Genomic DNA, 57,671 nt, shown 5'->3' on the forward strand with positions numbered 1-57,671 from the left:
CGCCCGGTTACATTCCGAACCCGGAAGCTAAGCCTCACAGCGCCGATGGTACTGCAGGGGGGACCCTGTGGGAGAGTAGGACGCCGCCGAACAATCTTTCATGGACCCCTGGTCCAGCGTTCACGCTGGACCAGGGGTCTTTTTTGTTTTGTACCCTTGCTTTTGCTCGAAGCGCACCGGAAGCCCGACTGCGCGAGAATGACTGCGGTACCCGAAGACAGGAGCCCCACCAGATGTCCCCCAACTCCTCCGACGACCGTCCTGAGCGCGACCCGCGCCGCAGTGACAGCGGTGACCGGGGCGGCTTCCGCGGAGGCCGTGACGATCGCGATCGCGGACCGCGACGTGACGACAATCGCGGTGGCGGCGGGTTCCGCGGTGGGCGCGACGACCGGTCCGGTGGCCGGCCCGCGGGGCCGCGTCGTGATGACAGCCGCGGTGACAGCCGCGGTGGCCGTCCCAACTCCGGTGCGGGATCGGGCTCCGGTTCCAGTGGTGGCGGGTACGCACGTCGCGATGACCGCCCCCGTACCGACGGCCCCCGTCGTGATGACCGTGGCGGCAGGCCCGTCAGTGGCGGCCCTCGTCGTGATGACCGTCCCAGCGGTGGCGGTTTCCGGCGTGATGACCGTCCGACCGGTGGTGGCTTCCGCCGCGATGACCGGCGGGATGACCGGCGTGACGATCGTCCCAGTGGTCCGCGTCGGGATGACCGTCCCAGCAGCGCTCCGCGTCGTGACGACCGACGTGACGACCGTCCCACCGGTGGTGGCTTCCGCCGCGACGACCGGCGTGACGACCGGCGTGACGACCGGCGTGACGACCGGCGTGACGACCGGCCCAGTGGTCCGCGCCGTGACGATCGGCCGGCCGGCGGTGGGTATGCGCGTCGCGACGACCGCCCCCGTACCGATGGTCCTCGTACCGATGGTCCCCGTCGTGATGACCGTCCGCGTACCGGCGGCCCTCGTCGCGACGACCGTCCGGCCGGTGGCGGCGGTTTCCGTCGTGACGACCGTCCCAGCGGTGGCGGTTTCCGTCGGGATGACCGTCCGACCGGTGGTGGCTTCCGCCGTGACGACCGTCGGGATGACCGACGTGACGACCGTCCCACCGGTGGTGGCTTCCGCCGCGACGACCGGCGTGACGACCGGCGCGACGACCGTCCCCGTACCGGGGGCCCCCGTCGTGACGACCGTGGCGGCCGGCCCACCGGTGGCGGGTACCGCGGGCGGGACGACAACCGCGGTGGTGGCGGCGGCTACGAGCGCCGTGACGACCGGGACCGGGACCGGGAGCCGATCAAGCGGCTGCCGATTCCGGAGGACGTCACCGGCGACGAGATCGACAAGAGCGTGCGCCAGGAGCTGATGAGCCTGCCGAAGACGCTCGCCGAGGACGTCGCCAAGAACCTCGTCATGGTCGCCCAGCTCATCGACGAGGACCCCGAGCAGGCGTACGCGTACTCGCGTATCGCCCTGCGGCTGGCCTCCCGGGTCGCCGCCGTACGCGAGGCGGCCGGCTTCGCCGCGTACGCCACGCAGAAGTACGCGGAGGCGCTGGCCGAGTTCCGGGCGGCGCGGCGGATGACCGGAAGCGTCGACCTGTGGCCCGTCATGGCGGACTGCGAGCGCGGCCTCGGCCGTCCCGAGCGGGCGATGGCGATGGCCGGTGAGCCCGAGGTGCAGAAGCTCGACAAGGCGGGACAGGTCGAGATGCGGCTCGTCGCGGCCGGTGCGCGCCGGGACATGGGCCAGATCGACGCGGCCATCGTGACCCTTCAGGGCCCCGAGCTGGCGGCGCACTCCGTGCAGCCCTGGACCGCCCGGCTCCGTTACGCGTACGCCGACGCCCTTCTGTCGGCCGGGCGTGAGGACGAGGCACGGGAGTGGTTCGGCAAGACCGTCGAGGCGGACAAGGACGGCGCGACGGACGCCTCCGACCGGCTCGCCGAGCTGGACGGCGTCGAATTCGTCGACGCCATGGCCGAGGACGAGACCGGCGGCGAGAGTGATGAGGCCGATGAGGCCGATGAGGTCGACGGCTCGGACAGCGTCAACGGCAAGGACGCCGACGACCGCTGAGTGAGGCGGAGCAGAGAGAAAGGGGCGGTATCCCGACCGACAGGGATACCGCCCCTTTTCTGTTCTCCGACGCCGTGCCGGGCGTCGTGCCGCGTCGCTCTCGCGGTCAGTCCGTCGAGAGGTCGCGCAGTACCAGTCCCGTCGCCGGCTTCGGGCCGAACGACGTCGACTTGCGGGGCATGGTGACGCCCTGGCGGGCCAGGTCCCGTACGACCTCCTCGCGCACCGGGTGCAGCAGGACCGCCGTACCGCCGTGGCGTTCCGCCTGGGCGACCGCGGCCTCGGCGTCATGGATGTAGGCGATGTGCTCCGGGGTGTCCGGGATCCGCCAGATGTGGTCGAGCAGGGTGGCGTGCAGGACCGTGGCGTCCAGCCGACGCCACGCCGGCGGCCGGTCGGCCCGTACCGTACGCGTCAGCAGCTCCTCGTCCGGGCGGTCGACCAGGTGGAAGCGGCCGTCCCCGGCGAGCAGGAACGCGTTTCCCGTGCCGGCCGCCGCGGCCAGGGTCTCCAGGGCCCGGGGCAGCGGGCCCTCGACCGTACGCACCCGGAATGCGCCTGCGAGGGCCTCCAGCGCGCGTCCGACCGGGAGTTGGCGGAGCAGCCGGTGGATGGCGCGGACCTGGAGGGGGTAGCGGGCCGTGTCGATCAGCAGGACCAGCCCGTATCCCCACGGGTCGGCCGCGCTCGTCGGGTCCGCCGGACCGGCCGGGTCCGACAGGCTGTGCCCGCACGCCTCCGCGTGTTCGGCGCCCAGCCGCAGATAGGTCGCCCAGCGGTGGTGGCCGTCGGCGATCAGGGCCTGGTGGTGGGCGAGATCGCCGGAGATCTCGGCGAGTTCGCCGGGGTCGGTGACCGACCACAGCCGGTGGTGGAAACCGTCCTCCGTGGTCGTGGTGAGGAGCGGGGGGCGGCGCAGAGCGCGCTCGATGACGGCTGCGGTGCCGGTCGCTGAGCCGGTCGACGCCGGGGTGGTGGTGGGTGCGGGATCGCTCCGGTACGTCAGCAGCAGCGGTTCCAGATTCGCGGCGGTGGTCCGCATCAACGCGGCACGGTCCGCGACGACATCGGGCATCACGTCCTCGTGGGGCAGCACGATCCCGTCCGCCGGCGCGGAGAGCGCCAGCGCCCCGATGACGCCCCGTTGCAGCATGTCGCCCCGGCGCTGCTCGTACACGTACAGCGCCGGTTCCGGATCGGGGGCGAGCACGCCCTCCGCCCGCCACCGGCGCAGGGTCCGCGCCGCCTGCCCGTGCCGCTCCTCGGCCGTGGCGGCCTGCGGCAGGATCAGCCGGACGATGTTGTACGGGTCCGCCGACTCCAGCTCGTCCAGTCCGTCGGGCCTGACCACCACGTCGTACGGCGGCGAGGTCACCGCCGACAGACTGCCGACCCGCTCGGGGACGTACCGCAGCCCGCTGAACGGAATCAGCCGCAGCCCCTTGTCCGCGGGACCTGTTGTGTTCATTGACGCATCGTATGTGTGCGACAGGTGATGGGGGATGATCGTGGGAGAAGTCCCCAGCGAGGAGCGTACGAAGGATGAGCCAGCAGAGCAGGACCAGGCCGGGCGGGAGTGCCACCGCGCTGAACGAGGCGTACGACACCGCCCTGCTCGATCTCGACGGGGTGGTCTACGCGGGCGGGGAGGCCATCGCGTACGCGGTGGAGTCGCTCCGTACGGCCCGGGGCGGCGGGATGCGTCTCGCGTACGTGACGAACAACGCCCTGCGTCCGCCGGTCGCCGTCGCGGAGCATCTGACCGAACTCGGCGTTCCTGCCGAGCCCGACGAGGTGATCACCTCGGCCCAGGCGGTCGCCCGGCTGATCTCCGAGCAGTTCCCCGCCGGGTCGAAGGTGCTGGTCATCGGCGGTGAGGGGCTGCGGGTCGCGCTGCGCGAGCGCGGGCTCGTACCGGTGGAGTCGGCGGACGAAGGACCGGCCGCCGTGGTGCAGGGGTACGGCGGCCCCGAGCTGGCGTGGGGGCGGTTCGCCGAGGCCTGCTACGCGATCAACCATGGGGTGCCGTGGTTCGCGTCCAACACGGATCTGACGATTCCCAGCGCGCGGGGGATCATGCCCGGCAACGGCGCGGCCGTCGAGGTCGTACGGATCGCTACGGGCGCCGAGCCGCAGGTGGCGGGGAAGCCGCTGCCCCCGATGCACCGGGAGACGATCCTGCGGACGGGGGCACGGCGGGCGCTGGTGGTCGGCGACCGGCTGGACACGGACATCGAGGGCGCGTTCAACGGCGGGGTCGACTCGCTGCTGGTGCTGACCGGGGTGACGGACGGGGCGGGGCTGCTTGCCGCCGAGCCCCGGCACCGGCCGACGTATGTCGACGCGGATCTGCGCGGGCTGCTGACCGGGCAGCCGGAGGTCACCGAGGGGCCGGGCGGCGGGTTCGGCTGCGGCGGCTGGACCGCCTCCGTCGTCGGGGACGCGCTGGTGCTCGACGGAGACGGTGAGCCGCTGGACGGGCTGCGGGCGCTGTGCGCGGCGGCCTGGACGGACGCGGGGGACGGCGCGTGCGCGCGGGACGCGGGGAAGGCACTGGCGCGGCTCGGGCTCTGAGCTGAGCCGGCCTGGCCTGGGTGGGGCGGCGCTTGATTCCGCGCCGCCCCGCGCCGCCCCGCGTCGGTACCCGCGCCGGAGCCTTGTGCTCTACGCCGGCTCTCCGGTGTTCAGCAGGTGGTCCTCGGAGGTGCCGCTCCGCCAGTAGCCGCTGAACTTGACCCGCCTGCGGTCGAGGCCGCGTTCGCCGACGAGATGGCGGCGTACGGTCCTGACGGTCGCGGACTCCCCGGCGATCCAGGCGTACGGGGTGCCGGCCGGCAGTTCGGCGGTGCGGACGGCTTCGGCGGTGGTCACGGTGGTCGCGGGGTTCGGTACGAGCCAGGTGATCTCGGCGTCGGCCTTCGTGGCGAGTTCCTGGCGGTCCGCCCGGTCGTGGACCTCGACCCAGACCCGGGCGGGCATGCCCGGCGGGAGGGTTTCGAGGATGGCGGCGACGGCGGGGAGCGCCGAGTCGTCGGCGGTCAGCAGGACCCAGTCGGTGTCCTCCGGCGGCCGGAAGTCGTACCCGGCGTTCTCCTCGTGGACCGGGGCGAGGACACCGATCCGGTCGCCGGGGGCCGCCGCGCGGACCCAGCGGGTGGCGGGCCCGGCCGGGGTGCCGCCGTCACCGCCGTCGCCGCCGTGCAGCGCGAAGTCGATGACCAGCTCGTCCTCGTCCGGGCCGTGGCGCAGCTCGCGCACCGTGTACGTACGCATGATGGCGCGGACGGCCGGGTCCATCTCGCGGTACGCGTCGTACCAGTCGGCCCGCGTCGTGTCCGGCATGACGGGTTCGCTCTGACCGGCCTGCGGGAAGAGCAGTTTGACGCGCTGGTCGCGGCCGGCCGAGGCCATCCGGGAGACGGTGGGGCCGCCGAGGACGACGCGGATCATGGCGGGGGTGACGCGCTCCGTGCGGAGCACCTCGACGACGAAGAACTGGAACGGTGCGTCGGTCACGGGGAACACCTCTCTCTTGGGGGCACTCTCCGCACGCGGGTGTTCCGCGCGGCGGTCCTCGGGTATGGCCCGAGAGGGGACGGAATGCGAGGGTAGGCTAACCTAACCTGGTGTTGCTAGACAGTCCCACCGAGCCCGGCGCGGAAGCGATCCCCGCCGAACCGCCCCCCGCGCGCCGCGCTGCCGCCCGCGCCGCGGGCCTGCTCCTCGCCGTCGCCGTGCTGCTGCTGGTATGCGTCGCGAGCGTCGCGATCGGCGCCAAACCGGTTCCCCTCGACGCTGTGTGGCACGGCCTGTTCCACTCCACCGGCACCGGGGACGATGTCATCGTGGCCGATGTCCGGCTGCCCAGGACCGTCCTCGGACTACTCGTCGGCTGCGCCCTCGGGCTCGCCGGGGCCGTCATGCAGGCCCTCACCCGTAACCCGCTGGCCGAGCCGGGGCTGCTCGGCGTCAACGCGGGCGCCGCAGCCGCGGTCGTCTCCGCCATCAGCTTTCTCGGCGTCACCTCGCTCACCGGCTATGTGTGGTTCGCCTTCCTGGGCGCGGCGGTCGTCTCGGTCCTCGTCTACGTCCTCGGCGGCAGTCGCGGCGCCACACCTGTACGGCTCGCGCTGGCCGGTACGGCCATGACCGCCGCGCTGTTCGGGTACGTCAACGCCGTACAGCTGCTGGACTCCGCGGCGCTTGACCGGCTGCGCTTCTGGACCGTCGGGTCGCTCGCCTCGGCCGATATGCCGACCGTGGGGAAGGTGTGGCCCTTCATCGCCGTCGGCGTGCTGCTCACCCTGCTGATCGCCCGGCCGCTGAACGCGCTGGAGATGGGTGACGAGACCGCCCGCGCGCTGGGCGCGAGTCCGGCCCGTACGCGCGTGCTCGCGATGGCCGCCATCACCCTGCTGTGCGGCGCCGCGACGGCGGCCTGCGGGCCGATCGTCTTCATCGGGCTGATGGTGCCTCATCTGGTCCGCTCGCTCACCGGACCCGACATGCGCTGGGTCCTGCCGTACGCCGCAGTCCTGTCGCCCGTGCTGCTGCTGGGTTCCGACGTGGTCGGCCGGATCGTCGCCAGGCCCTCCGAACTCCAGGTCGGTATCGTCACCGCGCTGATCGGCGGACCCGTGTTCATCCAGCTCGTACGCCGCAAGAGGATGGCCCAGCTGTGACCCCGAGCACCCGTACCCGGGAGAAGCCCGCGGCCACGTCCCCGGCCGCCGCCTCGGTCGCGCCCGGCATCCGCGCCTTCAGGACCGGCGGCGGGCTCTCGCTGCGTGTCGACCGGCGGGCCGTCCTGGTGACGGCGGCGCTGCTGGTGGCCGTACTCGCCGCCGGGGTCGTGCTGATCGGCAGCGGGGACTACCCGATGTCGCCCGGTGAGGTGCTGGCCACGCTCGCCGGGAACGGCACCCCGGCGCAGGAGTTCATCGTCAACGATCTGCGGCTGCCGCGCGCGCTGGTGGGGCTGCTGGTCGGGGCGGCCCTCGGGATCAGCGGCGCGGTCTTCCAGTCGGTCACCCGCAACGCGCTCGGCAGCCCGGATGTGATCGGTTTCGGACAGGGCGCGTCCGTTGGCGCGCTGTGTGTGATCGTCCTTCTGCACGGTGGACCGGCCGCCGTCGCGGGCGGCGCGATCGTCGGCGGTCTGGCGACCGGCGCCGGGGTCTATCTGCTCGCCTGGCGGCGCGGGGTGCACGGCTACCGGCTGGTGCTCGTCGGGATCGGGGTGGCCGCGGTGCTCACCGCCGTCAACCAGTACCTGGTCACCAAGGCGAATCTGGTCGACGCGACCCGCGCCGTGCTCTGGATGACCGGCTCGCTCGACGGGCGCGACTGGGCGCAGTTCCGGCCGCTGCTCGCGGTCTGCGCCGTACTCGTACCGCTGATCCTGGCGTACGGACGGCCGCTGCGGCTGCTGGAGATGGGCGACGACGCGGCGCACGCGCTGGGGGTACGGGTCGAGCGCACCCGGATCGTCCTGATGGCGTCCGCCGTGCTGCTGGTCGCCGCGGCGACCGCCGCCGCGGGCCCCATCGCCTTCGTCGCGCTGAGCGCCCCTCAGCTGGCCCGCAGGCTCACCCGCTCCCCGGGCCCCAACCTGGGCGCCGCCGCCGTCATGGGCGCGCTGCTGACGCTCGCCGCCGACTGGATCGCCACGTCGGCGTTCGGCGAGCGGCAACTGCCCGTCGGTGTCGTGACGGGGGTGCTCGGCGGCTGTTATCTGCTCTGGCTGCTCGTCACCGAGCGGAAGGCGGGCAGGGTATGACGGTGCCGGGCCCGGCGGAGCCGGGAGAGCGGGACTCGACGCGGACGACCCGACGCGGATGACGGCCAGGCAGGGAGAACCGGAACAGATGGACCCCGTGGACACCAGGAGTACGACCATGCAGCGCCTCACCGCGGAATCGGTGACCCTCGGCTACGACCAGCGGATCATCGCCAGCGATCTGTCCGTCGAGATACCCGACCACTCGTTCACCGTGATCGTCGGCCCGAACGCCTGCGGCAAGTCCACCTTGCTGCGCGCGCTCTCCCGGATGCTCAAGCCGTCCGCCGGGCGGGTCCTGCTCGACGGCTCGGTCATCCACTCGATGCCGGCGAAGAAGGTCGCCAGGACGCTCGGCCTGCTGCCGCAGTCCTCCATCGCGCCCGACGGCATCACCGTCGCCGACCTGGTGGCCCGCGGCCGTTACCCGCACCAGGGACTGCTGCGCCAGTGGTCGCCCGACGACGAACGCATTGTCGGCGAGTCGATGGAGGCGACCGGCGTCGGGGAGCTGGCCGGTCGCTATGTCGACGAACTGTCGGGCGGTCAGCGCCAGCGCGTCTGGATCGCCATGGCCCTCGCCCAGCAGACGCCGCTGCTGCTGCTGGACGAGCCCACCACCTTCCTGGACATCCAGCACCAGATCGATGTGCTCGACCTCTGCGCCGAACTGCACGAGACCCAGGGCCGTACGCTCGTCGCCGTACTCCACGACCTCAACCACGCGGCGCGGTACGCGACCCACCTCATCGCGATGCGCGACGGGCGGATCGTCGCGGAGGGCACTCCGGCCGAGGTCGTGACGGCGGACCGGGTCGAGGAGGTGTTCGGGCTGCGCTGCCAGGTCATCGACGACCCCGAGACGGGCACGCCCCTGGTCGTACCGGCGTCGCGGGCACGGCGGGCGAAGCGCGAGGAGGCGGCGGCGGATTCCGTCGTACCGGATACGGCCGAAGCCGCGCCCGAAGCCGCGCCCGAAGCCGCGCCCGAAGCCGCGCCCGAAGCCACCGCCGAGGCCGTCTCCGACCGGGCCTGAGGCCGCCGTCCAGGCGGCTAGAGCAGCGATCTCAGCCGCAGCAGATCGCGGAACCCCGCCTCCAGCCTGACCCGCCCCGAGCCCCACGCGCGGGCGAAATTCAACCGGCCGTCAACCAGCGCCACCAGATCGTCCCCCGCCATGGCGAGCCGGATCTCCGCCTTTTCCCGCGGCGGTCCGGCCGCCGAGTCGGCCACCTCGATCACGCCGTCCACCAGCCGCCCGGTGAACGTCACGTCCAGATCGGTGATGTGGCAGCTGAGCGAACGGTCGAACCCGGCGGCGGTGCGGACCTTGCCGTCCGCCCGCGCCAGACTTTCGGAGAGCTTGTCGAGTGCGCCGCGGCACTCCTCCTTCGTTGCCATCACGCCCGACGTTACCGCAGGGCTTCGCGGTAGCGTTCCGGCATGAGCGACCCGTACGAACCGGTTCCGCCGCGCCCCCTCGGCGTGGCGCGCACCCCGACCGGCCATCCCGGGGTGGACGAGCGGCTGGCACGGCTGGCCGACGCCGACCACCTCCCCGCCGACGCCCACGCCGAGGTGTACGAGGATGTACACCGGGGGCTGCGCGAGGCGCTGACCGCGCTCGACGCCCGCCCGGCACCCCAGGGACACCCGGCACCTCAGGGACAGCCGGCGCCCCGGTGACTTCCCTCGTACGACCACAGGAGCTGAACCGAACGTGGCTGGACTGGCACGCCGCCGTCTCGATGCCGAGCTGGTACGCCGTAACCTCGCACGCTCGCGTGAGCACGCGAGCCAGCTGATCGCCGCGGGCCGGGTGACGGTCGGCGGCGCCACCGCGACCAAACCCGCCACCCAGGTGGAGACCAGCGCCGCCGTCGTCGTCAAGGCCGACGACGGCGACCCCGACTACGTCTCGCGCGGCGGGCACAAACTCGCCGGCGCGCTCGCCGTCTTCATGCCGCTCGGCCTGGAGGTACGCGGCCGGCGGGCCCTCGACGCCGGTGCCTCCACCGGTGGTTTCACGGATGTCCTGCTCCGCGCCGGGGTGCGTCAGGTCGTCGCCGTGGACGTCGGATACGGACAACTCGCCTGGTCGTTGCAGAGCGATGAACGCGTCACCGTCAAGGACCGTACGAACGTACGTGAGTTGACGTTGGAAGCGATCGAAGGGGAGCCCGTGGATCTTGTCGTAGGGGATCTGTCGTTCATTCCGCTGGGGGTGGTCATGCCCGCGCTGGTGCGTTGCACCGCCCCCGACGCCGATCTCGTGCTGATGGTCAAGCCGCAGTTCGAGGTGGGCAAGGAGCGCCTCGGCAGCGGAGGCGTCGTGCGCAGCCCCGAACTGCGTGCCGAAGCGGTCAGGACAGTGGCGCGCAAGGCGGGTGAACTCGGGCTCGGCGCCCGGGGCGTCACCGCCAGCCCGCTGCCCGGACCCTCCGGGAATGTCGAGTACTTTCTGTGGCTCCGTGCCGGGGCGCCCGAGCTGGACCCGGCCGATGTCGACCGCGCAGTGGCGGAGGGACCCCGTTGACCACTTCAGTGACCGCTCCGAAGCCCGCCCCGTCCGACCGGACCGTCTTCATGGTGGCCCACACCGGCAGGCCCGCGGCGATCCGCAGCGCCGAACTCGTGGTGGAAGGGCTGCTGCGCAACGGCCTCGGCGTGCGGGTGCTCGCCATGGAGGCCGCCGATCTGCCGCTGCCGTCCTCGGTCGAGACCGTGCCCGAGGCCATCCCCGACGCGCTCACCGGCTGTGAACTGCTCATCGTGCTCGGCGGCGACGGCACGCTGCTGCGCGGCGCCGCGTTCGCCCGCGCCTCCGGCGTCCCGATGCTCGGGGTCAACCTGGGCAGGGTCGGCTTCCTCGCCGAGGCCGAACGGGACGATCTGGACAAGGTCGTCGAACGTGTCGTCACTCGTGCGTATGAGGTCGAGGAGCGGATGACCATCGATGTCGTCGTCCGCAGCAACGGCGACATCATTCACCGGGACTGGGCGCTCAACGAGGCCGCCGTGCAGAAGGTGTCGCCCGAGCGGATGCTCGAAGTCGTCCTGGAGATCGACGAGCGGCCCGTCACCGGCTTCGGCTGCGACGGCATCGTCTGCGCCACCCCCACCGGGTCGACCGCGTACGCCTTCTCGGCCGGCGGTCCGGTCGTCTGGCCGGACGTCGAGGCGCTGCTGATGGTGCCGATCAGCGCGCACGCGCTCTTCGCGAAGCCGCTGGTGACCTCGCCGACCACGACGCTCGCCGTGGAGATCCAGCCGGACACGCCCAATGGCGTCCTGTGGTGCGACGGGCGCAGGACCATCGAGCTGCCGCCCGGTTCGCGCGTGGAGGTACGGCGCGGAGCCACGCCCGTACGGCTCGCGCGGCTGCACCACGCGTCGTTCACCGACCGGCTGGTGGCGAAGTTCGCGCTGCCGGTGCAGGGGTGGCGCGGCGCGCCGCACTGAGCGGACATCGCACGCATGTCGCACGAGCGGGTGGTTTCGGTCTGATTCCACCGTGTATGTACCGGAGGGGTGGGCCCCGGGGACCGGGCCGGCCGGGGGAACCGGGCGGGAACCGGGGGTGGGGCGCCGTCGCACGGCGGCTCCCGGACCTCGTATGGTCATCACCGTGTTGGAGGAGATGCGGATACGGTCGCTCGGAGTCATCGACGACGCCGTGGTGGAGCTGTCACCCGGCTTCACGGCGGTGACCGGTGAGACCGGCGCGGGCAAGACCATGGTCGTCACCAGCCTCGGGCTGCTGCTCGGCGGACGGGCCGACCCCGCCCTGGTGCGGATCGGCGCGAAGTCGGCGGTCGTGGAGGGGCGGGTCACGATGGCCCCCGACGCGCCCGCGGCCCGGCGCGCCGAGGAGGCGGGCGCGGAGCTGGACGACGGCGCGCTGCTGATCAGCAGGACCGTCTCGGCCGAGGGGCGCTCGCGCGCGCACCTCGGCGGACGCGCGGTGCCCATGGGGGTGCTGGCCGAGCTGGCGGAGGACCTGGTCGCCGTGCACGGCCAGACCGACCAGCAGGGGCTGCTGCGGCCCGCCAGGCAGCGCAAGGCGCTCGACCGGTACGCGGGCGACGCCGTCGCCGTCCCCCTCACGGCGTACACGACGGCCTACCGGCGGCTGCGGGCCGTCGCCACCGAGCTGGAGACCCTGACCACGCGGGCGCGCGAGCGGGCGCAGGAGGCCGATCTGCTGCGCTTCGGGCTGACCGAGATCGCGGACGTCGAGCCGGTCGCGGGGGAGGACACCGAACTCGCCGCCGAGGCCGAGCGGCTCGGCCACGCCGAGGCCCTCGCCTCCGCCGCGTCCGTCGCGCACGCCGCGCTCGCCGGGCACCCCGAGGACCCCGAGGCCGTCGACGCGACCACGCTCGTCGGCGGCGCCGGCCGCGCGCTGGACGCCGTACGGGCGCACGACCCGGCGCTCGCCGGGCTCGCGGAACGGATGGGGGAGATCGCCATCCTGCTCGCCGACGTGGCGGGCGAACTCTCCGGTTACGCGGACAATCTGGACGCCGATCCGCTGCGGCTCGCCGCGGTGGAGGAGCGCCGGGCCGCGCTCACCGGGCTCACCCGCAAGTACGGCGCGGACATCGCCGCCGTACTGGCCTGGGCGGAGACGAGCGCCGCCCGGCTGACCGAGCTGGAGGGCGACGACGACCGGATCGCCGGGCTGGCGGCCGAACACACGACCCTGCGGACGGAGCTTTCCGGCCTCGCCGAGGCGCTGACCGACGCGCGCACCGAGGCGGCGGCGCGCTTCGCGCGGGACGTCACGGCGGAGCTGGCATCGCTGGCGATGCCGCACGCGCGCGTGTCCTTCGACATCCGGCAGACCGAGGCGGACGAGCGGACCGGCGTCGAGGTGGCGGGCCGCTCGGTGGCGTACGGGCCGCACGGCGTCGACGAGGTCGAGCTGCTCCTCGCCCCGCACCCCGGCGCGCAGCCCCGCCCCATCGCGAAGGGGGCGTCCGGGGGTGAGCTGTCGCGGGTGATGCTCGCCGTCGAGGTCGTCTTCGCCGGCTCCGACCCCGTACCGACGTACCTCTTCGACGAGGTCGACGCGGGCGTCGGCGGCAAGGCGGCGGTCGAGGTCGGCCGGCGGCTCGCGAAGCTCGCCAGGACCGCGCAGGTGGTGGTGGTCACGCACCTGCCGCAGGTCGCGGCCTTCGCCGACCGGCAACTCCTCGTAGAGAAGACCGTGGACGGCGCGGTGACGCGGTCGGGGGTGACGGTCCTGGAGGGCGAGGAGCGCGTACGGGAGCTGTCGCGGATGCTGGCGGGGCAGGAGGACTCGGAGACGGCGCGGGCGCACGCGGAGGAGCTGCTGGCGACGGCGCGGGCGGACGCGTAGGCGCGGACCCGTGGCCGGATGACCGTTCAGGCACTGGGAGTTGTCGCCCGGACAGCGTACGGTGACAGGGTCGGCCTTCGCGTGCGTTCACCCGTGTGAGTGATCCGGGGCGCGGAGCCGGGGTGGCCGGCGCAGGAAGCGACGCCTCCAGTGGTGCCGGAACGCCCTTACGGGCTGGCATCCTTGAGAGGTATCTCCGTTCCGACCTTCCCCCAGGAGCCTGGCCACGTGACTCAGCTGCGTACGGTCCAGGTGCTGGGCGGCGGCAGCGCGGGCAGCGGCGCGCATGTCCGGTCACTGGCGGCCGGACTGGTCGCCAGGGGCGTACGCGTGACCGTGTGCGCCCCCGTCGAACTCGACCGCGCCCATGACTTCGGCGGCGCCGGCGCGCACCATGTGCCCGTACCCCGGCGCGGCGATCCGACAGCTCTCACGGCGCTGCGCGCCGCGTGCGCCGGAGCGGACGTGGTGCACGCGCACGGACTGCACGCCGCCGTACGGACCGCGCTCGCGCTCGCCGGTCTGCGGGTGCCGCTGGTCGTCACCTGGCACACCCGCGCGCACACCGAAGGGCCGCGCGCGCGGCTGACGGGGCTGCTGGAGCGACGGGCCGTCAGGGCGGCGGACGTGGTGCTCGGAACGACCTCCGAGCTGGTCGACCGGGCCCGCGGCAGAGGCGCGCGGGACGCGCGGCTCGCGGCGGTCGCCGTACCGGCGCCGCCGCGGGCCACGGCCGACGCCCACGAGAACAAGGCCCGCGCCGAACTCGGCGCCGTGGAGCGGCCGTTACTCATGGCCGTCGGCAGCCTCGTCCCCGACCAGGGGTACGACACCCTCCTCGACGCGGCCCGCGCCTGGCGCCGTCGCGACCCCGTACCGCTGCTCACCATCGCGGGCGAGGGCCGGGAGCGGGGCCGGCTCCAGCGCCGGATCGAGAACGAGGAGCTGCCCGTTCAGCTCGTGGGCCGGCGCGACGACATCTCCGAACTCCTCGCCGCCGCGGATGTCGCCGTCCTTGCCAGCCGCTGGGAGGCCCGCTCCGTCCTGGCGCAGGAGGCGCTGCGGCTGGGGGTACCGCTGGTCGCCACGGCGGTCGGCGCGATCCCCGAACTCGTCGGCGACGCGGCCGAACTCGTCCCGTACGGCGACGCCACCGCCCTGTCCGACGCGGTGACCCGCCTCCTGGGCGACCCGGACCACCGGCACCGACTGGCGGCCCGTGGCCGCGCGCAGGCCGCGACGTGGCCGACGGAGGACGAGACGATCGCGCAGGTGCTGGCCATCTACGACGAACTGGCGGCGCTTCGCCTCCCGGCGGGGTCGCCTCCCGGCTAGGGACCGTGGGCCGGGTGGGTGCGGGGTCCGGCCGGTTGGGTCCGGTGCCGGGGGCCGGGGCGGGGTCGCCTTCCGGCGAGGGGCCGTGGGCCGGGTGGGTGCTGTACGGCCGGTGCACGCGGTGCCGGGGGCCGGGGCACTCCGGAGGCGCATCCCCGGATGCATGATTTACGCCGCGTGCGGCGGCGTTCTTTGACTGCGGGTGCGTTCAGCGGCACAAATCACGCTCTACATCCGGGGACGTCACCTCCTGCGACCCCGGCCCCCTCCGGTAGGTGGTCGGCTCGCGCGCAAACAACCCGTCCTGGGCCGGGGCGGGTGGGTCTGTGACGGGTGGTGAAGGGGGCACCGCAGGGGGTATGTGTCCGGACGTAAAGCGCGATTTGTGCCGCTGAACGAAACCCGCGCCCTGCGTACCGGCCCGCACGCGGCGTAAATCGTGCAGTCCGGGCATGTGCCCCCGGAGGGGCACCCGGCGACAACCCGCAGGTACGTGCCGGGCCGAGCCCAAGACGGACCACGGCCCCCCGCCGGGAGGCGACCCCGCCCCCGGAGGGGCACCCGGCGACAACCCGCAGGTGTGCACCGGGCCGAGCCCAAGACAAACCACGGCCCCTCGCCGGGAGGCGACCCCGCAGGTACGAACCGGGCCGAGCCCAAGACGGGCCACGGCCCCTCGCCGGGAGGCGACCCGCCCCGGGTCAGCCCCCGTACGCCCCCGACGCCGTCAGTCGCAGCGCCGTGTCGATCAGTGGCACATGGCTGAACGCCTGCGGGAAGTTGCCCACCTGGCGCTGGCGCTTGGAGTCCCACTCCTCGGCCAGCAGCCCCAGGTCGTTACGGAGCGACAGCAGCTTCTCGAAGAGCTTGCGGGCCTCGTCGACGCGGCCGATCATCGCCAGGTCGTCGGCCAGCCAGAACGAGCACGCCAGGAACGCGCCCTCGTCGCCCGCCAGGCCGTCGACGCCCTCGTCCTCGCCCGAGGTCGGGTAGCGCAGCACGAAGCCGTCCTCGGTGGACAGCTCGCGCTGGATCGCCTCGATCGTGCCGATGACCCGCTTGTCGTCCGGCGGCAGGAAGCCCATCTGCGGGATGAGCAGCAGCGACGCGTCCAGCTCCTGCGAGCCGTAGGACTGCGTGAAGGTGTTCCGCTCCTTGTCGTACCCCTTCTCGCAGACATCGCGGTGGATGTCGTCGCGCATCACGCGCCAGCGCTCCAGCGGCCCGTCGGCGTCCCCGGACTCGATCAGCTTGATCGTGCGGTCGACCGCGACCCACGCCATGACCTTCGAGTGCACGAAGTGCCGGCGCGGTCCGCGGACCTCCCAGATGCCCTCGTCCGGCTGGTCCCAGTGCTTCTCCAGGTACTGGATCAGCTTGAGCTGGAGGACCGAGGCGTAGTCGTTGCGGGCCAGGCCGGTCATGTGCGCCAGGTGCAGCGCCTCGGTGACCTCGCCGTACACATCCAGCTGGAGCTGGTGCGCCGCGCCGTTGCCGACCCGGACGGGGCCGGAGTTCTCGTATCCCGGCAGCCAGTCCAGCTCCGCCTCGCCCAGCTCCCGCTCACCGGCGATGCCGTACATGATCTGGAGGTTCTCCGGGTCCCCGGCGACCGAGCGCAGCAGCCACTCGCGCCAGGCGCGGGCCTCCTCGCGGTAGCCGGTGCGCAGCAGCGAGGAGAGCGTGATCGCCGCGTCGCGCAGCCAGGTGTAGCGGTAGTCCCAGTTCCGGCTGCCGCCGATCTCCTCGGGCAGCGAGGTGGTGGGCGCGGCGACGATCCCGCCGGTCGGCGCGTACGTCAGCGCCTTGAGCGTGATCAGCGAGCGGACGACGGCCTCCCGGTAGGGGCCGTGGTACGTGCAGTGCTCGGTCCACTCGCGCCAGAAGTCCGAGGTCGCCTCCAGCGAGCCCTCGGGGTCGGGCAGCGCCGGCGGCCGGTGGTGCGAGGGCTGCCAGCTGATCGTGAAGGCGACCCGGTCGCCCGGCGCGACGGTGAAGTCGGAGTACGTCGTGAGGTCCTTGCCGTGCGTCTCCGCGTCGGTGTCCAGCCAGACCGAGTCGGGGCCGGCCACGGCGACCGTGCGGTTGTCCACCTTGTGGACCCACGGCACGACCCGCCCGTAGCTGAAGCGCATCCGCAGCGCGGACCGCATCGGCACCCGGCCGCTGATGCCCTCCACGATCCGGATCACCTGGGGCGCTCCGTCACGCGGGGGCATGAAATCGGTCACTCTGACCGTGCCGCGCGGGGTGTCCCACTCGGACTCCAGGATCAGGGAGTCACCGCGGTAGCGGCGCCGGGTGGCCGGTGGTGCCGTGCTGCCCGCGGGGTGCGCGGGGCCGAGTCGCCAGAACCCGTGCTCCTCCGTACCGAGCAGGGCCGCGAACACGGCGTGCGAGTCGAAGCGGGGCAGGCACAGCCAGTCGACTGTGCCGTCCCGGCAGACCAGGGCAGCGGTCTGCATGTCTCCGATGAGTGCGTAATCCTCGATGCGCCCGGCCACGTGCATCTCCAGTCGAACGGCCTGTCCGCCCCGTGGGGCGCGTACTTCGGTCAAGGGTCGTTGACGAGCTGGTTTTCCGGGAAATCGGGCGGGGATGGTGCCGTTTGCCGGCCGCACTCGGCAGCGAATGTTTGAGCAGGATACGACGCACACAGGGCTTCCGTGGCACGCTCCCGACAAGATCGGTCGGTGAAACGGTCCGCCGGACGAGTGGGGCCCGGGATGTCGGGGGGAAAAAGCGGGACTCGGGGGAAAGCGGTTGCGGGGCGTGGCCGGATCGAGCCTCCCCGCGGCGCTGATACCCTGGTAGCCCGTGGACCGGTGGACTCCCTGGCGAAGCTGAGAGGCCCCGAAACCGCAGCGACCGGCACCAGCGCCCTTCAACGGGCCGGACAACCGGTAAGCACCTCAGACCGCGACCACGGGAGCCCCCTCTTGGCCATGCCGAACCGATCCTCGACTTCCTCGACGACCAAGCACATCTTCGTCACCGGGGGGGTCGCATCCTCCCTCGGCAAGGGCCTGACGGCCTCCAGCCTGGGCGCGCTGCTCAAGGCGCGCGGTCTGCGGGTCACCATGCAGAAGCTCGACCCGTACCTGAACGTCGATCCCGGCACCATGAACCCGTTCCAGCACGGTGAGGTGTTCGTCACCAACGACGGCGCCGAGACCGACCTGGACATCGGCCACTACGAGCGCTTCCTCGACGTGGACCTCGACGGCTCGGCCAACGTCACCACCGGCCAGGTCTACTCGCAGGTCATCGCCAAGGAGCGGCGCGGCGAGTACCTGGGCGACACGGTCCAGGTCATCCCGCACATCACCAACGAGATCAAGCACCGCATCCGGCGGATGGCGGCCGACGATGTCGACGTGGTCATCACCGAGGTCGGCGGCACGGTCGGCGACATCGAGTCGCTGCCGTTCCTGGAGACCGTCCGCCAGGTACGGCACGAGGTGGGCCGCGACAACGTCTTCGTCGTGCACATCTCGCTCCTGCCGTACATCGGCCCGTCCGGCGAGCTGAAGACCAAGCCGACCCAGCACTCGGTGGCCGCGCTGCGGAACATCGGTATTCAGCCGGACGCGATTGTGCTCCGCGCCGACCGCGATGTGCCGCTCTCCATCAAGCGCAAGATCTCGCTGATGTGCGACGTCGACGAGGACGCCGTGGTGGCCTGTGTGGACGCCAAGTCGATCTACGACATTCCCAAGGTGCTGCACACCGAGGGGCTGGACGCCTATGTCGTCCGCAAGCTGGACCTGCCGTTCCGCGATGTGGACTGGACGGTCTGGGACGACCTGCTGGACCGGGTCCACAACCCCGACCACGAGGTCACCATCGCGCTGGTCGGCAAGTACATCGACCTGCCGGACGCGTATCTCTCGGTGACCGAGGCGATCCGGGCCGGCGGCTTCGCCAACCGGGCCAGGACCACCATCAAGTGGGTCGCGTCGGACGACTGCAAGACGCCGGCGGGCGCCGCGAAGCAGCTGGGCGACGTCGACGGGATCCTGATCCCCGGCGGCTTCGGCGAGCGCGGGGTGTCCGGCAAGGTCGCCGCGATCCGCTACGCCCGTGAGAACAAGGTCCCGCTGCTGGGGATCTGCCTGGGCCTCCAGTGCATCGTCATCGAGGCGGCGCGCAGTCTCGCCGGGATCTCCGAGGCCAACTCCACCGAGTTCGACTCGGGCACCGCGCACCCGGTGATCTCCACGATGGAGGAGCAGCTCGCCTACGTCGAGGGCGCCGGTGACCTCGGCGGCACGATGCGGCTCGGGCTCTACCCGGCGAAGCTCGCCGAGGGGTCGATCGTGCGCGAGGTCTACGACGACCAGCCGTACGTGGAGGAGCGCCACCGCCACCGCTACGAGGTCAACAACTCGTACCGCGCGGAGCTGGAGAAGAAGGCGGGCCTGGTCTTCTCGGGCACGTCCCCGGACAACAAGCTGGTCGAGTACGTCGAGTACGCGCGCGACACGCACCCGTATCTCGTCGCGACCCAGGCCCACCCGGAGCTGCGGTCCCGGCCCACCCGTCCGCATCCGCTCTTCGCGGGGCTGGTGAAGGCCGCCGTCGAGCGCCGGGAGAGCGTGCGGCGGGCGCCGTCCGCGCAGGTGGCCGACCCGGCATAGGGCGAGGCGCAGGCGATACGGTGGGAGCCGGGGTGCGGGTCGGGAGACCAACACCCCGGTTTCCGCTTGTGCGCCACTGTGGGAGGACGCTTTCATGACCATCAAGGACGCCCCCGAGGAGTGGCGCGTGGTCGCGACCACGACGCCCTTCCGCGGGAACAAGACCAGTGTCCGCTCGGATGTCGTGGTCATGCCCGACGGTACGTCCGTCACGCGGGACTACCAGGTCCACCCCGGCTCGGTGGCGATACTCGCCCTCGACGACGCGGGCCGGGTCCTCGTCCTGCGCCAGTACCGTCACCCCGTACGGCAGAAGCTCTGGGAGATCCCGGCCGGGCTGCTCGACGTCCCGGGCGAGAACCCGCTGCACGCCGCGCAGCGCGAGCTGTACGAGGAGGCGCACGTCAAGGCCGAGGACTGGCGGGTGCTCACCGACGTGTACACGACGGCGGGCGGCTGTGACGAGGCGGTACGGATCTTCCTGGCCCGTGAGCTGTCGGAGGCCGACGGCGAGCGCTTCGAGGTCTCCGAGGAGGAGGCGGACATGGAGCTGGCCCGGGTCGAGCTGCCGGAGCTGGTCAGGGGCGTGCTCGCGGGGGAGCTGCACAACAACTGCCTCGCGGTGGGGGTGCTCGCGCTCACCGCGGCGCTGGCGGGCGACGGCGTCGACGCGCTGCGGCCGGCCGACGCGCCCTGGCCGGCGCGTCCGTTCGCCTCCTGAGCCCGGCCCGTCGCTCCGGCACGCCCGGGGTTGGCACTGATCAATCCTTTGATCGGAAGAAATGCTGATCCGATTGGGGGATCTACCGGCCACGCTCTCCCCGTTCCGTCGCAGAGAGTGAACTACGCTCGGAACGCCCGGGTGGAGACCCACCGGGCTCGGCTCGTGCGCAGGCGGACGGAGCGTGGCCCGTGACGGATCAGGCGGTGGATGTGAGCGGCTCCGGCCGCGCGCGGGCGGCGGGGAAGCGCGCCGCTCCTGAATCCGATTCAACCGCCGTGGAAACGGCGGGCATTGACGCGCCGTCCAATAAGCGTCGGCGCCGTCCGGCCGCGGCGGCACGGAAGCCGCCGACGGGGAGTTCCCCGACGAAAGGGACGGCCCGGGTGAACGTCCGGGAAGAGGCCGGGCCCGCCGCGGACGGCGGGCCCGCGAGCGATCCGGTACAGGAGGCGGCGCCCGCCCCCGCGCCCGGCGAGGTGACACAGGGTGGCGGCGCGCCGGTGGCCGAGACCCCCGAACCGGCGCCGGAGGCCACGGCGGTCGTGGAGGCGGCGGCCGTCGCCACCGTGGTTGTTGTCGCTGAGGAGCCCGCCGCCCCCGCCGCTCCTGCGCCAGCCCCCGCCCCTGTCGCCCCCGCCCCTGTCGTCGCCGCCGGATCCGCCGGGCCCGAGGTGCGGTTCTTCGGGCGGCACCGCGAGCTGAAGGCCCTGCACGACGACATCGAGCACGCCGGGCTCAACACCATCTCCGGCCGCAAGGAACCCCGCGCCCGGGTCCTGCTGATCGCCGGACGGCCGGGTTCCGGGCGTACCGCGCTCGCCGGGCAGCTGGCCCGGGGCCTCGCCGACCGCTACCCGGACGGGGTCGTACGGACGCGGCTGACCGAGTCCGACGGCGACCCCGTGCCCACCGAGCGGACCGCCCGCGAGATCCTCGGCGTCTTCGGCATCGCCACCCCGCCGGGCGCGGGGGAGGACGAACTGTCCGCGATGGTGCGCGAGGCGCTCGGTGTCCGGCGGGTCCTGCTGCTCCTCGACGACGCGGCCGACGCCGGCCAGGTCGACCCGCTGGTCCCGGACAACCCGGACTGCCTGGTGGTCGCCGTCGCGCAGGGGCCGCTCACCGGGATCCCCGATGTGCGCCCCTGCACCCTCGGCGGCATGGACCCCAAGGCCGCCATCGAACTCCTCGCGTGCTTCGCCGGATCCGTCCGTATCACCGTCGATCCGCAGGCCGCCGAGTCCCTCGCCGAGGAGTGCGGCGGCCAGCCCGCCGCGCTGTCCCTCGCGGGCGGCTGGCTCGCCGCCCGGCCAACGGCCTCGGTCGCCGACGCCGCCAAGCGGCTGCGCGCGCTGCCGCCGGACACCGAGCTGCCCGTCGGCGGCCGGCCGCTGGCCCGCGCCTTCCGGCTGGTGTACGAGAGCCTGCCGGCGCCCGCCGCCCGGATACTGCGCCTGCTCGCCCTCGCCCCGGCCGGGCTCGCCGACGCGCACACCGCCTCCGCGCTGGCCGGCTGCTCGGTGTCCGCCGCCCGCGCCACCCTGGACGACTTCACCACGCGCGGGCTGCTGCACCGCGCGGACTTCCGGGTGGTGGCCGCCGTCTGGGACCGGCGGGACGCGGACTCCCGGGCGGCCGAGGCCCAGTACGTGGTGCCCGGCTGCCTCGTTCCGCTGCTGCGGACCGTCATGACGGCGGAGGACAGGCCCGCCGAGGTCCAGCTCGCCCGCGCCCGGATGCTGGAGCGGACCGTACGGCTGCTCCAGTCGTGCCGCGCGGTCACCGAGCCCGAGGGGTCCCCGGCCCGGCGCCGGCTGGCCGGGCTGCCGCGCGCGCTGCGTTTTCCGGGGGCCGCCGCGGCGCACGCCTGGCTGACCTCCCGGCAGCCCGCCCTGCTGGCCTCCGCCCGGCTCGCGGTCGCCGACGGCGAACTGGACACACTGGCACGCAGGCTGGTCGCCGCGCTGGTCAGGGCGCTCGCCGCGCACCGGGGGACCGAGGCGGCGGCGCCCGAGCTGTACGGGCTGCACCAGCTCGTCCTCGACATCGCCGAGCGCCACGCTCTGTACCGCGAGCAGGCCGCCGCGCTGCTGAACATCGGTGACCTGGACGCGCGGACCGGCCGGACGCACGACGCGCTCGCCCGCTACCGCGCCGCGCTGGACGCCGGAAGGACCGCCGGCGACCTCTACGCGACCGGCCGCGCGATGGAATCCGTAGGCGGCGCGCACCAGGATCTCGGCGACTGGCAGCGGGCCGCCGACTGGTACGGGCGGGCGCTCTCCCAGCGGCTGAGCAGGGGCGAGCGAGCCGACGAGGCCCGGCTGTACGGCCGCCTCGGCACCGTCCACACCTACGCCGGCCGCTACGGCGAGGCGCTGCGCAACTGGCGGGCCGCCGCCGCCGTGCACCGCCGGCTCCAGGACCTCGAAGGCCAGGCACGGGCGCTGAGCGAGGCCGCCAGGGTGCAGGAGTACGCGGGCCGGCCGCACGAGTCGCTGCGCACCTGCCAGGAGGCGGTCGAGTGGGCGCGGCAGGCCGGGGACGTACGGCTCCAGGCCGCGCTCCAGCTCCGGCTGGCGGACACCCTCGACCGGCTCGGCGACCCCACCGCGGCCGGGCTGCACCGGGCCGCGGCCGATCGACTGCTGGAAACGGAGGGAAAACACCTACGAAATCCGTAGCACTTCGGTCGAAGATTGATGCTTTGCAAGGCTAGACAGCGGGAAGTCCTTCATTAGACTGGCTTTGCCGCATTCTTCCGCGGTGTCTTCCCGTGTGTCGTGCGTGCCGCGTTCGCCCGGGTCTGTATGGGCTTGCCCCCGGGTCGTGCCCACTGAGTCAAGGACCGTGATCGCCGTGCTGGTCGGTATCCCCCGTGAGGTCAAGAACAACGAGTTCCGGGTGGCCATCACACCCGCCGGCGTGCACGAGCTGGTGCGTCAGGGCCATCAGGTCGTCATCGAGCGGGGAGCCGGCACCGGCTCCTCCCTCACGGACGACGAGTACACCGCCGCCGGCGCGCGGATCCTGGCCACCGCCGACGAGGTCTGGGCCGCCGCCGATCTGCTGCTCAAGGTCAAGGAGCCGGTCGCCGAGGAGTACCACCGGCTGCGCAAGGACCAGACGCTCTTCACCTATCTGCACCTCGCCGCCTCCCGCGCCTGCACGGACGCCCTGCTGGCCTCCGGCACCACCGCCATCGCGTACGAGACCGTCGAGACCGCGAGCCGCGCGCTTCCGCTGCTGGCCCCGATGTCCGAGGTCGCCGGGCGGCTGGCGCCCCAGGTCGGCGCGTACCACCTGATGCGTTCGGCCGGCGGGCGCGGTGTCCTGCCCGGCGGCGTCCCCGGTACGGCGCCGGGCCGCGCCGTGGTCATCGGCGCCGGGGTGTCGGGCTGGAATGCCGCCCAGATCGCCGTCGGCATGGGGTTCCATGTGACCCTGCTCGACCGGGACATCAGCAAGCTGCGCGAGGCGGACCGGGTCTTCGGTACGCGCGTACGGACGATCGTCTCCAACGCGTTCGAACTGGAGAAGGCGGTCGTCGAGGCGGACCTCGTCATAGGGGCCGTGCTGATCCCCGGAGCGAAGGCGCCGAAGCTCGTCACCAACGAGCTGGTGGCCCGGATGAAGCCCGGAAGTGTACTTGTCGACATTGCGATTGATCAGGGTGGCTGCTTCGAGGACTCGCGCCCCACGACGCACGCCGAACCGACCTTCCGCGTCCACGAGTCGGTCTTCTACTGCGTGGCCAACATGCCGGGTGCCGTACCGCACACCTCCACCTACGCGCTGACCAACGCCACGCTGCCGTACATCCTGGAGCTGGCGAACCACGGCTGGACGGAGGCGCTGCGCCGGGATCCGGCCCTGGCCAAGGGGCTCAACACCCATGATGGCCAGGTGGTTTACCGTGAGATCGCCGACGCCCATGGGCTGGATCACGCCGAATTGAGCACACTTCTGGGCTGAGGCGTCAACGCGCACCGTCAACATCGCGCCAACGGCCGGATCTTGCACGCGGAGATCCGGCCGATGCCATGCCGGCAGGGGGCGAACTCCCGGTCAACACGCCTCGAACGTAACGTTTTCAACCGTTTGGTGGGGACGGAAAACATGCGGGCCGTGCCTTGGTGAGAGGCGTGTGCGCTCTTGACAGGGGGGTGTTTCATTACCGACACATCGGGCCGGGTCCGGCGGATTGTGTTGCTGCGAAGCGGTGACACGCCATAGAGTCGCCAACCGTCGGCATGGTGCCACGCTGACCTATCGATAAAGTTTCCTGGTCCCGTCCAAGGAGGTAAGACGACTTGTGAATGAGTCGACATTTACTCCCGGGGGTGGTCAACCGGGGATGCCGGTGAGGGGCCAGAACCCGTCGTCCGGGTTCGAGGCTGTCGGCTCCGTAGCGGTCCGCACCTTCGCCACCCACCAGCACATGACGACAGCCCACCAGATGATGGACGGCCCACACGTGAACGCCATGGCCGGCAACGAGAGCGGGCGAGAGTCCAGCCCATTCGCCGACTACAGCGAAGTGCCCGAGGGGCACTTCTACGACCCCGACGCCGAGTACGAGCCCGACCCCGAGTACGCGGCCACCCTCGCCCCCGACGCCGCACGCCAGCGCCGCGAGCGGATCGGCCCCACCGGGCGTCCCCTGCCGTACTTCCCGATCCCGGGCCCGCTCACCGACCACGGACCCGCGAAGATCATCGCGATGTGCAACCAGAAGGGCGGCGTCGGCAAGACCACGTCGACCATTAACCTGGGTGCCGCGCTCGCGGAGTACGGCCGGCGCGTGCTGCTCGTCGACTTCGACCCGCAGGGCGCCCTGTCCGTCGGTCTCGGTGTGAACCCGATGGAGCTGGACCTCACCGTCTACAACCTGCTCATGGAGCGGGGCATGGCGGCCGACGAGGTCCTCCTGAAGACCGCCGTGCCCAACATGGACCTGCTGCCGAGCAACATCGACCTCTCGGCCGCCGAGGTGCAGCTCGTCAGCGAGGTCGCGCGGGAGTCCACGCTCCAGCGCGCCCTGAAGCCGCTGCTCCCCGACTACGACTACATCGTGATCGACTGTCAGCCCTCGCTCGGTCTGCTGACCGTGAACGCGCTGACCGCCGCGCACAAGGTGATCGTGCCGCTGGAGTGCGAGTTCTTCGCGCTGCGCGGGGTGGCCCTGCTCACCGAGACCATCGAGAAGGTCCAGGAGCGGCTCAACCCGGAGCTGGAGCTCGACGGCATCCTCGCCACCATGTACGACTCCCGTACGGTGCACAGCCGCGAGGTTCTCGCGCGCGTGGTCGAGGCGTTCGACGACCACGTCTACCACACGGTGATCGGCCGGACCGTGCGCTTCCCGGAGACCACCGTCGCCGGTGAGCCCATCACCACGTACGCCTCGAACTCCGTCGGCGCCGCCGCCTACCGCCAGCTCGCCAGGGAGGTGCTCGCCCGGTGTCACGCCGAGTGAGTCTGCCCGGCGCCGACGAACTGTTCCGTACGACCGGTGGCATGGCGCTGACGCCCGCCTCGCCCGCGGGGGCCCGGCGGGCCGCGGCAGGCGAGCCGCGGGTGCCGGGACCGGCCGGGGAGAGCGACCCGGCCGACGAGCCCCAGCAGGGCGGCGCCGGCCGGGGCGGCCCGGCGGAGCAGCACTCCGCCACGGAGCCGCACTCGGGGGAGTCCTCGCGCAGCCGTACGGCCGACGCCGAGCAGGCCGCCGCCGCGGTGAAGGGGCGCAGGCCGCCGGAGTCCGGCGGGCCGGGAGCCGGGGGCCAGAACCAGCCCGGGGGCGGCCAGCGGGAGCAGCAGGGCGGCCAGCAGCGCCGCCGGGGGCGCGGGGCGAACCGCCGTCCCAGCGGGCGCGAACGGCACGACGAGAAGATCACGGTCTATGTCTCGGCCGAGGAGCTGATGGACCTCGAACACGCGCGGCTGGTGCTGCGCGGTGAGCACGGTCTCGCGGTGGACCGCGGGCGTATCGTCCGCGAGGCCGTCGCCGTCGTCCTCGCCGACCTCGAATCGCGCGGCGACGCGAGCATTCTCGTACGGCGCCTGCGCGGGCGCTGACGGTAGCCTGGCGCGGGCGGGCCGTCGTACCGGCCGCCCGCGGCCCCGCCGTCCGTCGCGCGGCCCCGTTCCCGCCCGTCCTCAGGACCGTCGAACCGTGCCGACCCCACCGCCCGCCGCCGCCCGGCCGCCCCGCCGCCGGGAGCTGGGGCGCGGGACGGCGGGGGCGGGGGCGGCGGAGACAGCCGGCGGGCCGGATCCCGACGACGGCCGTTTCACCGTCCGGCTCGCGAACTTCGAAGGCCCCTTCGATCTTCTGCTCCAGCTCATCTCGAAGCACAAGATGGATGTGACCGAGGTCGCGCTCTCCACGGTCACCGACGAGTTCATGGCGCATCTGCGCGCCATGGGCCCCGACTGGGACCTCGACAGGACCACCGAGTTCCTGGTCGTCGCGGCGACCCTGCTGGACCTCAAGGCGGCCCGGCTGCTGCCCGCCGCCCGCGTCGAGGACGAGGCGGACCTCGCCCTCCTCGAAGCGCGCGACCTGCTCTTCGCGCGGCTGCTCCAGTACCGCGCGTACAAGCGCGTCGCGGAGATCTTCGGCGCGCGCCTGGAGACCGAGGCCCGGCGTCACCCCCGTACGGTCGGGCTCGAACCGCACCACGCCGAGCTGCTCCCCGAGGTCGTGATCCGGATCGGCGGCGAGGGGCTGGCCCGGCTCGCGGCGCTGGCGGCCCGGGCGAAACCGGAGCCGCAGGTGTACGTGGACCACATCCACGCGCCCCTGGTCTCCGTACGGGAACAGGCGGCGTTCGTCGTGGCCCGGCTGCGGGAGAGCGGCGGGGCCAGCTTCCAGGCGCTCACCGAGGACGCCCCCGACACCCTCACCGTCGTGGCCCGCTTCCTCGCGCTGCTGGAGCTGTACCGGGAGCGGGCCGTCGCGCTGGACCAGGAGGAGGCCCTCGGCCCGCTGATGGTCCGCTGGACGGGCGGGGACGCGGACGCAGTGCCGGTCGTGGCCGACGAGTTCGACAGAGCCGACAGAGACGACAGAGCCGACAGGGACGAACGGGGTGAGGGCGTTGAGCGGTGAGCGACGCGTGACGGACGTGGGTGAGCGACGCGTGACGGACGGGGACGCCGCCGGTACGGACGAGCGGCCGGCGCTCAAGCCCGCCCTCGAAGCCGTTCTCATGGTCGTCGACGAGCCCGCCACCGAGGAACACCTCGCCCGGGTCCTCGGCCACCCCCGCGGGGCCGTCGCCGACGCGCTGCGCGAACTGGCCGACGAGTACACCGTCCAGCGCCGCGGATTCGAGCTGCGGGCGGTCGCCGGCGGCTGGCGCTTCTACAGCCGCGCCGCGTACGCCGACGCGGTCGAGAGCTTCGTTCTCGACGGGCAGCAGGCCCGGCTGACACAGGCCGCCCTGGAGACCCTCGCGGTCGTCGCGTACCGCCAGCCGGTGAGCCGGTCGCGGGTCTCGGCCGTGCGCGGAGTGAACTGTGACGGGGTCATGCGGACCCTCCTTCAGCGCGGGCTGGTCGGGGAAGCGGGAACGGAACCCGAAACAGGTGCGATCCTGTACAGGACGACGAACTACTTTTTGGAGCGGATGGGCCTGCGGGGCCTGGACGAGCTGCCACAGCTCGCTCCCTTCCTCCCCGAGGCGGACGCGGTCGAGGCCGAGAGCCAGGAAGGCGTTCCGTCGTTCGATCCGGACGCACCGTACGCGCCGGAAACCCACGCAGACGACAAGACGGAACTTTGATGCGAAGCAACGACAGGAACAGCGGCAGCGGCAACCGGAGCGGCGGCGGAAGCGGGGGCGGCGGCGGCCGGGACGGCCGGGGTGCCGGAGCCGGCGGCCGCGGCGCGGCCGGGGGCGGCCGGGGCGCCACGGGCGGTGGCCGCGGTGGATCCGGCGGCGGCCGGGGCGCGGCGGGCGGCCGGGGCGCCGGAGCCGGAGCCGGCGGGCGTGGTGACGGCGGGCGTGGTGCCGGAGCCGGTGGCCGCGGCGCGGGTACCGGCGGCCGGGGCGCGGGCGACGGCCGGGGTGCTCCCGGCGGCCGGAGCGCGGCGGCCGGTGCCGGGCGCGACGGCGAGCCGAAGCGTCCGTCCCGTCCGCGTCCTGAGGAGCGTCGTTACGACGTCGGCCGCTCGGAAGGCCCCACCGGGGGCTCCACCGCGTCCGGTGCGCCCGGCGGCAACCGCGTCGGCGGCGGCGCGCGCGGCGCGGCGGCCCGCGGTGGTGCCAAGGGCGGCCCGAAGCCCTCGCAGAGCGGCGGCGGCCCCCGTGGCGGCCCGCGTCGCGGCGCCTCGGCACGCCCGCGCGAGCTGGACGCCAAGATCGAGCAGCGCAACCGCGACCGCTACTCCGAGCGGCCCTCGGTCAAGACCCCCCGGACGAACCCGGGCGCCGAGCAGGAGGGCGAGCGCCTGCAGAAGATCCTCGCCCGCGCCGGCATGGGCTCGCGGCGGGCCTGCGAGGAGCTGATCGAGCAGTCGCGCGTCGAGGTCAACGGCGAGATCGTCCTCGAACAGGGCATGCGGGTCGACCCGGACCGGGACGAGATCAAGGTCGACGGACTGACCGTCGCCACCCAGTCGCATCTCTTCTTCGCGCTGAACAAGCCGGCCGGTGTCGTCTCCACGATGGGGGACCCCGACGGCCGGCAGAACCTCGGCGACTACGTCACCAACCGCGAGACCCGGCTCTTCCACGTCGGCCGCCTCGACACGGAGACCGAGGGCATCATCCTGCTCACCAACCACGGCGAGCTGGCCCACCGGCTGACCCACCCCAAGTACGGCGTGAAGAAGATCTACCTCGCCGCCATCCAGGGGCCCCTCCCGCGCGACCTGGGCAAGCGCCTCAAGGACGGCATCCAGCTGGAGGACGGCTACGCCAAGGCCGACCACTTCCGCGTCGTGGAGAACACCGGCAAGAACTACCTCGTCGAGGTCACCCTGCACGAGGGCCGCAAGCACATCGTCCGCCGCATGCTGGCCGAGGCGGGCTTCCCCGTCGACCGGCTGGTGCGTACGTCGTTCGGCCCGATCCCGCTGGGCGACCAGAAGTCCGGCTGGCTGCGCCGCCTCACCAACACGGAGGTCGGCATGCTGATGAAGGAAGTCGGCCTGTAAGCCACGCCTTTCCGTACCGAGAAGAAGCCCGCGGCCCGGTGGCCGCGGGCTTCTCCCTTGTCCGGCGGGCCCGTTCATGTTTATAGTCAGTATGACTATTAAGGGGTGGAACGGGTGAGCGTCACCGACGCCGGGCGGGGGCCGCGGGTCCCCACGGGGTACGATCCCGCCGCCTTCGAGCCGTTCGCGGTCACCGTCGACCTCGCGGTCTTCACCGTCCGCGAGAGCCGGCTGCACGTCCTGCTCGTCGAGCGCGGCGAGGATCCGTACCGGGGCGACTGGGCGCTGCCCGGTGGCTTCGTACGGCCCGAGGAGTCCGCCGGGCAGGCCGCCAGGCGCGAACTCGCCGAGGAGACCGGGCTGTCGGAGGCGACGGCGGGCGCGCTCCACCTGGAGCAGCTGCGCACCTACAGCGATCCGGACCGCGACCCCCGGATGCGGGTCGTGTCGGTCGCGTACGCCGCGCTCGTACCGGATCTGCCGGAGCCGCGCGGCGGCGGGGACGCGGCGGCGGCGCGGTGGACGGAGTACGCCGGCCGCGGGCCGCTCGCCTTCGACCACGGCCGGATCCTCGCCGACGCGTGCGACCGGATCGGCGCGCGGCTGGAGTACACCTGTCTCGCCACCGCCTTCTGCCCGCCCGCGTTCACCCTCGGCGAGCTGCGGCAGGTGTACGAGACGGTCTGGGGCGTGCCGCTCGACCGCCCCAACTTCCGGCGCAAGGTCCTCACGACGCCCGGCTTTGTCCAGGCGCTGGAAGGGCCCCCGCGCCGCACCGGCGGACGCGGGAAACCGGCCGCGCTGTACCGCGCCGGGCCCGCCACCCATCTGCATCCACCTCTTCTGCGACCGGAACGACCGGAAGGACGGACCGCATGATCATCGCGAGGACCCTCACCAAACAGGCCGCCGCGGGCGCGCTGACCGGGCTCGCGCTCGGCGACGCCCTCGGCTTCCCGACCGAGTTCAACGACGTGCCCTCGATTCTCGCGAAGTGCGGGCCGTGGCGCGAGATGGCCCTGCCGGACCCGGCGTTCGTCACGGACGACACCCAGATGACGCTGGCGTTCGCGCGGGGCATCAGGACGGCGATGGACCGGGGCGTACTCGGTCCGCTGCGGCTGGAGCAGCCGGTACGCGACGAGTTCGTCGCCTGGTACCACTCGCCGGAGAACAACCGCGCCCCCGGCAACACCTGTCTCACGGCGTGCCGGCTGCTCGACAGCGACCGGCCCTGGCAGCAGGCCAGCCAGATGGGCTCCAAGGGCTGCGGCGCCAATATGCGGGTCGCGCCGATCGGTCTCGTACCCGGCCTGAGCGACGAACAGCGGGCCGGCGCCGCGCAGTTCCAGGCGGCGCTGACGCACGGCCACCCGACCGCGCTGGCCGCCTCCGACCTCACGGCGCGCGCGGTCTACCTGCTCGCGAACGGCGGCGAACCGCCCCTGCTGGTCGGCCAGTTGCGCAGCTACGCGTACGAACACCGAGAGCACTACCGTCGGCGCTGGCTCGGCGACCTGTGGACCCGCTCGCACGACGCGACACCCGAGGCGTTCATCTCGCGCGGCTGGGACGAGTGCATCGCGATCCTCGACCGCCTCCAGGAGGCCCTGCGCACCCCCTCGCCGGAGACCGACCCCTGTCTGGTGACGGGCGACGGCTGGATCGCCGAGGAGGCGTTCGCCACCGGCCTGCTCTGCTTCCTGCTCTTCCCCACCGACCCCCTCACCGCGCTGCGCCGCGCGGCCTGCACCCGCGGCGACTCCGACTCCCTCGCCTGCCTCACCGGCGCCTTCGCCGGCGCCCATCTGGGCACGAACGCCTGGCCCCGGGAGTGGACCGACCGCATCGAATACCGCAGTGACCTGCTGTCACTCGGCGCCCTCTGGGACTCCTGACCCGCAGGACGCGCGGCGGGCGCGGATCAGGAAGTCCTCCACGCGGGCACGGTCGGGGGCCGGCGGGAGAGCGGAGCGTCCGGCCGCCGCGTCGGCCTGGTCCGTGAGGGCGGTGAGGCGGCGTTCGAACTCGGGCCAGGGGACCTCGCCGCGCTTCACCGCGAGGAGCGGCTCGCGCTCCGTACCGACGTCGATGACCAGCTCGCCGGTACGGAGCAGATCGCGGCAGGAGGCGAGCAGGCGCAGCAGGTGCATCGCGTGCTTCCAGCGCGGTGCGCCGTACTGGCGGACGTCCGCCGCCAGCTTCCGGTGCTGGCTCTGCGCGTACCCCAGGAAGGTCCGGTGGACCTCGCGGGAGAGGAACGCGTCGCGCAGGGCGAGGAGTTCGCGGCCGGTGTCGTCGAGGTGCTCGACGAGCGGGGAGTGCAGGCACTCCAGGACGTTCGGATTGGCGCGCAGGGCGAGCGCGCAGAAGCGCTCCAGCTCCCAGGAGAACTGCTCCTCGGCCGGGCCCTCCACATGGGTCGGCGGCTTCTCGAAGCGCCAGAACAGCGGGGCCGGCGCGAGAAAGACTCCCCGCCGGTCGGTGTCGCTGTCCGCCGTCGCGAGACCGAAGGCGCGCGAGCCCATCACGCACGCGTAGACGGTGTGGTCGCGGACCAGTTCGTCGGGTGTCAGGGGCTCGGGTGTCATGTGCGCGCCGGATGTCATGCGCGCGAGCGTACGGTCCCGGGAGCGTACGTCGCCGCGCGGGCCGCCCCGGCGGCTGACTACCCTGGTCGGAGCAGTCGATCACCGAGGAGAACGTCGTGGCGGTACGAGCGGTCCGTGGGGCAGTCCAGCTGGAGCGGGACGAGGCCACGCACATGGACGAGCAGGTCAAGGCGCTTCTCGCCGCGATCCTGGAGCGCAACGGGCTCACCGCCGACGACCTCATCAGCATCTGGTTCACCGCCACCCCCGATCTGCACAGCGACTTCCCCGCCGCCGCGGCCCGGGGGCTCGGCATCGTCGACGTACCGCTGATCTGTGCCCAGGAGCTGGACATCACCGGCGCCCTGCCGCGCGTTGTGCGCATACTCGCCCACATCGAGTCCGACCGCCCCAAGTCCGCGATCGCGCATGTCTACCTCGGCGCGGCGGCGGCCCTCCGCAAGGACATCGCCCAGTGAGAACCGCCCTCGTCATCGGTACGGGCCTGATCGGCACCTCCGTCGCGCTGGCCCTGGCCGGCCGCGGGGTCACCGTCCATCTCCGCGACCACGACCCCACCCGGGCCAGGACCGCCGCCGCGCTCGGCGCGGGCACCGACGCGGAGCCCGGCGGCCCCGTCGACCTCGCCGTCGTCGCCGTACCGCCCACCCATGTCGCCGCGACGCTCGCCGCGCTGATGCGGGCCGGCGCCGCCCGCGGCTATCTCGACGTGGCGAGCGTCAAGGGCGGCCCCCGGCGCGAACTGGTGGCGCTGGGCGCCGACCTCGGCGCGTACATCGGTACGCACCCGATGGCCGGCAAGGAGCGCTCCGGGCCGCTGGCCGGGACCGCCGACCTCTTCGAGGGCAGGCCCTGGGTGCTGACCCCCACCCGGGACACCGACACCGAGGTGCTCAATCTGGCCCTGGAGCTGGTCGCTCTCTGCCGCGCCGTCCCGGTGGTCATGGACGCCGACGCGCACGACCGCGCGGTCGCCCTGGTCTCGCACACCCCCCAGCTGGTCTCCTCGATGGTCGCGGCCCGGCTGGAGGAGGCCGACGAGACGGCCGTACGGCTCTGCGGGCAGGGCATCCGCGATGTCACCCGCATCGCCGCCTCCGATCCCGCGATGTGGGTCGAGATCCTCTCCGCGAACCCGGGGCCCGTCGCCGACGTACTGGCCGGGATCGCCGCCGACCTCGCGGAGACCGTCGAGTCGCTGCGCGGGCTCCAGTCCGCCGACGACGAGAAGCGGCGGGGCGGGGCGGCCGGTATCGAGGACGTACTGCGGCGCGGCAACGCGGGCCGGGTCCGGGTGCCGGGCAAGCACGGCGCGGCTCCCGCGGCGTACGAGATCGTGGCCGTCCACGTCAGCGACCAGCCGGGCGAGCTGGCGCGGATCTTCGCGGACGCGGGCCGCGCCGGGGTCAACGTGGAGGACGTACGGATCGAGCACGCGACCGGGCAGCAGGCGGGCCTGGTCCAGGTCATGGTGGAACCGGCCGCGGCCCCCGTCCTCGCGGCGGCGCTGCGCGAGCGCGGCTGGTCGATCCGGCAGTAGGCGGGTCGTTCCGGCGGGAGCGGACGGCGGGCGCCCGGGAGGCGGCGGCGGGCGGGCGGTACGACCGGCGGCACGGGTGGCCTTGAGTACTCGGTAACCTTGTGCGGGGGCGTGTGCGCGTCCCCGCACATCCACCCCGTGAACCAGGAAGGTGTCCGCCCCCCGTGGAAAACGGAGCTACCCCCGCCCGGACCGCCCCGGCCGCCGTCGTCGTCGCCATCGACGGGCCCTCCGGTACGGGCAAGTCGAGCACCTCCAAGGCCGTGGCCGCCCAGCTCGGGCTGAGCTACCTGGACACCGGCGCGCAGTACCGCGCGATGACCTGGTGGATGATCACCAACGGGATCGACGTGACCGACGCCGCGGCCGTCGCCACCGCCGCGGCCAAGCCCGTCCTGGTCTCCGGCACCGACCCGGCCCACCCCACGATCACCGTGGACGGCGCGGACGCGTCGGGGCCGATCCGTACCCAGGAGGTCACCTCCCGGGTGAGCGCGGTCAGCGCCGTACCCGAGGTGCGGACGCTCGTCACCGAGCTCCAGCGGTCGATCGCGGCGGCGGCCGGGCGGGGCATCGTGGTCGAGGGCCGTGACATCGGCACGACCGTGCTGCCGGACGCCGACCTCAAGATCTTCCTCACCGCCTCCCCGGAGGCGCGGGCCGCGCGCCGCAGCGGCGAGCTGGCCGGCAAGGACGCCGCCGACCTCGCCGCGACCAGGGAAGCGCTGATCAAGCGGGACGCGGCCGACTCCGGCCGCAAGACGTCCCCGCTCGCCAAGGCCGCTGACGCGGTCGAGGTGGACACCACCGAGCTCACGCTCCAGCAGGTCGTCGAGTGCGTCGTGACCCTGGTCGAGGAGAAGCGGGCCGCGGGGTGAGCGGAGCCACGAAGAGCGCCGCGCCCTCGGCACGGGGCGCGGCGGTCGGGCGCGGCATCGGCATCGGGCTGATGTACGGCCTGTGGAGGCCGCGGGTGCTGGGCGCGTGGCGGGTGCCGGCGAGCGGGCCCGTCATACTGGCGGTGAACCACGCGCACAATATCGACGGTCCGATGCTGATGGGCACCGCGCCCCGGCCGGTGCACTTCCTGATCAAGAAGGAAGCGTTCATCGGGCCGCTCGATCCGTTCCTGAAGGGGATCGGGCAGCTGAAGGTGGACCGCGAGACCACCGACCGCGCCGCGGTGACGGACGCGCTCGGCGTGCTCCGTGACGGCGGGGTGCTGGGGATCTTCCCCGAGGGCAGCAGGGGCGAGGGCGACTTCGCCTCCCTGCGCGCCGGACTGGCGTACTTCGCCGTACGGTCAGGGGCGCCGATCGTGCCGGTCGCGGTCCTGGGCTCCACGGACCGCCGCGGCCGGCTGATACCGGCGCTGCCCCCGCTGCGCGGGCGCGTGGACGTCGTCTTCGGCGACGCCTTCGCGGCGGGCGACGGCGGCGGGCGCCGTACGCGTACGGCGATGGACGAGGCCACCGTGCGGATCCAGGAGCGGCTGACCGCCCACCTGGAAAACGCCAGGCGCCTGACCGGGCGCCGGTAGAGACTTGAGTAGTGGGCCGCGTGCCGCGGCGCACCGATCACGATGGATGAACGAGGTACGGACTTCATGAACGACCAGATCGACTCCGGCGACGAGCACGGGGAGCTCGGCGACGCCGAGTACGCGGACTTCATGGAGCTTGCCGCTCAGGAAGGCTTCGACGCCGAGGAGGTGGAGGGCGCGATCGGCGAGGCCGGCCACGGCCCGCTGCCCATCCTGGCCGTCGTCGGCCGGCCCAATGTCGGCAAGTCGACCCTCGTGAACCGGATCATCGGCCGCCGCGAGGCCGTCGTCGAGGACAAGCCGGGCGTCACCCGCGACCGGGTCACCTACGAGGCCGAGTGGGCGGGCCGCCGCTTCAAGGTCGTCGACACCGGCGGCTGGGAGCAGGACGTGCTGGGCATCGACGCCTCCGTCGCCGCCCAGGCCGAGTACGCGATCGAGGCCTCCGACGCGGTGGTCTTCGTGGTGGACTCCACGGTCGGCGCCACCGACACCGACGAGGCCGTCGTCCGGCTGCTGCGCAAGGCGGGCAAGCCCGTGGTGCTCTGCGCCAACAAGGTCGACGGGCAGAGCGGCGAGGCCGACGCGACGGCGCTCTGGTCGCTCGGGCTCGGCGAGCCCCACCCGGTCTCCTCGCTGCACGGCCGCGGCACCGGCGACATGCTCGACGCGGTGCTCGAAGCGCTGCCCGAGGCGCCGGAGCAGACCTTCGGGACGGCGATCGGCGGCCCCCGCCGGATCGCGCTCATCGGGCGTCCGAACGTCGGCAAGTCGTCCCTGCTGAACAAGGTCGCCGGCCAGGAACGCGTCGTCGTCAACGAGATCGCCGGAACCACCCGGGACCCGGTCGACGAGCTGATCGAGCTGGGCGGCACGGTCTGGAAGTTCATCGACACCGCGGGCATCCGCCGCAAGGTCCACCTCCAGGAGGGCGCGGACTACTACGCGTCGCTGCGGACCGCCGCCGCGGTCGAGAAGGCCGAGGTCGCGGTCGTCCTGATCGACACGAGCGACTCCATCAGCGTCCAGGACCAGCGGATCATCACCATGGCCGTGGAGGCGGGCCGCGCGCTCGTCATCGCGTACAACAAGTGGGACACCCTCGACGAGGAGCGCCGCTACTACCTGGAGCGCGAGATCGAGACGGAGCTGGCGCAGGTCGCCTGGGCGCCCCGGGTGAATGTGTCGGCGCGTACCGGCCGGCACATGGAGAAGCTGGTTCCGGCGATCGAGACGGCGCTGGAGGGCTGGGAGACCCGGGTGCCGACCGGCCGGCTCAACGCCTTCCTCGGTGAGCTGGTCGCCGCGCACCCGCATCCGATCCGCGGCGGCAAGCAGCCGCGCATCCTGTTCGGTACGCAGGCGGGCACGAAGCCGCCGCGCTTCGTGCTCTTCTCCTCGGGCTTCATCGAGCACGGCTACCGGCGCTTCATCGAGCGCCGGCTGCGCGAGGAGTTCGGTTTCGCGGGCACCCCGATCCATATCTCGGTGCGGGTGCGCGAGAAGCGCGGGCGCAAGAAGTAGACACACAGACACACAGCGGTGGGGCCCGGTACGGAACGATCCGTACCGGGCCCCACCGCTGTCCCCGTGCCCCCGCCGAGGCTCCTCAGGCGCCCCGGCGCGGTCCCGGGGGCAGCGCCGCCTGGGGGCGGCTCATGGGCTGGCGCGGGTCGCGCTGCCAGGAGCCCGGGTGCGGGGTGTGGCCGCCGTAGCCGCCGCCGTACCCGCCGTAGCCGCCGTGGGAGGCGTGCAGTCCGGTGCCGAAGGCCGTGAAGCCGAGATTCTCCTCGTTGCTCCGGTCGCCGGGCAGCGCCCGGAACGACCGGCGGAACTCGGAGTACAGCGCGTCGTAGATCGGGGTTGTGGAGAACCCGTCGGCCAAGTCCTGCGCGGGGCGCATGGACGGGATCTGGCTCTGATACTGCGGGCGGGAGGGGTCGTATGAGTGCACGTATGTGCCAACGACCCCGCCGTCCGTCGGATGCGGGCGTACGGCGGAATTCGCCCGGGCCGGTGGCGGGCGGTGCCGCTGTGCCGACGGGCCCCTGGTCACGTGCCGGCCAGGGGCATCGCCGCCGCGACCAGCTTTCCGTTCGCCGCGGCCTTCTCCAGCGCGTCACGGAGCAGGTCCTCGCGCGGCTGCTGGCCGATGGCGCCGACCGGGGCGGCGAACACCAGCACGGTCTTCGACTTGTTGGCCGCGGCCCGCCAGCCCTCGGTGACCTGGAGCGGCTGGTGGGCCTGCCACCAGGCGACCGGGCTCCCGCCGCCCGTACCGGGCTGGAGGACGGCGTGCAGCTGGCCCATGGCGAGCAGCACCGACCAGCCGGCCAGCACGGCGGGCGTCCGGCTCAGGTCACCCACCGGCTGGAAGCCCTGCTCGATCAGGAGCTGGAGGAATTCGTCGGTGGTGCCCTCGGAGCCGGGCCGGGCGATCGGCGCCGTCGGCTCGACCACCAGGGCCGGGTGCAGCTCCTCCTCGATCAGCACCAGACCGCTGGTGACGCCGAGGACGGCCTGGCCGCCGGGGACGGAGGCGGGGGCGCCGGGCGGCTGCGGCTCGCTGCCGGTGATCGACCGGACCGCGCCCTTGAGCTGGTCCTCGGCGACCTGGACGACCTGGGAGGGAATGCAGGTGGCGTGGGCGAAGGCGAGAACCGCGGTCTCCTCACCGACGAACAGGACCGTGCTGGTCCGCTCCTGTTCGGAGTCGCCGGGGGTCCGGCAGGAGGTGCAGTCGTAACTGCCCGGGGAGTTCTCGCCGGCGAGCAGCCGGTCGGCTTCTTCGTCGCCGATCTCGGCGCGGACGTCCTCGCTGACATCGAGCATGCGCGGCACGGGTGGCTCCTCGAACTCGGTGCGTGGGCCGGGCTGTTCCCGGCTCGTACAGAGACAACGGGCGAGCCGTGGCCGGGGTCACGCGCGCAGGCGAACGTATTCGAACCCGGACGGGTGTGCCGTGGCGCGGGCCGGCGGAGGGGCGCACTGATAAATCGTGAAATGAGCGAATCGGTCCGGTGGCCGGAAGCCGGTACCGCCGCCGTCACCCGTGGCACGCCATCACCCGCGTACGCACGGGCGGTGCGGGGAGAGAAAGGAAGCGCGCGGTGGCCGGTAATTACCTTACGGAGATCGTCGGGATGCCCCGTCGAGGGGAATTCGGTGACGGTAAATTTATGTGATCTTCGAGGTCGGAGAATTGCGCGGAGTATCGCCGGAAGGGGCCGTCGGAGTGATGGCGGGCGGATCAGGAGCGTGCCGCGATCCTGTGACACAAGTGTGACCACGTGCGGACCGAGGCTCTCTGTACGGCTATCCCGTACCGCTTCCTTCGCCGCCTCCGGCCGCTTACGGTGAGTGGTATGGCACCGATACCGACTCCGCCCCGACCGCCCGACGACGACCGCGATTCCTATACCGGCCTCGACGCCGCGAGCGCCGAGCGGCGCGCCCGGCAGCGCGGCTGGACCCATGTGCGCGCGCTGCCGCCCGGCGTGATCATCACGATGGAGTACGTCGCCGGCCGGATCAACTTCGAGGTCGACGCCGGCCGGGTGATCCGCTGCTGGTTCGGCTGACCCACGATCCGATCCGTCTCTGTCGACGTACGACGTAACCCCCGGCCCACTGCGGGCCGGGGGTTACGTCGTACGTCGCGCGTGGCTCCGTCCGCCCGCTCAGCCGCCCGTCAGCGGCCGTGAGCGCGGCGGGCGGCGGCTGCCCGCCGGGGTCACCGGGGTGCGCTCCGAGCGGGCCCCGTGCTGCCGCGGCTGGGCGGTGAGCTGAGCGGCGGCGAGCTGCCCGGCGGGCCTGGCCGGCGCACCGGTACGGCCCGGATGTCCCGCGCCGACGTGCTCGCAGGGGACCTCCTCGCCGGCGTGCACCGGCTCCTGCGGGACCGGCGCGGGCCGCTGCGCGCCCACGGTGACCGGCGCGGCTGGGGCCTGCCGGAGGCCCTCCCGCCAGCGGTCGCGCAGGGCCAGGACCGCCCGCTCGGCCCGGCCGATCATCGGCTCGAACCAGGGCAGCGCCAGCAGGATCAGCAGACCCGCGGCCCAGCCCAGAAGCACATCGCTCAGCCAGTGCGTACCGAGGTACACGGTCGTCGCGCCGACCCCCAGGGCCACCACCGACGACACGATCGACAGATAGCGTCTGGCCCGCGGAGTGGTGGCCAGATAGGCGAGGATTCCCCAGGTCACGACCGCGTTCGCGGTGTGTCCGGAGGGAAATATATCGCCGCCGGCGAAGAGTTCGGCCGAGCCGATCTGCGTCGCGTAGTGCGGGCCGAGCCGCCCGAGGCCGAGCTTCACCGCGCCCACGGTCACATTGAGGGCCAGCAGCGCCGCGCCGAGTGCCAGCAGCGGGCGCAGCGTGTGCTGGCGCCAGGAGCGCCAGCCCAGCCACGCCGCGATCATCACGGCGGTGGGGCCGCGCTGGCCGAGCACCACGAAGTAGTCGAGGAAGGCATGCAGGTCCGGCCACTGCTGGTAGGGCCGGAAGAGCATGATCTTCCAGTCGAGGATCACCAGCGAGGACGAGACGAGCACAGCGACGACGATGGCGATGTAGAACGCCAAGGTCCCGCCGAAGAGAGCCGCACGGGTGCGGCTCATCCGCGGGATCTCTATCTTCGGCGGTTCCGGCTCCCGGTCCAGTCGGGCAAAGATGTCGGTACGCACCCAATGGACGTTACAGCGAGTGAGTAACCGAACCGGTCGGATCCGGTCTCTTCGTGATGACGATGTGATGTGGAGTGTGTCTCGGTCACCCTTTTATCGGACTCTTATCCAGGGGCGGTTCCCGAAATGTAAGGGACCTTGGTCTCTATTCGGCGGGGCGCGGTTTCGGGAACTGTCTTTGTGAAGAACGGAAATGGTTCACCGTGGAGCCGCGTGGAGTTTCCCGGACGCTCACGCGCGCTCCGGGGTCAGGAACCGGCACCCCGTCGGCCGGGCGGCGTGGCGTACGCCACACTCCCCGGCCGGAGCGGTGAGACATGCACCACGTGACACTTGCGATCACTCGCGTACGCTGTCGGCTCACTCGTCCGCCGAAGCCGGGCCATCCCACGAGCCCCATGCGCCGTGGGCCCGCCGAGCGCGAGGGACACACCTGGAGGTACGCAGATGTCCGGGACCGCCACGGCCGGAGCGCGCATACGCGCCGCCGGTGACGGTGCCAACCGCTGGGTCGTCCTGGCCGTCCTCTGCGCCAGCCTGCTGCTGGTCGCGCTCGACGCGACCGTGCTGCACGTCGCCGTCCCCGCCGTCACCGCCGATCTCCACCCCAGCGGGGTGGGACTGCTCTGGATCGTCGACTCCTACCCGCTGGTCTGCGCCTCCCTGCTGATCCTCTTCGGCACGCTCGGCGACCGCATCGGGCGGCGCCGCATCCTGCTCATGGGCTACGGGATCTTCGCGTTGGCCTCGGCCGCCGCCGCCTTCGCCCCCACCCCCGAAGTGCTGATCGGGGCCCGGGCGCTGCTGGGCGTCGGCGGCGCGATGATCATGCCCGCGACCCTCTCCGTACTGCGCGCGGTCTTCCCCGACCGGCGCGAGCGGGCCATGGCCATCGGGGTCTGGACGGCGGTCGCGGCGGCCGGCGCCGCGCTCGGACCTGTCCTCGGCGGCTTCCTCGTCGAGCACTTCTGGTGGGGCTCGGTCTTTCTGGTCAACCTTCCGCTGCTGGCGGTCCTGCTGCCCCTCGGCCGGTTCGCGCTGCCCGAGTCCCGGGGGCCCGACGGCGGGCCCTGGGACGTGCTGGGCGCGCTCCTGGCCGCCGCCGGGGTGCTCGGGGTGGTCTTCGGCGTGAAGCGGCTCGGCGCCGGGGAGAGCCCGCTCGGCCCCTCGACGCTGGTCCCGCTCTGCGCCGGCGCGGCCCTTCTCGTCCTCTTCGTCCGCAGGCAGCGGCGCCGTACGTATCCGCTGATCGACCTGCGGATGTTCGCCAGGCCCGCGTTCGCCACCTCCGTCGGCTGCATCGTCCTTGCCATGCTGGCCCTGGTCGGCCTGGAGCTGATCGCCGTCCAGTACCTGCAACTGGTACTGGGGCTCAGCCCGCTGGAGACCGGGCTGCGGCTGCTGCCGCTCACCTTCGCCGCCATGGCCGCGGGCGCCACCGGCGCCGCCTCGCTGCGCAGGCTCGGCCCCCGGCGGATGGTGTCCTGGGGCTTCGTCCTCACCGCCGTCGCCGTGCTGCTGCTGGTCCAGATGGGCCAGCACGACCGGCCCGCGCTGCTCACCTCGGGCTTCGTACTGCTCGGTTTCGGGCTCCAGACCACGCTGTTCGGCGCGTACGAGTCGATGCTCAGCGAGGCCCCCGCCGACCGGGCGGGCGGCGCGGCGGCCATCGGCGAGACCTCGTACCAACTCGGCGCCGGCCTGGGTATCGCGCTGCTCGGCAGTGTGATGAACGCGGTGTACGCGCCCGGTCTGGCCTCCGCGAAGGGCGTTCCGCAGGCCGCCGGGGCCGCCGCGGCCGATTCGCTGAGCGAGGCGTACCAGGTGGCGGACCGGCTCGGCGGGCCCGCGGGGGAGTCACTGCGGTTCGCCGCACGTCACTCGTTCGTGCAAGGACTGCATGTGACGCTGCTGGTGAGCGCGGGGCTGCTGCTGCTCGGCGCGCTGGCCGCGCTGCGGCTGCCGAGGGCCATGGAGTGCGGGGCGGCGGACGAACACGCGACGGCGGAGGCGGTGCCCGCCCTGGAGACCGTGACCGTACGTCCGCGCGAGCCGCGGGCGGTTCCGGTACGTCCGCGCCCCGCGCCCGAGCGGCGCTCCACCCGGCCGCGCGGCGCCCCGGAGGGCGCGGTTCCGGTGCTGGGCCGGGGACCCGCCGAGCCGGCCGGGTCTGGACGGGCGGCGGGCTGACCCGTAACGTCGCGTCAGCCGTCCGTGACCGGCGGTGCGGGTTCCGGATCGGGTTCCGGTGCCGCGTCCCGGTCGTGGAAACGTTCACCGTCCACAGCCGTGCGAGCCGCCGGAGGTCTGGCCGTGTCCGCTTCGTCCGTCCCGTCCGCTCCGTCCACCGCGCGCCGGCCCCCGTTCGATCCGGGGGATCCGCTCGGCCTGGACGAGCTGCTCGCCCCCGAGGACCTGGCGATCCGCGACACCGTACGGGCCTGGGCCGCCGACCGGGTGCTGCCGGACATCGCCGACTGGTACGAGCGCGGCGAACTGCCCGGCATCCGCGAGCTGGCGCGTGAACTCGGCTCGCTCGGCGCGCTCGGCATGTCCCTGACGGGGTACGGCTGCGCGGGCGCCACCGCCGTTCAGTACGGGCTGGCCTGTCTGGAGCTGGAGGCCGCCGACTCCGGAATCCGCTCGCTCGTCTCCGTACAGGGCTCGCTCGCCATGTACGCGATCCACCGGTTCGGCTCGGACGAGCAGAAGGAGCGGTGGCTGCCCGGGATGGCGGCGGGCGAGATCATCGGCTGCTTCGGACTGACCGAGCCGGACCACGGTTCGGACCCGGCCGGCATGCGGACGTACGCCAAGCGCGACGGTTCCGACTGGGTGCTCACCGGCCGCAAGATGTGGATCACCAATGGCTCGGTGGCGGGCGTCGCCGTCGTCTGGGCGCGGACGGACGACGGGATCCGGGGATTTCTCGTACCGGCGGGCGCTCCCGGCTTCTCGGCTCCCGAAATCACCCATAAGTGGTCGTTGCGCGCCTCGGTCACCAGTGAACTGGTCCTCGACGAGGTACGGCTGCCCGCCGACGCCGTGCTTCCGGCGGCGACCGGACTGGGCGGACCGCTCGGCTGTCTGAACCACGCGCGGTACGGAATCGTCTGGGGAGCGATGGGCGCGGCGCGCACCTGTTTCGAGTCGGCGCTCCGGTACGCGGGGACGCGGGAGCAGTTCGGCCGGCCGATCGGGGGCTTCCAGCTCACCCAGGCCAAGCTCGCGGACATGGCGCTCGAACTGCACAAGGGGCTGCTGCTCGCCCACCATCTGGGGCGGCGGATGGACGCGGGGCGGCTCGGTCCCGAACAGGTCAGTTTCGGCAAGCTCAACAATGTGCGGGAGGCGATCGAGATCTGCCGGACCGCGCGGACCGTCCTCGGCGCCAACGGGATCTCGCTCGAATACCCCGTCATGCGCCATGCGACGAACCTGGAGTCGGTGCTCACGTACGAGGGCACCGTCGAGATGCACCAACTCGTCCTGGGCAAGGCGCTCACCGGCCTCGACGCCTTCCGGTAGGAGCCTGTCGGCTCACCGGTGCCGGGAGGGGCACGGGTCCGGGCGGCGGGTACCGGTGAGCACCCTGCTCAGCTCTGGTTGAAGAAGCCGTCCTGCGGCCCGGTCGCCTCGCCGTTGACGATCTGGGTGTCGGCGGGGGTGAGCAGGAAGACCCGGGTGGCCACGCGCTCGATCGAGCCGCGCAGCCCGAAGATCAGCCCGGCGGCGAAGTCCACCACGCGCTTGGCGTCCGCGGGCTCCATGAGGGTGAGGTTCATGATGACCGGGGTGCCGGCCCGGAAAAGTTCGCCGATGGCCCGGGCGTCCCGGAAGCTCTCCGGGGAGACCGTGGCGATTCTGCGCGCCTGCCGTTCCGGAGCGGCCTCCGGGGCGACCCGCATGCGCGGCTCGCTCTTCCAGCTGTCCGCACTCTCCGCACCATCGGCGTACTCGTCGTCGTAGTAACGCTCGTCGTTGTCCTCGACGAGGCCCAGCCAGGCACTCGCCTTGCGCACCGATCCCATGGACGCCTCCTTTCACCGCGGTCACATGACGTTCCCTGTCCCTATGGTCGTCCATCATGCGGATCGCGCGCCAAGGGGATAGTCGGCGCGCAGGGGATTCGTGACGTGACTGGTGCAGAAGATGTGGCGGTTCGTCAAGGTTCCTACAGGGTACGGGCCCTGAAACCCCTCCCTATCGGCCCAAAATAATATGTTCCGTCCAGATGGGTGATGATGGGGTCGTACGAGTGAACGGGCGGTCGGCCCCGATGGCTGAATACAATGCCGGGCTCACCGTCGAACGACTCCAGGGGGACCGTTGTGTTCGGAATTGTCAGACCATGCAGCCACCGGCTCACCGAAGGGCTGAAAACCGAGTGGATGGCTCATCTCTGCGGGCTCTGCCTGGCACTTCGGGCCGATCACGGGCAGTTCGCCCGGATTGTTACCAATTATGACGGCCTGATCGTCTCGGTTCTGACGGAGGCTCAGACCGAACGCGTCCCCGCGCAACGGCGTACGGCGGGACCCTGCCCGCTGCGCGGCATGCGCACCGCGCCCGTCGCGCGGGGTGAGGGCGCCCGGCTCGCGGCCACCGTCTCGCTGGTGCTGGCCTCGGCGAAGGTACGGGACCACGTCGCCGACCGCGACGGGCTGTTGAAGCGCCGGCCGCTGGCCGCCGCCGCGCGCCGGGTCGCCACCGGCTGGGACCGGGCCGGCGCGCGTACGGGCACGGAACTGGGCTTCGACACGGCGGTCCTGGTCGACGCGGTCGACCGGCAGCCGGCGATCGAGGGACTCGCCGGGCCCGGCACCTCGCTGCTCACCGTCACGGAACCGACCGAGACGGCCACGGCCGCCGCGTTCGCGCATACCGCGGTCCTGGCGGGCCGGCCGGAGAACCGCGCGCCGCTGGCCGAGGCGGGCCGGCTCTTCGGCCGGCTCGCGCATCTGCTGGACGCGGTGGAGGACCAGGCCGCCGACGACGCCTCGGGGGCCTGGAACCCGCTCACCGCGACCGGCGCCGGACGCGCCGAGGCACGCCGGCTCGCCGACGACGCGGTGCACGGGATCCGGCTCGCGCTGCGGGACGCCGAGTTCACCGACGGCAGGCTGGCCCACGTACTGCTGGCGCACGAACTGCGCACCTCGGTCGACAGGGCCTTCGGCACGGTGGCGTGCGCGCATCCCGGGCTGCCGGAGGGGCCGCCGGAGAAGCCGCCCGTACCGCGGGGCTTCCTCGCCGGGTGCGCCGCCTTCGTCGGGCTCTGCTGTACGTGTCAGCTGTGCTGCGCGAGCGAGTACGAGGGGCCGTGGTCGAGGAAGAAACGGGAAGGGGTCTGTCACCAGGGCGACGGGTGCGATGGGTGTTGCGACTGCTGTGACGGTTGCGGCAACTGCGATTGCTGCGACAGCTGTAACTGCTGCGACTGTGGATCGTGAGGGGAGCGAGCGAGGGGAGTGCTGCGTGTGAAGGCACGCGGAAAACGGCGCGCGAGCGCCGGGAAAACTCCGGGGAGGCCGTGCAGGGCGTCAGCTCAACAGGACGAGGACCACACACGACCGAAGTCGATGTGGGAGCGGGTGACCAGCCACTGCTGCAGATGCATGAGGTAAGTGGAACAGGCATCCGTTTATGCGTCAACCGTGTGTGAGACGGTCCGCCCGGCATATGGACACTCTTGACAACAGGCCGTGGGCGAGCCGTAGCCTCGGCAGGGCGGTGGACCGTGCTGAGGGGCTGGGTCCGGCCGTTTTTCCGTGAAGGCACTCCCGTGTTCGATCTCTGTATCCACGGAGCCTTCGTATGCCCCTGTCGCCCTCGCCGTCCCTGCCCTCTCCGTCCTCCCTTTCCTCTCCGTCCACTGTGACCCCGTCCGTCGTCGTGGTCGGGGCCGGGCCGCGCGGTACGGGATTCCTGGAGCGGATCGCCGCCAACGCGGGGTCGCTGTACGCCGGGCGGCGGCTCGACATCCACCTCGTCGACCCGTATCCACCCGGCGGCGGCCGGATCTGGCGCCGTGACCAGTCGCCGCTGCTGTGGATGAACTCCATGGCCGAGGACGTCACCATGTACACCGACGACTCGGTGGCCCTGGCCGGACCCGTACGGGAGGGGCCCGCGCTGCACGAGTGGGCGGAGGCGGCCGGACCGGAGGCGACCGGCGGCGGTGGCGACAACGACGGCGGGCTCGACGCGGAGCGGGCCGCCCTCACCGGACAGTCCTTCCCCACCCGCCGGCTCCAGAGCGCCTATCTCGGCTGGGTCTACGAACAGACCGTGGCCGCGCTGCCGCCCGGTATCACCGTGCATCTCCACCCGACCAGCGCCCTGCGCGTCAGCGGGCCGCGCGGCGGCCGGCAGCGCGTCTGGCTGGCGGACCGCGCCGAACCGCTGACCGCCGATCTCGTGGTGCTGACCCTCGGCCATCTCGACGGTGAACCCGACGCGCAGCAGCTGGAGTTGGCGGAGTTCGCGGGGCGGCACGGGCTGCTCCACCTGCCGCCCGACTTCACCGCAGACAGCGATCTCTCCGCCCTGCCCGCCGGTGCGCCGGTCCTCACACGCGGCTTCGGACTCGCCTTCATCGACCTGATGGTGCTCGTCACCGAGGGCCGCGGCGGGCGCTGGACCGGCAGCGACCAGGAGGACGGCGGCGGGCTCGTCTACCACCCCTCCGGGCGCGAACCCGTTCTGTACGTCGGGTCGCGGCGCGGCGTCCCGTACCACTCCAAGATCGGGTACGCACTGACCGGCGAACGGCCGCCGCTGCCCCGGTTCCTCGGGCCCGCGCAGGTCGACGCCCTGCTGAGCGGGGACGAGCCGGTCGACCACCGGCGCGATGTCCGGCCGCTGATCGACAAGGAGCTCGGCTTCGCCCACTACCACCGGCTCTTCCACGCGCACCCCGAGCGGACCCGCGGCGACTGGGCCGCCTTCGAGAAGGCCTACGCCGACGCGGCCCCCGGCGGCGGCGAGCTCGCCGCGCTGGTCGCCGGGGCCGTCCCCGACCCGGCCGACCGGCTCGACCTCGCCGCGCTGGACAGGCCGCTGCGCGGGCGCCGCTTCGCCTCGTACGACGCGCTCCAGGACGGCCTGCGCGACTACATCGCGGCGGATCTCGGCCGTCGGCACGATCCGTCCCACAGTGCGGACCTCGCCGTCTTCTACGCGCTGCTGTCGGTCTACGGCCAGCTGATCCGCCTCGGCGACGCGGGCGACCCCGACGGCCGCTGGCACGGCTTCTTCAGCTACCTCGCCTCCGGCCCGCCGGGCCCCCGGCTGCGGCAGCTCCTCGCGCTCTCGCGCGCCGGGGGCGTCCGCTTCCTCGGCCCCGACACGGCGATCGAGGCCGACGAGGAGCGCGGTGTCTTCCGCGCCACGAGCCCCGCCGTACCGGGGGAGTACGTCGAGGCCCGCGCCCTCGTCGAGGCGCGGCTGCCCGACCCGTCACCGGCCCGCACCCGCTCCCCGCTGCTGCGCGCGCTGTACGAGGAGGGCGCCGCGGTGACCTCGTCGGCCGGTCTGGTCCGGGTCGACCCCGACGACGGCCGGCTCCTGGAGCGCGACGGCACCCCGCATCCGCGCCGCTTCGCGCTCGGCCCGTACACCACCGCCCGGTCGAGCGGCGCCTTCACCCGGCCGCGCACCGGCGGCCCGGCGTTCCGCCAGAACGACGCCACCGCGCGCGCCGCCCTGACCCTGCTGGCCGGGCCCCGCCCCGCGTCTCCCGCGCCTCCCGCGCCGCCGGAGCCCGTGCCGGAGCCCGTGCCTGAACCCGCGTCGCCGCTGCTCGGGGCGTCCTCGTCCGCCGTCTCCTCCGTCGAAAGGTAGAAGCCGCCATGTCCGCCATCCGACCACTGCATCTCGCCGCCGAGATCGGCGGGCCCCCTGCGTTCGACGCCGCGCCCTACGTCGAACTCGCCCGGCTCGCCGAGCGCGGCGCCCTCGACTTCGTCACCCTGCGGGACTCGTTCGCGCGGCCGGGGCCCGACGCGCTCGCCGTGCTGGCCCGGGTCGCGCCGGCGACCGAACGGATCGGTCTGGTACCGGTGGTGACGACCACGCACACCGAGCCGTTCCATGTGTCGTCGGCGGTGGCCACGCTGGACTGGGTGAGCCGGGGACGGGCCGGATGGTGGGTCGAGGTGTCGGCCACGGCCGCCGAGGCGCGGCTCTTCGGCCGCCGGCCGCCCGCGCCCGCCGGGGAACTCTGGCGCGAGGCCGGGGAGGTCGCCGACGTCGCGGCCAGGCTCTGGGACAGCTGGGAGGACGACGCCGAGATCCGCGACGCGTCGACAGGGCGCTTCATCGACCGCGACAAGCTGCACTATGTCGACTTCCAGGGCACCGGCTTCTCCGTCCGGGGCCCGGCCATCGTGCCCAGGCCCCCGCAGGGCCACCCCGTGACCGTCGTGGACATCGGAGGCGACGCGGACGGTCCGCGCGCCCGGACCGCCGCCCGCCATGCCGACGCCGTACTGATCAGGGCCCGCCGCCCCGAGGAGGCCGCCGCGCTCACCGCCCGGCTGCGCGCGCACGCCGCCGCCCACGGCCGCGCCCCCGGCACCCCGCTCGTCCTCGCCGCGTTCACCATCGACCTCGGCGACGGCGAACACCCCCTGGAGAACGGCCTGGTCGGCGCCCCGCACACCACGGCCGGCGCCGGCGGACCGCACTACCGGGGTGGCCCCGTCGATCTCGCCGAGCTGATCGCCGGCTGGCACACGTCCGGTGCCGTGGACGGCTTCCACCTCACCCCGGCCGAGCCGCGCCGCGATCTCGAACGCCTCGTCAACGGCACCGTCGCGCTGCTCCAGCACCGCAGCCTCTTCCGCACCTTCCACCCGGGCGGCACGCTCCGGGAGCACCTGGGCCTCGCCCGTCCCGCCAACCAGTACGCGTCCGCCGGGGGGACCTCATGAGCACGGACCGCACCGCGGCTCCGGCCACCGGGCGCAAGCAGATCCATCTCGCCGCGCACTTCCCCGGGGTCAACAGCACCACCGTCTGGACCGATCCCCGCTCCCGGTCCCAGATCGACTTCGCCTCCTTCGAGGCGCTCGCCCGTACCGCCGAGCGCGGCAGGTTCGACTTCTTCTTCCTCGCCGAGGGGCTCCGGCTGCGCGAGCAGAAGGGCCTCATCCACGATCTGGACGTCGTCGGCCGGCCCGAGTCACTCACCCTGCTGAACGCCCTGGCCGCAGTCACCGACCGGATCGGGCTGGCCGCCACCGTCAACACCACCTTCAACGAGCCGTACGAACTGGCCCGCAGGCTCGCCACCCTCGACCACCTCAGCGGCGGCCGGGCCGGCTGGAACGCGGTGACCTCCTCCGACGCCTTCACCGGCGAGAACTTCCGGCGCGGCGGCTATCTCGACCGCGCCGACCGCTACACCCGCGCCGCCGAGTTCGTCGCCACCGCCCGCGAGCTGTGGGACTCCTGGACCCCGCCCGCACCGGACCGGCCTGACGCGCCGTACGGCGGCCCCCGGCCGTTCGCCCACTCCGGGCCGCAGTTCCGGATCGAGGGCGAGTTCACCGTGGCGCGCTCCCCGCAGGGCCACCCCGTGGTCATCCAGGCCGGCGACTCCGACGAGGGCCGGGAGTTCGCCGCGTCCGCCGCCGATGTGATCTTCACCCGGCACGGCACCCTGGAGGCGGGCCGCGCCTTCTACGCCGACACCAAGCGCAGGCTCGCCGCGTACGGCAGGAAACCGGCCGACCTCAAGATCATGCCGGGGGTCACCGTCGTCGTCGGCGACACCGACGCAGAGGCACAGGAACGGGCCGCCGAGATCCGCGGCCGGCAGGTCTCCGGGCGGACCGCGCTGCTGGCCGCCGAGGAGATCTGGGGCCGGGACCTCTCCTCGTACGATCCCGACGGACCGCTGCCCGCCGTCGACCCCGACCCGGAGGCACGCCTCGCCCGGGGCCGGGTCAGGCACGCCGACCCGCTCGCCGAGGCCGAGCGGTGGCGGGCGCTCGCCGAGGCCAAGGGCCTGTCGCTGCGTCAGACCGTCATCGAGACGACCACCCGGCAGTCCTTCGTGGGCTCCCCGGAGACCGTCGCCGAGGCGTTCGACACCTTCGTCCGGAGCGACGCGGCCGACGGCTTCATCCTCGTCCCCCATCTCACCCCGGGCGGCCTCGACGACGTCGTCGACCGGGTCGTACCCCTCCTCCAGGAGCGCGGTGTGTTCCGCACGGAATACGAGGGCACCACCCTGCGCTCACACCTGGGGCTTCCGCACCCCGTACCGAAAGGCTGACCCGCATGACCACCGAACCATCCGCCACCGCCGCCCCGGAGTGGAAGGAGTGGCACGCACAGCGCACCGCCGCCGTCTCCGCGCCGTACGGGCCGCTCGCGCTCACCGGCACCCACTGGCTGGCCGACCACCCGGAGGGCCGCCTGCCCGGGATCCCCGGCACCTGGCGCGACGCCGGTGACGAGGTGGTGCTGACGGCGGCGGCCGGGGACGGACTCACCGACGGCGGCCGGCCGCTCACCGGTGAGATCGCACTGGGCGCCGACGCCGGCGCGCCGGGGGACTCGCGGCTCGCCGCGGGCGACCGCCGGCTGGTCGTCCTGCGCCGCGAAGGGCTCTGGGCCGTAAGGGACTTCGACCCCGAGTCGGCCGCGCGGCGCGCGTTCCGGGCGATCGAGGCGACGGAGTACGACGCGGGCTGGACGCTGCCCGGCCGCTTCCGCCCGTACGCCGAGGCCCGGACCGTACGGGTGGAGAACGCGGACGGCCGGGAGCGCGGACTCGGCCTCGGCGGCGAGATCGTCTTCACGGCCGACGGCACGGAGCACACCCTCCAGGTGGCGGTCGAGGCCGACGGCTCGCTGTGGGCGGTCTTCGCGGACACCACCGGCGGGCACGGCAGTTTCCGGTTCCGTTTTCTGCGGCCCGCGGCCCCGGCCGCCGACGGTTCCGTGACGGTCGACTTCAACCGGGCGCTGCTGCCGCCGTGCGCCTTCGCGGACCACTTCATCTGCCCGTTCCCGCCGCCGGGCAACACCCTGCCGTTCGCCGTGGCGGCGGGCGAGCGCTCCGTCCGTACCGCCTGAGGAAGGCGACGCGTGTCAAGAGGCCCTCTTGCGGAGGGAGTTGAGGCCGCCAATACTCCCGTGCAGCGCCGGTCGACGCGCGGTGAGTCCGGGTGACCCCCGGGCCATCGCGCCGCCGACCGCGCCTCACGGGCCCCGGAACCCCACAACGGGCCCCCGATTCCCTTCGGGAGGAACGACCAGTGAGGATCAAGCGCACTACCCCCCTCAGCGGTGTGGCAAGACGCGTACGTCTGCTCGCCGTCACCACCGGACTCGCCGCCGCGGCGGCGCTCGCGATACCCACCGCGAGCGCCGCCCCGGTCACCACCTTCAGCGCGAGCCAGCTCGGCGCGGTCGGCGACGCCGTCCTGGAAGCCGATGTCGCGGGCACGGCCTGGGCCGTCGACAAGGCGACCAACTCCGTTGTCCTGCAAGCCGACTCGACCGTCACCCAGGCCGAGATCGACAGCATCAAGCAGGCCGCGGGCGCCAACGCGGGCGCGGTCCGCGTCGAGCGCACCTCGGGCACGATCTCCAAGCTGATCTCGGGCGGCGACGCCGTGTACGCCACCAGCTGGCGCTGCTCGGCCGGGTTCAACGTCCGCAGCGGCACCACGTACTACTTCCTGACCGCGGGGCACTGCACCGAGGGCCTGCCGGCCTGGTACACCACCTCCGCGCGCACCACGAGCATCGGCCCGTCGGCCGGCACCAGCTTCCCCGGCAACGACTACGGCATCGTGCGGTACTCGAACACCGCGCTGGCCCACCCGGGGACCGTCGGCAGCGTCACCATCACGGGGTCGGCCAACGCCACCGTCGGGCTGTCCGTCACCCGTCGGGGCTCCACCACCGGCATCCACAGCGGTTCGGTGACCGGCCTCAACTACACGGTGAACTACGGGAGCGGTGACATCGTCAGCGGTCTCATCCGCACCAACGTCTGCGCCGAGCCCGGCGACAGCGGCGGCCCGCTCTACTCCGGTTCGCTCGCCATCGGGCTGACCTCGGGCGGCAGCGGCAACTGCACCTCGGGCGGCACGACGTACTTCCAGCCGGTGAACGCGGCCCTGAGCGCGTACGGGGTCAGTCTCGTCTGATCCCGGGCCCGCCCGTTCCCGGCTCGTCCGATCCGGGCCGGGAACACGGCCGGAAAGCACCGGAAAGCAGCAGGGGCGAGCCTCCGTCCGATCCGTGGACGGGGGCTCGCCTCCGTGTTTCTGGAAGGATGTCGGTCGGGGCGACGGCGCAGAGGGACCGGGGGAGCGCGGACTGTGAAACGCATCGGAGTGACCGGCCACCGGAACATCCCGGCCGAGGCGTACGGACACATCAGGGCCGCCATCGCGGCCGTGCTCCGTACCCAGACGGAGTCGGTGGAGGCGCTCTCCAGCCTGGCGGCGGGCGCGGACCAGCTCTTCGCCGTGCTCGCCCTGGACCGGGGCGCACGGCTGACCGCCGTCATCCCCAGCGGGGACTACGAGGACGACTTCGACGACCCGACGGAACTCGACGGCTACCGGCGGCTCAAGGACCGGGCCACGCTGGAGGTCCGGATGGCGTTCCCGCACTCCACCGACGAGGCGTACTACGCGGCGGGCACCTATATCGCCGACCACTGCGACCGGCTGCTCGCGGTCTGGGACGGCCGCCCGGCCCGCGGACTCGGCGGTACGGGCGACATCGTGCGCTACGCGCGGGAGCGCGGCAAGCCGGTCACGGTGATCTGGTGCGACGGCGTGGAGCGCGCCTGAGGCCGTCCGGCCTCTCCCCGGGCCACAGGCGCGCGGGACCGGGGCTCAACTCCGGTGCCGTACCAGCCAGTCCGTGTGCTGCGGCGAGACGATGCGCTCGGTCTCGTACACCGCGTTCGCCCACTGCTCCTCGGTGACCATCGTCTCCATCGCGGTGTGCATCGCCGCCAGGTCCTCCTCGACCAACGAGTGCGCCGAGATGAGGGGTTGATGGCGGCGGATCTCGCTCCACGCCAGGCAGGCCGCGGCGGACGCCGACAACAGCCCCAGCACGGCGGAGGATCCGGTCAGCGAGAACGTCCGCAGCAGGGCCAGGAAGAGCGCCAGCAGGGTCAGCGCGGTGATGGTGGCCGACCAGAGCACGGTGGCGCGGCGGGAGATGGTCATCCTGCGCCGGTACCAGTTGCGCTGCTCGATCAGCCGGTCCCGGACGTAGGTCTCCCGGCGGGCGTTGAACGGTTTCTCGCGCAGCATCCGCATGGCCGGCGTGATCAGCTCCCCGGCCGCGCGCTGCCCGATCTCCCCGGTGTCCCTGGGATCCTCCCAGCCGACCTTTCTCAACTCGCCCAGACCCGCCTCCAGTCGGGTGGTGAACAGGCTCCCGGCGTCGGTGGCGGCCGTGTCGAAGGGCGCGCCGTGCACGGCGTAGCGCCAGGAGAGCGACTTGATGAACTCCGCCGCCGAGCGGTTGAGTTGCCAATGCGACTTTGCTTGCCCGCCCGCCGAACGGAGCATGACCAGAAGCACTCCGGCGTACGCCAACGCCGCGAGTGCGCCGGTGAGTTGGAACGAGTCCCCGATCCGCCACCCCCAGGGCAGTGCCGCGAACAGCGAGCCCACCACCAGGAGCAGCAGGGTGCGCCGGGTGGCGGTCACCGCCTGCCGCTGCCTGGCGATGGCGATCGCGTCCGCGTGATGGAAGAGAACGGGCAGATCAGCGTTTCGGAAGACCATGCTGTGCAGTGGTCCGCGTGAGTCGGCCATGCGCGCCCCCGTCTGCTGTTTTGTTGTCACTCGATTAGCGGAATGATCTATTCCGCGTGGTGCCGTGAATTCCTGGCAACGCTTTCGTCTCGTCCCCCCGCGTCGAGTTGCCGCGGGAGTTCATGAGAGTAAAGTCGAGCCGCTGACACTGCAACGGTGCCGTGTCTCCTGTTCGGACAACGTAATCAAGGACGGCCGTCGTGACCTATCAGACCTCTGTCACCTTCGCCACTGCGAAGAAGAACCGGGTCCCCCTCGCGGAGATCGACGTACGCGACGCGGGTGTCGCCAAGAAGCTCGGCCGCGTACTCCCCATGCCCGCAGGCCGTGTCGCGCGCGTTTCGAGCTTCAACTCCGCCCTCTAGAATGGGGCGATGACAGGACCCCTGGTCCCTTTTCGCGAGATCGTCCTGAAAGTCCACAGCAGATGTGATCTCGCGTGCGACCACTGCTACATCTACGAGCACGCGGATCAGAGCTGGCGCACCCGCCCCCGGACGATTTCCGACGAAGCCATTCACCGGACAGCGCTCCGACTGGCCGAACATGCCGAGGCGCACGCCCTGCCCTCCGTGTCAGTGATCCTGCACGGAGGGGAGCCCCTGCTCGCCGGGCCCGCCCGGCTGCGCCGCGTCTGCGAGGAGCTGACCGCGGCCCTCGCCCCCGTCGCGGAACTCGATCTGCGGATCCACACCAACGGGCTCCAGCTCAGCCCCCGCTATCTCGACCTCTTCGCCGAGTTCGGCGTCAAGGTGGGTATCTCCCTCGACGGCGACCGCGCGGCCAACGACCGGCACCGTCGCTACGCCGACGGCCGCAGCAGCCACTCCCGGGTCCTGAAGGCCGTCGCACTCCTGCACGAGGACCGCTACCGGCCGCTCGACCTCGGGCTCCTGTGCACCGTCGACGCGGCCAACGACCCGCTCGCCGTGTACGACGCGCTCGCCGCGCTCGACCCGCCCCGTATCGACTTCCTGCTGCCGCACGCCACCTGGGACGATCCGCCGCCGCGCCCCGACGGGTCGCCGACCGCGTACGCCGACTGGCTGCTGGCCGTCTTCGACCGCTGGGACGCCGGGGGCCGGCCGATGCCCGTACGCCTCTTCGAGTCGGTCCTCTCCACCCTCGCCGGCGGCCCGAGCCTCACCGAGTCGCTCGGGCTCGCCCCCACCGATCTGGTCGTCGTGGAGACCGACGGCACCCTGGAGCAGGTCGACTCGCTGAAGAGCGCCTACGAGGGCGCCGCGGCCACCGGGTTCGACGTGTTCGCGCACACCTTCGACGAGGTCGCCGCCCATCCGGGGGTACGGAGCAGACAGCTCGGGCTCGCCGGGGTGAGCGAGACCTGCCGGCGCTGCCCGGTCGTCCGCTCCTGCGGCGGCGGGCTCTACACCCACCGCTACCGGTCCGCCGGCGAGGGGGACGCGGGTGACGGGAGTTTCGACAACCCCTCCGTCTACTGCGCCGATCTCGCGGCGCTGATCCGCGGCATCGAGGCCCGTACGGCGGCGGCCACCGTCCCGCCCGCCCTCGCCGACCCCGGTGAACTGCTCTACGCCCAGCAGGAGCTGACCCGCTCGCTCCTCGCCGAACTGCACGCCGCGCTCGACGGCAGGGGCGGCGAGGCATGGCAGGAGGCCTGGGAGCTGGCAGGCGCCGTCGAGGCGTGCTCCGACGGCCTCGACGACCTCCTCGCCCACCCGTACACCCGCACCCTGCTCATCGACTCCGTCGCCGCCGTCCGCGCGGAGCGGCCCGGCGCCCCCGCCGGCGCCGCGCGCGCGGTCACGCCCCTGCTGGCGGCAGCGGTGATCCGGGGCTCCGTGGACACCCCCGTACGGGTCGGCTACCGGGACGGCGCGCTGTCCCTGCCGACGCTGGGCGCACTGCGCCTCGGCGGGCCCGGCGAGCACGGGCAGGCCGAGGTGCGCGTCGCCGAGAAGGGCTTCGTGGTGCGGACGGCGGGCGCGGAGCACCGGATCGTCAGGACCGACGAGGCCACCGAGTCCTGGCGGCCGGTGCGCCGGCTGGGCCGCGACGGCGCCCCGGACTTCGCGCTGGACGACCTCGACCCGTACCGCGACTGCTTCGGCGCGCCCGTCCACCCCGGGCTCGACGCGGCGACGGCCGCCGGCTGGAGCGGCCGGCTGGCGGCGGCCTGGGGGCTGCTCAGGGAGCGGGTGCCCGCGCAGGCCGCCGAGGCCGCCGGCGCGCTGACCACCCTGACGCCGCTGACGGTCACCGGGCCGCGCGTCGGCCGGCACGGCTACGGCGCGCTGGGCGTGCCCCTCCAGGGCGACGCCGACGCGCTGGCGCGGGCGCTGCTGCGCGGCTTCCGCCGGGCCCGGCTGCGCGCGCGCACCGAGATCGCCGACCTGTACGCGCTGGACGGCGAGTGGGGGCGCCCGGCGCCCTGGACGGAAGGCCCGGTCCCGCTGTCGGCGCTGCTGGCCGGCGCGGACGAACGGATCGCGCTCGCCGCGTACGAGCCCCACGAGCCCGTCCACCGCGACCAGGCACTGCGGGCCCTGGACACCATGGCGGACGCGGCCGAACTCACCGTCGGCGGCAAGAGCCTGCTGACCGCGCTCAGAGAAGAGGCAGCCCATGTCTGATGTGTACGACGGCGAGGACCCGACCGGCGCGCTGGCGCGCGAACTGACGGCGCTCGGGGTCACTCCCGGCACTCCGCTGCTCGTGCACGCCTCCCTGCGCACCACCGGGCTGGCCGCCGACACCCTGCGCGACGCGCTGCTGAGGGCGCTGGGCCCGGACGGCACGCTGGTCGTCCCGGCCTTCACGGAGGAGAACTCCGACACCTCCGCCGCCCATTTCGCCCGGGTCAGGGGGATGACCCGGCGTGAGGCCGCGGTCTTCCGGTCCCGGATGCCCGCCTTCGACCCGGCGCGCACCCCGTGCCTGTCGATGGGCCGGCTCGCCGAGTCCGTACGGACCGCCGAGGGAGCCGTACGCAGCGCGCATCCGCAGTCGTCCTTCGCGGCGGTCGGGGCGCGGGCCGCCGAACTGATGGCCCGGCATCCGCTCGACAGCCATCTGGGACCGGACTCGCCGCTCGGCGCGCTGGCGGCGGCGGACGCGCGGGTACTCATGATCAATGTGGGTTTCGCCGCCTGTACTTCTTTCCATCTCGCCGAATATCTCCGCGGCGGCACCCAGCGTTCTTATCGTTGTGTGGTGAAAGCGGCGGACGGGACGCCGCGTTGGGTGGAATATGAGGATGTCAGCCTCGACGACAGCGATTTCGAGGCGATCGGAGCGGATTTCCCCTGGGGGACGGAGCGGAAGGGACAACTGGGAGGAACGGTCACAAGACTGTTCACGGTCGCGGACGCGGTCGCCCATGCCGAGCGGTGGATGGCCGAAAAGAGACGTTGATTGGCCGGGGGTGACGGGAAGAAGGCCGCTCGGCTCCGTAATGATTGATTTTGCTCGCTGCCTCGGGGACCACGGTAAGCGGGTGCTCACAGGACGGGGGTCGTGTGCACGCGTCATCGCAGCGGAGAGCGGCTGACCATCGGCCGTATTTCTTCCTGAGCTATGCGCACACACCGCGGAACGGACCCGGCGGACCCGATCCGGACATGTGGGTGGAGAAGCTCTTCCGGGATCTGTGCGGCCATGTGATGGCCATGACGGATCTCCCGGCCGGGGCCCGGGCCGGCTTCATCGACCGGGACATGCGCTCCGGCGAGGGCTGGTCGGAACGGCTCGCCGAAGTCCTCGCCACCTGCCGGGTGTTCGTACCGCTCTTCTCGCCGCGCTACTTCGCCAGCGAGATGTGCGGCAAGGAGTGGTTCGCCTTCGCCCAGCGCGTCATCTACGAACAGGCCAAGAACAACACCACGGCGGACGCGATCGTGCCGGCCCTCTGGGTGCCGGTGCCGCCCCAGCAACTGCCGGGACCGGCCGAGCGGTTGCAGTTCAACCACCGGGACTTCGGCGACCGCTACGTCACCGACGGGCTCTACGGCCTGGTCAAACTCCGCATCTTCGAGCGGGAGTACGAGCGGGCCGTCTACGAACTCGCCAAACGCATCGTCAGCGTCGCCGACACCGCCGCGATAGCCCCCGGGCGCCCCGTCGACTACCGCAACGCGCCCAGCGCCTTCGGTACGAACGGCGGACCGCGCCCCATGCAGGTCACCGTGGCCGCGCCCACCCGCCACGACCTGCCCGAGGGCCGTACCCCGCACTACTACGGCTCCATGGCGCAGGACTGGAACCCGTACCACCCCGACTCCGCCCGGCCGCTGGCCTACGTCGCCAGGGACCTGGTGCGCTCGCTCAACTACCAGGCGGACATCGTCTCGTTCGACGAGGTGTCCGTACCGCACGAGGGCAAGCAGGAGCCCGGCAGACCGGAGAT

50 protein-coding genes, 1 rRNA gene and 1 pseudogene (1 of these 52 running past the window's edge) are annotated in these 57,671 nt (G+C 72.7%); 42 read left to right on the forward strand and 10 right to left on the reverse strand.

Annotation, left to right across the window (positions count from 1 at the left end):
• The 3 genes from rrf to AB0389_RS30095 form a co-directional block, all read left to right on the forward strand.
• Positions 1-92, forward strand: a 5S ribosomal RNA gene (gene rrf, locus AB0389_RS30085); the annotation flags it as partial.
• A gap of 424 nt (positions 93-516) precedes the next feature.
• Complete coding sequence (locus tag AB0389_RS30090; RefSeq protein WP_366398727.1) at positions 517-1,371, forward strand: hypothetical protein; 855 nt, start codon at positions 517-519, stop codon at positions 1,369-1,371.
• Positions 1,311-2,084, forward strand: coding sequence for a tetratricopeptide repeat protein (locus tag AB0389_RS30095; protein WP_366398717.1), 774 nt, complete (start codon positions 1,311-1,313; stop codon positions 2,082-2,084). The genes AB0389_RS30090 and AB0389_RS30095 overlap by 61 nt, the downstream gene beginning before the upstream one ends.
• Positions 2,085-2,190: 106 nt before the next feature.
• Here AB0389_RS30095 and AB0389_RS30100 read toward each other — a convergent pair whose 3' ends face one another.
• Positions 2,191-3,552 (reverse strand): DUF1015 domain-containing protein, encoded by a 1,362-nt coding sequence (locus AB0389_RS30100; protein ID WP_366398674.1) that lies wholly within the window; start codon positions 3,550-3,552, stop codon positions 2,191-2,193.
• A 74-nt stretch (positions 3,553-3,626) separates the two neighbouring features.
• Between AB0389_RS30100 and AB0389_RS30105 the strand changes: the two genes are divergently transcribed.
• A complete protein-coding gene (locus AB0389_RS30105; RefSeq protein ID WP_366398675.1) occupies positions 3,627-4,658 on the forward strand; it encodes an HAD-IIA family hydrolase in 1,032 nt (343 codons plus the stop codon).
• Positions 4,659-4,748: 90 nt separating this feature from the next.
• Here AB0389_RS30105 and AB0389_RS30110 read toward each other — a convergent pair whose 3' ends face one another.
• Positions 4,749-5,600: a siderophore-interacting protein gene (locus tag AB0389_RS30110; RefSeq protein WP_366398676.1), complete on the reverse strand. Its 852-nt coding sequence runs from the start codon at positions 5,598-5,600 to the stop codon at positions 4,749-4,751.
• Positions 5,601-5,749: 149 nt separating this feature from the next.
• Here AB0389_RS30110 and AB0389_RS30115 point away from each other — a divergent pair, with 149 nt between their 5' ends.
• From AB0389_RS30115 to AB0389_RS30125, 3 genes are all read left to right on the forward strand, one after another.
• The gene (locus tag AB0389_RS30115; RefSeq protein ID WP_366398718.1) at positions 5,750-6,766 is read left to right on the forward strand and encodes an iron chelate uptake ABC transporter family permease subunit; all 1,017 of its coding nucleotides are present in this window, start codon (positions 5,750-5,752) and stop codon (positions 6,764-6,766) included.
• A 68-nt stretch (positions 6,767-6,834) separates the two neighbouring features.
• The gene (locus tag AB0389_RS30120) at positions 6,835-7,863 is read left to right on the forward strand and encodes an iron chelate uptake ABC transporter family permease subunit (protein ID WP_366398719.1); all 1,029 of its coding nucleotides are present in this window, start codon (positions 6,835-6,837) and stop codon (positions 7,861-7,863) included.
• A 118-nt stretch (positions 7,864-7,981) separates the two neighbouring features.
• Complete coding sequence (locus AB0389_RS30125; RefSeq protein ID WP_366398677.1) at positions 7,982-8,899, forward strand: ABC transporter ATP-binding protein; 918 nt, start codon at positions 7,982-7,984, stop codon at positions 8,897-8,899.
• Between the two features lie 17 nt (positions 8,900-8,916).
• Here the strand turns inward: AB0389_RS30125 and AB0389_RS30130 are convergent, their stop codons facing one another.
• Entirely contained in the window at positions 8,917-9,264 is a 348-nt protein-coding gene (locus AB0389_RS30130) for a sterol-binding protein (RefSeq protein WP_366398678.1), read from the reverse strand.
• A gap of 54 nt (positions 9,265-9,318) precedes the next feature.
• On the opposite strand from AB0389_RS30130, the pseudogene AB0389_RS30135 reads away from it, so the two are divergent.
• The 5 genes and pseudogenes from AB0389_RS30135 to AB0389_RS30155 form a co-directional block, all read left to right on the forward strand.
• A pseudogene (locus AB0389_RS30135) lies at positions 9,319-9,549 on the forward strand (hypothetical protein); the annotation flags it as partial.
• Between the two features lie 34 nt (positions 9,550-9,583).
• Complete coding sequence (locus tag AB0389_RS30140) at positions 9,584-10,399, forward strand: TlyA family RNA methyltransferase (RefSeq protein WP_366398679.1); 816 nt, start codon at positions 9,584-9,586, stop codon at positions 10,397-10,399.
• Positions 10,396-11,325, forward strand: coding sequence for an NAD kinase (locus tag AB0389_RS30145; protein ID WP_366398680.1), 930 nt, complete (start codon positions 10,396-10,398; stop codon positions 11,323-11,325). The genes AB0389_RS30140 and AB0389_RS30145 overlap by 4 nt, the downstream gene beginning before the upstream one ends.
• A gap of 154 nt (positions 11,326-11,479) precedes the next feature.
• Positions 11,480-13,228, forward strand: coding sequence for a DNA repair protein RecN (recN, locus tag AB0389_RS30150; RefSeq protein WP_366398681.1), 1,749 nt, complete (start codon positions 11,480-11,482; stop codon positions 13,226-13,228).
• Between the two features lie 228 nt (positions 13,229-13,456).
• Positions 13,457-14,563, forward strand: a complete 1,107-nt coding sequence (locus AB0389_RS30155) for a glycosyltransferase family 4 protein (RefSeq protein WP_366398682.1) — start codon at positions 13,457-13,459, stop codon at positions 14,561-14,563.
• A gap of 701 nt (positions 14,564-15,264) precedes the next feature.
• On the opposite strand, the gene AB0389_RS30160 is transcribed toward AB0389_RS30155, so the two are convergent.
• Entirely contained in the window at positions 15,265-17,067 is a 1,803-nt protein-coding gene (locus AB0389_RS30160) for a glycoside hydrolase family 15 protein (protein WP_366398683.1), read from the reverse strand.
• 441 nt (positions 17,068-17,508) lie between these two features.
• Between AB0389_RS30160 and AB0389_RS30165 the strand changes: the two genes are divergently transcribed.
• The 11 genes from AB0389_RS30165 to AB0389_RS30215 all read left to right on the forward strand — a co-directional run bounded on the left by AB0389_RS30165 (position 17,509) and on the right by AB0389_RS30215 (position 30,991).
• On the forward strand, positions 17,509-19,203 hold the full coding sequence (locus AB0389_RS30165; RefSeq protein ID WP_366398684.1) for a CTP synthase: 1,695 nt from the start codon (positions 17,509-17,511) through the stop codon (positions 19,201-19,203).
• A 94-nt stretch (positions 19,204-19,297) separates the two neighbouring features.
• Positions 19,298-19,924, forward strand: coding sequence for an NUDIX hydrolase (locus AB0389_RS30170; protein ID WP_366398685.1), 627 nt, complete (start codon positions 19,298-19,300; stop codon positions 19,922-19,924).
• Between the two features lie 386 nt (positions 19,925-20,310).
• Positions 20,311-22,611 carry a tetratricopeptide repeat protein gene (locus AB0389_RS30175; protein WP_366398686.1) on the forward strand — a complete coding sequence of 767 codons (2,301 nt, stop codon included), beginning with the start codon at positions 20,311-20,313 and terminating at the stop codon, positions 22,609-22,611.
• Between the two features lie 175 nt (positions 22,612-22,786).
• Positions 22,787-23,902 (forward strand): alanine dehydrogenase, encoded by a 1,116-nt coding sequence (gene ald, locus AB0389_RS30180; RefSeq protein ID WP_366398720.1) that lies wholly within the window; start codon positions 22,787-22,789, stop codon positions 23,900-23,902.
• A gap of 382 nt (positions 23,903-24,284) precedes the next feature.
• Positions 24,285-25,406: a ParA family protein gene (locus AB0389_RS30185; RefSeq protein WP_366398687.1), complete on the forward strand. Its 1,122-nt coding sequence runs from the start codon at positions 24,285-24,287 to the stop codon at positions 25,404-25,406.
• On the forward strand, positions 25,391-26,005 hold the full coding sequence (locus AB0389_RS30190; protein WP_366398688.1) for a hypothetical protein: 615 nt from the start codon (positions 25,391-25,393) through the stop codon (positions 26,003-26,005). Before AB0389_RS30185 ends, AB0389_RS30190 begins: the two co-directional genes overlap by 16 nt.
• 145 nt (positions 26,006-26,150) lie before the next feature.
• Positions 26,151-27,041 carry a segregation/condensation protein A gene (locus AB0389_RS30195; RefSeq protein ID WP_366398721.1) on the forward strand — a complete coding sequence of 297 codons (891 nt, stop codon included), beginning with the start codon at positions 26,151-26,153 and terminating at the stop codon, positions 27,039-27,041.
• A 31-nt stretch (positions 27,042-27,072) separates the two neighbouring features.
• Complete coding sequence (gene scpB, locus AB0389_RS30200) at positions 27,073-27,717, forward strand: SMC-Scp complex subunit ScpB (protein ID WP_366398722.1); 645 nt, start codon at positions 27,073-27,075, stop codon at positions 27,715-27,717.
• On the forward strand, positions 27,717-29,093 hold the full coding sequence (locus AB0389_RS30205) for a pseudouridine synthase (protein WP_366398689.1): 1,377 nt from the start codon (positions 27,717-27,719) through the stop codon (positions 29,091-29,093). Before scpB ends, AB0389_RS30205 begins: the two co-directional genes overlap by 1 nt.
• A 114-nt stretch (positions 29,094-29,207) precedes the next feature.
• Entirely contained in the window at positions 29,208-29,972 is a 765-nt protein-coding gene (locus AB0389_RS30210; protein ID WP_366398690.1) for an NUDIX domain-containing protein, read from the forward strand.
• On the forward strand, positions 29,969-30,991 hold the full coding sequence (locus tag AB0389_RS30215; RefSeq protein WP_366398691.1) for an ADP-ribosylglycohydrolase family protein: 1,023 nt from the start codon (positions 29,969-29,971) through the stop codon (positions 30,989-30,991). Before AB0389_RS30210 ends, AB0389_RS30215 begins: the two co-directional genes overlap by 4 nt.
• Here the strand turns inward: AB0389_RS30215 and AB0389_RS30220 are convergent.
• Positions 30,965-31,702, reverse strand: a complete 738-nt coding sequence (locus tag AB0389_RS30220) for a nucleotidyltransferase domain-containing protein (protein ID WP_366398692.1) — start codon at positions 31,700-31,702, stop codon at positions 30,965-30,967. The genes AB0389_RS30215 and AB0389_RS30220 overlap by 27 nt on opposite strands.
• Before the next feature lie 98 nt (positions 31,703-31,800).
• Here AB0389_RS30220 and aroH point away from each other — a divergent pair, with 98 nt between their 5' ends.
• From aroH to der, 5 genes are all read left to right on the forward strand, one after another.
• Entirely contained in the window at positions 31,801-32,163 is a 363-nt protein-coding gene (gene aroH, locus AB0389_RS30225) for a chorismate mutase (protein ID WP_366398693.1), read from the forward strand.
• Complete coding sequence (locus AB0389_RS30230; protein WP_366398694.1) at positions 32,160-33,245, forward strand: prephenate dehydrogenase; 1,086 nt, start codon at positions 32,160-32,162, stop codon at positions 33,243-33,245. Before aroH ends, AB0389_RS30230 begins: the two co-directional genes overlap by 4 nt.
• Positions 33,246-33,409: 164 nt before the next feature.
• The gene (cmk, locus tag AB0389_RS30235) at positions 33,410-34,123 is read left to right on the forward strand and encodes a (d)CMP kinase (RefSeq protein ID WP_366398695.1); all 714 of its coding nucleotides are present in this window, start codon (positions 33,410-33,412) and stop codon (positions 34,121-34,123) included.
• A 71-nt stretch (positions 34,124-34,194) separates the two neighbouring features.
• A complete protein-coding gene (locus AB0389_RS30240) occupies positions 34,195-34,785 on the forward strand; it encodes a lysophospholipid acyltransferase family protein (protein ID WP_366398723.1) in 591 nt (196 codons plus the stop codon).
• Between the two features lie 66 nt (positions 34,786-34,851).
• Positions 34,852-36,312 (forward strand): ribosome biogenesis GTPase Der, encoded by a 1,461-nt coding sequence (gene der / locus AB0389_RS30245; RefSeq protein ID WP_366398696.1) that lies wholly within the window; start codon positions 34,852-34,854, stop codon positions 36,310-36,312.
• An 85-nt stretch (positions 36,313-36,397) separates the two neighbouring features.
• Here der and AB0389_RS30250 read toward each other — a convergent pair whose 3' ends face one another.
• Together AB0389_RS30250 and AB0389_RS30255 are read right to left on the reverse strand one after the other, a co-directional pair.
• Positions 36,398-36,742, reverse strand: a complete 345-nt coding sequence (locus AB0389_RS30250) for a hypothetical protein (protein WP_366398697.1) — start codon at positions 36,740-36,742, stop codon at positions 36,398-36,400.
• A 98-nt stretch (positions 36,743-36,840) separates the two neighbouring features.
• Entirely contained in the window at positions 36,841-37,629 is a 789-nt protein-coding gene (locus tag AB0389_RS30255; protein ID WP_366398698.1) for a hypothetical protein, read from the reverse strand.
• Positions 37,630-38,153: 524 nt separating this feature from the next.
• On the opposite strand from AB0389_RS30255, the gene AB0389_RS30260 reads away from it, so the two are divergent.
• Entirely contained in the window at positions 38,154-38,369 is a 216-nt protein-coding gene (locus AB0389_RS30260; protein WP_366398699.1) for an I78 family peptidase inhibitor, read from the forward strand.
• Between the two features lie 99 nt (positions 38,370-38,468).
• On the opposite strand, the gene AB0389_RS30265 is transcribed toward AB0389_RS30260, so the two are convergent.
• Positions 38,469-39,473, reverse strand: a complete 1,005-nt coding sequence (locus AB0389_RS30265) for a phosphatase PAP2 family protein (RefSeq protein ID WP_366398700.1) — start codon at positions 39,471-39,473, stop codon at positions 38,469-38,471.
• Positions 39,474-39,920: 447 nt separating this feature from the next.
• Between AB0389_RS30265 and AB0389_RS30270 the strand changes: the two genes are divergently transcribed.
• Both AB0389_RS30270 and AB0389_RS30275 read left to right on the forward strand, forming a co-directional pair.
• The gene (locus AB0389_RS30270; RefSeq protein ID WP_366398701.1) at positions 39,921-41,663 is read left to right on the forward strand and encodes an MFS transporter; all 1,743 of its coding nucleotides are present in this window, start codon (positions 39,921-39,923) and stop codon (positions 41,661-41,663) included.
• Positions 41,664-41,780: 117 nt separating this feature from the next.
• Positions 41,781-43,001: an acyl-CoA dehydrogenase family protein gene (locus tag AB0389_RS30275; RefSeq protein ID WP_366398724.1), complete on the forward strand. Its 1,221-nt coding sequence runs from the start codon at positions 41,781-41,783 to the stop codon at positions 42,999-43,001.
• A 68-nt stretch (positions 43,002-43,069) separates the two neighbouring features.
• Here AB0389_RS30275 and AB0389_RS30280 read toward each other — a convergent pair whose 3' ends face one another.
• On the reverse strand, positions 43,070-43,504 hold the full coding sequence (locus tag AB0389_RS30280) for a cell division protein SepF (RefSeq protein WP_366398702.1): 435 nt from the start codon (positions 43,502-43,504) through the stop codon (positions 43,070-43,072).
• Between the two features lie 261 nt (positions 43,505-43,765).
• Between AB0389_RS30280 and AB0389_RS30285 the strand changes: the two genes are divergently transcribed.
• From AB0389_RS30285 to AB0389_RS30315, 7 genes are all read left to right on the forward strand, one after another.
• On the forward strand, positions 43,766-44,926 hold the full coding sequence (locus AB0389_RS30285; protein WP_366398703.1) for a DUF5685 family protein: 1,161 nt from the start codon (positions 43,766-43,768) through the stop codon (positions 44,924-44,926).
• Between the two features lie 424 nt (positions 44,927-45,350).
• Entirely contained in the window at positions 45,351-47,318 is a 1,968-nt protein-coding gene (locus tag AB0389_RS30290; RefSeq protein ID WP_366398725.1) for an FAD/NAD(P)-binding protein, read from the forward strand.
• A gap of 8 nt (positions 47,319-47,326) precedes the next feature.
• Positions 47,327-48,409, forward strand: a complete 1,083-nt coding sequence (locus AB0389_RS30295; protein ID WP_366398704.1) for an LLM class flavin-dependent oxidoreductase — start codon at positions 47,327-47,329, stop codon at positions 48,407-48,409.
• Complete coding sequence (locus AB0389_RS30300) at positions 48,406-49,758, forward strand: NtaA/DmoA family FMN-dependent monooxygenase (RefSeq protein WP_366398705.1); 1,353 nt, start codon at positions 48,406-48,408, stop codon at positions 49,756-49,758. Before AB0389_RS30295 ends, AB0389_RS30300 begins: the two co-directional genes overlap by 4 nt.
• Positions 49,759-49,763: 5 nt before the next feature.
• Positions 49,764-50,564, forward strand: a complete 801-nt coding sequence (locus AB0389_RS30305) for a DUF1684 domain-containing protein (protein WP_366398706.1) — start codon at positions 49,764-49,766, stop codon at positions 50,562-50,564.
• Between the two features lie 182 nt (positions 50,565-50,746).
• On the forward strand, positions 50,747-51,646 hold the full coding sequence (locus AB0389_RS30310) for a S1 family peptidase (RefSeq protein WP_366398707.1): 900 nt from the start codon (positions 50,747-50,749) through the stop codon (positions 51,644-51,646).
• Positions 51,647-51,820: 174 nt separating this feature from the next.
• Positions 51,821-52,300, forward strand: coding sequence for a hypothetical protein (locus AB0389_RS30315; RefSeq protein WP_366398708.1), 480 nt, complete (start codon positions 51,821-51,823; stop codon positions 52,298-52,300).
• A 45-nt stretch (positions 52,301-52,345) separates the two neighbouring features.
• On the opposite strand, the gene AB0389_RS30320 is transcribed toward AB0389_RS30315, so the two are convergent.
• Complete coding sequence (locus AB0389_RS30320) at positions 52,346-53,254, reverse strand: DUF4231 domain-containing protein (protein ID WP_366398726.1); 909 nt, start codon at positions 53,252-53,254, stop codon at positions 52,346-52,348.
• A 230-nt stretch (positions 53,255-53,484) separates the two neighbouring features.
• Between AB0389_RS30320 and AB0389_RS30325 the strand changes: the two genes are divergently transcribed.
• The 4 genes from AB0389_RS30325 to fsxC form a co-directional block, all read left to right on the forward strand.
• Entirely contained in the window at positions 53,485-53,649 is a 165-nt protein-coding gene (locus tag AB0389_RS30325) for an FXSXX-COOH protein (protein ID WP_366398709.1), read from the forward strand.
• Between the two features lie 9 nt (positions 53,650-53,658).
• Positions 53,659-55,899, forward strand: a complete 2,241-nt coding sequence (gene fxsB, locus AB0389_RS30330) for a radical SAM/SPASM protein FxsB, inactivated metallohydrolase extension form (protein WP_366398710.1) — start codon at positions 53,659-53,661, stop codon at positions 55,897-55,899.
• Positions 55,892-56,680 (forward strand): AAC(3) family N-acetyltransferase, encoded by a 789-nt coding sequence (locus AB0389_RS30335; protein ID WP_366398711.1) that lies wholly within the window; start codon positions 55,892-55,894, stop codon positions 56,678-56,680. Before fxsB ends, AB0389_RS30335 begins: the two co-directional genes overlap by 8 nt.
• A 104-nt stretch (positions 56,681-56,784) precedes the next feature.
• A protein-coding gene (gene fsxC / locus AB0389_RS30340; RefSeq protein WP_366398712.1) for an FxsC protein crosses the window boundary here: on the forward strand, positions 56,785-57,671 show its 5' portion. The gene runs 445 nt beyond the window's last position; the window shows 887 of its 1,332 coding nt (coding positions 1-887); the start codon lies at positions 56,785-56,787; its stop codon lies off the right edge, out of view.

The organism is Streptomyces sp. NPDC093109, assembly GCF_040701725.1.
GTDB lineage: Bacteria > Actinomycetota > Actinomycetes > Streptomycetales > Streptomycetaceae > Streptomyces.

Bases quoted from the DNA above. Each gene is read 5' to 3' on its own strand.
- AB0389_RS30090 (WP_366398727.1), top strand. From the start codon at position 517: ATGACCGCCCCCGTACCGACGGCCCCCGTCGTGATGACCGTGGCGGCA.
- AB0389_RS30100 (WP_366398674.1), bottom strand. From the start codon at position 3,552: ATGAACACAACAGGTCCCGCGGACAAGGGGCTGCGGCTGATTCCGTTC.
- AB0389_RS30105 (WP_366398675.1), top strand. From the start codon at position 3,627: ATGAGCCAGCAGAGCAGGACCAGGCCGGGCGGGAGTGCCACCGCGCTG.
- AB0389_RS30125 (WP_366398677.1), top strand. From the start codon at position 7,982: ATGCAGCGCCTCACCGCGGAATCGGTGACCCTCGGCTACGACCAGCGG.
- AB0389_RS30130 (WP_366398678.1), bottom strand. From the start codon at position 9,264: ATGGCAACGAAGGAGGAGTGCCGCGGCGCACTCGACAAGCTCTCCGAA.
- recN (WP_366398681.1), top strand. From the start codon at position 11,480: ATGGTCATCACCGTGTTGGAGGAGATGCGGATACGGTCGCTCGGAGTC.
- AB0389_RS30165 (WP_366398684.1), top strand. From the start codon at position 17,509: ATGCCGAACCGATCCTCGACTTCCTCGACGACCAAGCACATCTTCGTC.
- AB0389_RS30170 (WP_366398685.1), top strand. From the start codon at position 19,298: ATGACCATCAAGGACGCCCCCGAGGAGTGGCGCGTGGTCGCGACCACG.
- AB0389_RS30185 (WP_366398687.1), top strand. From the start codon at position 24,285: ATGCCGGTGAGGGGCCAGAACCCGTCGTCCGGGTTCGAGGCTGTCGGC.
- AB0389_RS30205 (WP_366398689.1), top strand. From the start codon at position 27,717: ATGCGAAGCAACGACAGGAACAGCGGCAGCGGCAACCGGAGCGGCGGC.
- AB0389_RS30215 (WP_366398691.1), top strand. From the start codon at position 29,969: ATGATCATCGCGAGGACCCTCACCAAACAGGCCGCCGCGGGCGCGCTG.
- AB0389_RS30220 (WP_366398692.1), bottom strand. From the start codon at position 31,702: ATGACATCCGGCGCGCACATGACACCCGAGCCCCTGACACCCGACGAA.
- AB0389_RS30240 (WP_366398723.1), top strand. From the start codon at position 34,195: ATGTACGGCCTGTGGAGGCCGCGGGTGCTGGGCGCGTGGCGGGTGCCG.
- der (WP_366398696.1), top strand. From the start codon at position 34,852: ATGAACGACCAGATCGACTCCGGCGACGAGCACGGGGAGCTCGGCGAC.
- AB0389_RS30260 (WP_366398699.1), top strand. From the start codon at position 38,154: ATGGCACCGATACCGACTCCGCCCCGACCGCCCGACGACGACCGCGAT.
- AB0389_RS30270 (WP_366398701.1), top strand. From the start codon at position 39,921: ATGTCCGGGACCGCCACGGCCGGAGCGCGCATACGCGCCGCCGGTGAC.
- AB0389_RS30280 (WP_366398702.1), bottom strand. From the start codon at position 43,504: ATGGGATCGGTGCGCAAGGCGAGTGCCTGGCTGGGCCTCGTCGAGGAC.
- AB0389_RS30285 (WP_366398703.1), top strand. From the start codon at position 43,766: ATGCCGGGCTCACCGTCGAACGACTCCAGGGGGACCGTTGTGTTCGGA.
- AB0389_RS30295 (WP_366398704.1), top strand. From the start codon at position 47,327: ATGTCCGCCATCCGACCACTGCATCTCGCCGCCGAGATCGGCGGGCCC.
- AB0389_RS30300 (WP_366398705.1), top strand. From the start codon at position 48,406: ATGAGCACGGACCGCACCGCGGCTCCGGCCACCGGGCGCAAGCAGATC.
- AB0389_RS30305 (WP_366398706.1), top strand. From the start codon at position 49,764: ATGACCACCGAACCATCCGCCACCGCCGCCCCGGAGTGGAAGGAGTGG.
- AB0389_RS30320 (WP_366398726.1), bottom strand. From the start codon at position 53,254: ATGGTCTTCCGAAACGCTGATCTGCCCGTTCTCTTCCATCACGCGGAC.
- fxsB (WP_366398710.1), top strand. From the start codon at position 53,659: ATGACAGGACCCCTGGTCCCTTTTCGCGAGATCGTCCTGAAAGTCCAC.
- AB0389_RS30335 (WP_366398711.1), top strand. From the start codon at position 55,892: ATGTCTGATGTGTACGACGGCGAGGACCCGACCGGCGCGCTGGCGCGC.